Below are 57,671 nucleotides of genomic sequence, written 5' to 3' on the forward strand. Positions count from 1 at the left end.
CACCGTCAACGATCTTGGCTGTGAAGGAGTGATTACCCTCTGTCAGATCGGTCGCAGGTGTGAATGTCCAGTTGCCATCAGCATCTGCGGTTGCCTGACCAATGATTGTACCACTGTCATAGATATTGACCTTTGCATTGGCATCGGCCTTACCCTTGATCTCAGGGCGGGTATCATCGGTTGGCTTGCCGTTGCCGACAGTACCGGTGATGGAGCCGACATCATCAATCACTTCTGTGATCGATGGTGTGCCAGGCACAGCTGTCGAGACGATGATCGTGAACGGATCGGACATCGCACTGGATGTACCAACCTCATTGACCGACTGAACCGTGAAGGTATGGCTGCCGTCATTGACAAAGCCGGTATAGTTCCACTGACCTGTGACCTGTACGGTGGTCTCACCAACATATTCGCCATTGACGAAAATCTTGAGGATGGTTCCCGGTGCAGCCGTACCCGACAGGGTCGGCGTGGTATCATTGGTGGTGCCGCCTTTCGGTACAGCACCGATACCCGGCTGGGCATCATCCCAGATCTGATCAATCGTCGGTGTTTTTGGCACAGACAGATCAATGGTAACCCGCCAGCTGCCGGACTGGGCACTTTCGTTGCCCGCAGTATCTGTTGCCGTCACAGTAAAGCTGTGCGCACCTGTTGCCAGATCGGTGGTTGGTGTGAAGCTCCATGTGCCATTGGCATTGGCTGTGGTCTGACCAATCAGTGTGCCATTGTCATAAATCTTAACAACGGAACCGGCTTCTGCACCGCCACCGGAGATGGTCGGGCGCAGATCGTCTGTGGATTTACCGTCAGCAACATTACCCTGAACAGAACCGACATCATCATAGACCGATGTGATCGACGGGGCATTTGGTGCCAATGTGTCAACATTGATACGCCATGTGGTTGAATAGGCGCCTTCATTGCCGGCCGCATCCACTGCTTTAACGCGGAAGGTATGCGAGCCATTGGCCAGATCACTATCCGGTGCAAATGACCATTTGCCGTCTGTTACAGTCACTTCACCAAGCAGGGTTGTGCCGTCATAGATACGCACTAATGTAATGTCATCTGAGGCTGTGCCGGAGATAACAGGGCGCGGATCATTGGTAATGCCGCCATTGGTGATCTCACCGACAATCGGCTCTGCGGCATCGACAACAGACGTGATCGCCGCATCGGTGCTGCTTGGGGCCGTTGTATCAACATTCAGCGTAAAGGCATCAGAGCTTGAACCTTCATTACCCGCCGCATCAACAGTGGTGGCGATGAAGTCATGTTTGCCTTCCGACAGGGTCGGAACGTCAAAGGCCCAGTTGCCGGAAGCATCTGCCTGTATCTGACCCAGCAGCTTGCCGCCGGAATAGATGCGGATAAAGCCGTTCGGCTCCGCACCATTACCATTGAGGCGTGGTGTGGTGTCATTGGTAAAGCCGCCATGGACCACTTCACCGGTATTCGGCAGTACGTCATCGCTGGCGCTGCTGATCTCAGGCTTATATTTGGCATCAGGTGGAGTGAGGTCGACCTCAATCGTCCAAGGCATCGAGGCATTGCCTTCGTTACCGGCCGCATCTGTCGAGGTGGCTGTGAAGATATGCACACCCTCATCCAGATCAGTGGTTGGTGTGAACACCCATGTGCCATTGGCCGCAGCTTTGGTCTCACCCAACAGCACGCCATTGTCATAAATCTTGACGGTGGAGCCGCCCTCAGCACCCGAACCCGAGATCGTAGGCTTGGTATCATCGGTGGTTTTGCCCGAAGCAACCGCACCCGTGACAGAACCAACATCATCGAGAACCTGTGTGATGGTTGGTGCATTTGGTGCTGTCGTATCAATGGTCACACGCCATGCGGTCGTGAACGGACCTTCGTTACCGGCGCCATCAACCGCTTTGACGCGGAAGTTATGCACGCCATTGGCCAGATCGCTATCCGGTGTGAATGACCAGATTCCGCCTGTCACCGATACTTCACCGAGCAGGGTTGTACCATCATAGATACGCACCAATGCGATATCGTCTTTGGCTGTACCGGAGATGGCAGGACGGGCATCATTGGTCAGACCGTCTTTGGCGATCTCACCGACATGTGCCGGTACATCATCATAAACGGAAGTGATCTCCGCATCGGTAACTTTCGGTGCGGTTGTATCGACAGTCAGTGTGAATGGTTCAGAGCTTGAACCCTCATTACCGGCCGCATCTGTGGTCTTGGCAATGAAGACATGTTTGCCTTCAGAACGGGTCGGAACATCAAAGCTCCAGTTACCATTCGCATCGGCCTGTACCTGACCCAGCAGTTTGCCTTCGGAGTAGATACGGATGAAGCCATCCGGTTCTGCCCCGTTACCATTGAGGCGTGGCGTTGTATCATTGGTAAAGCCGTTATCGATAACCTCGCCGGTATCCGGCAACACATCATCGCTGGCACTGGTGATCACAGGCTTAAACTTTGCCTCTGGCGGTGTGATGTCAACCTCGATCGTCCAAGGCATGGAAGCAGAACTTTCATTGCCTGCAGCATCGGTTGCAGTCACGGTGAAGGCGTGAACGCCTTCCGCCAGATCAGTGGTCGGTGTGAAGCTCCATGTCCCATTGGCATTAGCATTGGTCTGGCCAATCAAGACGCCATTATCATAGATCTTAACAACGGAACCGGCTTCTGCGCCATTACCCGACAGGGTTGGCTTGGTATCATCGGTGGTTTTGCCAGAAGCAACCGCACCGGTGACTGTGCCCACATCATCGAGAACCTGAGTGATCGCAGGCGTGTTTGGCGCCAATGTATCAACAGTGATCTTGAACTCAGCGGATTTAACAGAAGTATTACCGGCAGCATCTACACCGGTCACGGTGAAGGTGTGCAGGCCGTTGCCCAGTGCATTGACCGGTGTATATTCCCAGTTGCCGTCTGCATCGGCTTTAACTTCGCCAAGCAGGGTTGCACCATCATAGATGCGCACTGTGCCGTTAGCTTCAGCACCCGAACCCTTCAGCGTTGGTGTAGTGTCATTGGTAAAGCCGTTCTGTGCAACATTACCGGTAATCGGTTCCTGATCATCTGTAATGCTGTCGATCTTCGGCGCATCAGGTGCAACCGTATCCACAGTGATGGTGAAGGCTTCAGAAGCCGCACTCACATTACCGGCCGCATCTTCGACCTTGGCGGTGAAGCTGTAATTGCCATCGGCAAGAGCAGTCGGGGTCTTCCAGTTCCACTGGCCACCGGCATCGGCGGTAACAGTCGCGACCAGAACACCATCCTGATAGATGTGAACTTTAGAGTTTGCTTCCGCACCCGCACCAGACAGGCGCGGACGATTGTCATTGATGAAGGAACCATCGGTGAACTCACCGGTGATCGGACCAACGGCATCATAACCCGATGTAAAGCGTGGCGCATCCGGTGGGGTGGTATCAACAACGATGGTATATGGTGCTGAAGGCTGACCCTCAACGCCTGCTCCGTCAACGATCTTGGCTGTGAAGGAGTGATTACCCTCTGTCAGATCGGTCGCAGGTGTGAATGTCCAGTTGCCATCAGCATCTGCGGTTGCCTGACCAATGATTGTACCACTGTCATAGATATTGACCTTTGCATTGGCATCGGCCTTACCCTTGATCTCAGGGCGGGTATCATCGGTTGGCTTGCCGTTGCCGACAGTACCGGTGATGGAGCCGACATCATCAATCACTTCTGTGATCGATGGTGTGCCAGGCACAGCTGTCGAGACGATGATCGTGAACGGATCGGACATCGCACTGGATGTACCAACCTCATTGACCGACTGAACCGTGAAGGTATGGCTGCCGTCATTGACAAAGCCGGTATAGTTCCACTGACCTGTGACCTGTACGGTGGTCTCACCAACATATTCGCCATTGACGAAAATCTTGAGGATGGTTCCCGGTGCAGCCGTACCCGACAGGGTCGGCGTGGTATCATTGGTGGTGCCGCCTTTCGGTACAGCACCGATACCCGGCTGGGCATCATCCCAGATCTGATCAATCGTCGGTGTTTTTGGCACAGACAGATCAATGGTAACCCGCCAGCTGCCGGACTGGGCACTTTCGTTGCCCGCAGTATCTGTTGCCGTCACAGTAAAGCTGTGCGCACCTGTTGCCAGATCGGTGGTTGGTGTGAAGCTCCATGTGCCATTGGCATTGGCTGTGGTCTGACCAATCAGTGTGCCATTGTCATAAATCTTAACAACGGAACCGGCTTCTGCACCGCCACCGGAGATGGTCGGGCGCAGATCGTCTGTGGATTTACCGTCAGCAACATTACCCTGAACAGAACCGACATCATCATAGACCGATGTGATCGACGGGGCATTTGGTGCCAATGTGTCAACATTGATACGCCATGTGGTTGAATAGGCGCCTTCATTGCCGGCCGCATCCACTGCTTTAACGCGGAAGGTATGCGAGCCATTGGCCAGATCACTATCCGGTGCAAATGACCATTTGCCGTCTGTTACAGTCACTTCACCAAGCAGGGTTGTGCCGTCATAGATACGCACTAATGTAATGTCATCTGAGGCTGTGCCGGAGATAACAGGGCGCGGATCATTGGTAATGCCGCCATTGGTGATCTCACCGACAATCGGCTCTGCGGCATCGACAACAGACGTGATCGCCGCATCGGTGCTGCTTGGGGCCGTTGTATCAACATTCAGCGTAAAGGCATCAGAGCTTGAACCTTCATTACCCGCCGCATCAACAGTGGTGGCGATGAAGTCATGTTTGCCTTCCGACAGGGTCGGAACGTCAAAGGCCCAGTTGCCGGAAGCATCTGCCTGTATCTGACCCAGCAGCTTGCCGCCGGAATAGATGCGGATAAAGCCGTTCGGCTCCGCACCATTACCATTGAGGCGTGGTGTGGTGTCATTGGTAAAGCCGCCATGGACCACTTCACCGGTATTCGGCAGTACGTCATCGCTGGCGCTGCTGATCTCAGGCTTATATTTGGCATCAGGTGGAGTGAGGTCGACCTCAATCGTCCAAGGCATCGAGGCATTGCCTTCGTTACCGGCCGCATCTGTCGAGGTGGCTGTGAAGATATGCACACCCTCATCCAGATCAGTGGTTGGTGTGAACACCCATGTGCCATTGGCCGCAGCTTTGGTCTCACCCAACAGCACGCCATTGTCATAAATCTTGACGGTGGAGCCGCCCTCAGCACCCGAACCCGAGATCGTAGGCTTGGTATCATCGGTGGTTTTGCCCGAAGCAACCGCACCCGTGACAGAACCAACATCATCGAGAACCTGTGTGATGGTTGGTGCATTTGGTGCTGTCGTATCAATGGTCACACGCCATGCGGTCGTGAACGGACCTTCGTTACCGGCGCCATCAACCGCTTTGACGCGGAAGTTATGCACGCCATTGGCCAGATCGCTATCCGGTGTGAATGACCAGATTCCGCCTGTCACCGATACTTCACCGAGCAGGGTTGTACCATCATAGATACGCACCAATGCGATATCGTCTTTGGCTGTACCGGAGATGGCAGGACGGGCATCATTGGTCAGACCGTCTTTGGCGATCTCACCGACATGTGCCGGTACATCATCATAAACGGAAGTGATCTCCGCATCGGTAACTTTCGGTGCGGTTGTATCGACAGTCAGTGTGAATGGTTCAGAGCTTGAACCCTCATTACCGGCCGCATCTGTGGTCTTGGCAATGAAGACATGTTTGCCTTCAGAACGGGTCGGAACATCAAAGCTCCAGTTACCATTCGCATCGGCCTGTACCTGACCCAGCAGTTTGCCTTCGGAGTAGATACGGATGAAGCCATCCGGTTCTGCCCCGTTACCATTGAGGCGTGGCGTTGTATCATTGGTAAAGCCGTTATCGATAACCTCGCCGGTATCCGGCAACACATCATCGCTGGCACTGGTGATCACAGGCTTAAACTTTGCCTCTGGCGGTGTGATGTCAACCTCGATCGTCCAAGGCATGGAAGCAGAACTTTCATTGCCTGCAGCATCGGTTGCAGTCACGGTGAAGGCGTGAACGCCTTCCGCCAGATCAGTGGTCGGTGTGAAGCTCCATGTCCCATTGGCATTAGCATTGGTCTGGCCAATCAAGACGCCATTATCATAGATCTTAACAACGGAACCGGCTTCTGCGCCATTACCCGACAGGGTTGGCTTGGTATCATCGGTGGTTTTGCCAGAAGCAACCGCACCGGTGACTGTGCCCACATCATCGAGAACCTGAGTGATCGCAGGCGTGTTTGGCGCCAATGTATCAACAGTGATCTTGAACTCAGCGGATTTAACAGAAGTATTACCGGCAGCATCTACACCGGTCACGGTGAAGGTGTGCAGGCCGTTGCCCAGTGCATTGACCGGTGTATATTCCCAGTTGCCGTCTGCATCGGCTTTAATTTCGCCAAGCAGGGTTGCACCATCATAGATGCGCACTGTGCCGTTAGCTTCAGCACCCGAACCCTTCAGCGTTGGTGTAGTGTCATTGGTAAAGCCGTTCTGTGCAACATTACCGGTAATCGGTTCCTGATCATCTGTAATGCTGTCGATCTTCGGCGCATCAGGTGCAACCGTATCCACAGTGATGGTGAAGGCTTCAGAAGCCGCACTCACATTACCGGCCGCATCTTCGACCTTGGCGGTGAAGCTGTAATTGCCATCGGCAAGAGCAGTCGGGGTCTTCCAGTTCCACTGGCCACCGGCATCGGCGGTAACAGTCGCGACCAGAACACCATCCTGATAGATGTGAACTTTAGAGTTTGCTTCCGCACCCGCACCAGACAGGCGCGGACGATTGTCATTGATGAAGGAACCATCGGTGAACTCACCGGTGATCGGACCAACGGCATCATAACCAGACGTAAAGTGTGGTGCATCAGGTGCCGTCGTGTCGACAGTAATTGCGAAAGCTTTGGAGGATCCGCTGACATTACCGGCAGCATCAGTTGCCGTCACGCTAAAGCTGTGCGGGCCGTCTGCCAGATCGGTGTCCGGTGTAAAGGTCCATACGCCGTTGGCATCAGCAGTGACAAAGCCAATTTCTTCGCCCTGATCATAAATTGTGACGCGTGATCCGGCTTCCGCCTTGCCGCTCAATGTCGGACGGGCGTCATCGGTAATTCCATTGGCTTTAACAAGGCCTGTGATAGAGCCGACATCATCTGTAACAGAGGAAATTTCCGGACGATCCGGTGCAATTGTATCAACTGTCAGCGCAAACGGATCAGATGCTTCACTCTCATTGCCTGCAGCGTCAGTCGCTTTGACCGTGAATTTATGTTCGCCCTGAGCAAGGTTGGTTTTAGGCTCAAAGCTCCATGTGCCATCATCTTCGGCAATGACAGTGCCGATTTTACGCCCATTATCGTAGATTGTAACCGTAGTGCCGGCTTCCGCTTCCCCTGTCAGGGTCGGGCGACGTTCGTCCGTGATAATGTCAAGCGAGAGTTCTTTACCGGTAGCGTCTGCCACACCGGTAATGGTCGGCTTCACGGGTGCTGTGACATCAACATGGATTGTCCAGCTTGCTGACGGAACCCCTTCATTACCGGCTTTATCGGTTGCGGTTACCGTGAAGATGTGTTCGCCTTCAGCCAGATCTGTTGCTGGTGTGAAACTCCATGTGCCGTTTGCATTGGCTGTTGTTTCGCCAATCAGTACGCCTTTGTCATAAATCTTAACAACGGAACCGGCTTCTGCACCGGAACCGGAAATAACCGGTTTGACGTCGTCTGTGGCTTTGCCGCTGGCAACGTTGCCCTGAATGGAGCCGACATCATCAAGAACCTGTGTGATGGATGGTGCGTTCGGAGCGATGGTATCAATCGTGACATTATAGGCGTCAGAGCGCGGCGAGACATTGCCTGCTTTATCTACGGATACAACTGTGAAACTGTGTTGTCCGTTGCCCAGAGCATCAGCCGGCGTAAAGCTCCACAGGCCGGATGCGTCTGCGGTCACTTCGCCAAGCAGATTACTGCCGTCATAGATGCGTATAATGCCGTTGGCTTCCGCGCCGGAACCGGACAGGGTTGGTGTGTTGTCGTTCGTAAAACCGCCTTTGACGACAGAGCCTTCGACAGGCGCTACATCGTCTGTAATATTGTCAATAACCGGCTTCTCTGGTGCTACAGTATCAATGGTGACACTGAAAGCGCTTGATGTCTGGCTGACATTGCCAGCTGTATCTGTAACAGTTGCGGTAAATTCATAAGAACCGTCGCTCAGGGCTGTTGCGCTTTTCCAGCTCCACTGGCCGGTTACATCGGCGCGTACTGTCGCAACTAAAGCGCCGTCCTGATAGATTTTTACCTGTGCATTGGCTTCTGCACCGGAACCGGACAGTTTCGGACGATTGTCATTGATGATCGCGCCACTCGCAAAGTCACCAACAACCGGACCGACAGCATCATAGCCGATTGTAAACTCCGGTGCTTCCGGCGCAATTGTGTCGACTGTAATTGTGAAGGCTTTAGAAGTGGTACTAACATTGCCTGCAATATCAGTTGCAGTCACTGTGAAGCTGTGAGTACCTTCCGACAGGTTGCTGTCAGGCACATATGTCCAAAGGCCGTTGGCATCAGCCGTAACAAAGCCGATTTCTTCGCCCTGATCATAGATTGTGACGCGGGATCCGGCTTCAGCCTTGCCGCTCAGTGTCGGGCGGGCATCATCGGTCATGGCATTCGGTGCCAGAGTGCCTGTAATCTCGCCGACAGCGTCGGTGATGGATGAAATTTCCGGACGGTTAGGTGCGATTGTGTCGACTGTCAGTGTGAAAGGATCAGTGCCAGCGGTTTCGTTGCCTGCGGCATCGGTCGCTTTGATCGTAAATTTATGTTCACCCTGTGTCAGATTGTGAGAAAGCTCTAAGCTCCATGTGCCGTCAGCTGCCGCTGTAACAGTGCCGATCAGGCGGCCGTTGTCGTAGACGGTAACGGTTGCGCCTTTTTCTGCCTCACCGCTCAGTGTCGGGCGGCGCTCATTGGTAACAACATCAAGTGCCAGTTCATCACCGGCAGCATTAACCACCTTGGCAATAGTCGGTACATCAGGCGCTGTCGTGTCGACATTGATTGTCCAGCTTGCAGAGGAAATACCCTCATTGCCCGCTTTGTCTGTCGCGGTTACGGTGAAGATGTGCTCGCCTTCAGCCAGATCGGTTGTTGGTGTGAAGCTCCATGTGCCATTGGCATTAGCAGTTGTTTCACCCAGCAGAGTGCCGTTGTCGTAAATTTTAACAATAGAACCGGCTTCCGCGCCGGAACCGGAAAGCACAGGTTTGGTTTCGTCCGTGGTTTTGCCATTGGTGACATTGCCGGTGAACTGGCCGGTATTGTCCCGAATTTCTGTGATAGATGGTGCTGTCGGAGGTGTTGTATCCACCTCAAACTGGAATGTTTCTGATTTTTCGCTTTTGTTTCCGGCGGTATCCTGCGCCTGCATGGTAATGCGATGGACGCCTTGTTGCAGGCCGATTTCCGGTGTGAAACTCCATGTGCCGTCAGCGGCAACGACTGTTGAGCCGATTTCGGAGCCATTGTCGAAGAAGCGAATTGTTGTGCCTGCTTCTGCATTTTCACCCTTAAATTCCGGACGGGTATCATCCGTTACGCCGGAAGCAGCAATGGCGCCTTTGATAGATCCTTCGCTATCAATAGCTTCTTTTAAAACCGGTACTGGTGGCGCAACCGTATCGACTTTGAAGACGAGCGCTTCTGTTGCCGGGCTCGTATTGCCTGCCTTATCAGTCGCGGTGAAAGTGATTTTATGTTCACCTTCAGCGAGCGCTGTTTCCGGACGGAATGTCCAGTTGCCGGCGGAATCTGTTACAGCAGTGCCAAGTTTAGTCGTGCCATCATATATAGTAACGGTTGAACCTGGCTCCGCCTTGCCGCTCATAACCGGACGTGCATCGTCCGTCAGGTCGTTTTCTTTAATTTTGCCGGTTACCGCGCCGACTTCGTCCATGACGCTGATGGCTTCAGGGCTCTTTGGAGCGACATCATCGACATAGTCTTTAACGGCGGGAACACTTGTCTTACCATTATTATCGGTGACAACCGCATTGACCTGACCGGAGTTCTGAGAGGTTTCAGAAGTGGCTGTATATTTGCCGTCTGCACCGGCGGTCACGATTTTGCTGGTGCCGTCAGGGAAAGTAACGGTCACGCGGGTGCCCGCAGGGGCTACACCTGTCGCAGTCACTGTACCATCCGGATTGGATTTTGTGTCAAGGGTTGGGGCTGCCGGAGGAGGGGCTTCTTTGCTGCCGCCGCCGCCATTGCCGCCGCCGCCGGAAGCAGCTGCCGCGATACCGCCGGCTGCAAGAGCGGCAAGCAGAAGGGGGTTAATTTCACTATTTGAACCACCACCCGGAACAAATTCAACTTCGCTGCCTGTTGCTGCATCATCAACAGGGATTGTGGCTTTAACGGCCTTTACCGGCCATTCCTCACCATTATGTCTGAAGACCAGTTCAAGCTTCTGTGCGTTATCCGTGGTGAAGAAGCCACTGATACGAATGGTTTTGCCGTTATTCTGGTGGATAACCAGATCATTTCCTGCACGTACATATTTAACAACACTGGCAGGATCGATAGAAACGTAGGCAGTATTACCGTGCTTCGTAACGAGATTCTGAGAATTCTTTGCGGATGATGCTTTAACTTGCTTGGCCATAAACGGGCACTCCGGTTCCTAATCCATCCAAGACTTGATGGATGATCTTGCCCGATAATATATGGCGATAAATCTATTTCACTGTTTTAGAAATGTGTGACCCTTTGTATTAGAGGGTATATATTACAGTTAATGCTGATATTGACGGAAAAGAACTGTTAACAATAATTAATAAAGTATTAATATAAAGGGTTACTTGGTGGTTTTTCCGTTAACTGATTCTATTTACTGTATGTTTTTATGAGGTTTTATTGCTGAGGTCTTTTCATCGCAAAAAAGCCGTATATTTCATGAAGGCATTTAGAATAGAGCGCTACAGTATCGCTATGTTTGCTGTAAATTTCCGTTATATTCATTTGCCTATTTGTACGTAATAAAGATACACATCGTCACCAACCCGACTGCTTAAAGCTTAGGTTTATGGCTGAAAATTTTTCACTGAAGGTATTTTAGCTCGATGCTGCAAAAACTGACGGGGTATATCAGTGTCATATTATATTGCTGCTATCAGCGGTTTATCAAGATGAACGAAGTCGAATGTTGTATCTTTATAGTAAGGCCAGGAGCTTAAACCAAGAAATATAAAATTACGCTTTTGCTCTCCCGTAAGAAAGCCTAAGCGTAAAATTAAAATTTAGCGGGTTTAATTTATTGGTTGCGTGTGAGTGCTACGTGACATCGCACCTTAACCTGCAAGCTATCAGGTATAGAAAGTAAATTTTGCACCTTTGCACAATCAGGAATACTCATACTGCAGCGCTCGCGATAATAACAACCGGCTGGCAGGATACGATTGTTCGGTAATTCGCCAATTCTTACTTCGGAGAGTTCCGGTAGCGGGTTTTCAAGGCTTGGTGCGGCTGCGAGCAGTGTTTGAGTATAGGGATGTTTCGGATTGTTCAGGACTTCGCTTGCAGGGCCTGCCTCAACAATCTGCCCCAGATACATCACGGCGACCTCATCGCAAAAGTGACGCACAAGTGCCACATCATGGGATATAAGTAAGTAAGATAAGCCAAGTTCGCGCTGTAATTTCAGCAGCAAATTGATGATCTGTGCCTGCACAGATACATCGAGCGCGGAAGTCGGCTCATCCAGAACCAATAAGTCAGGGTCGGTGCTGATCGCACGGGCAATAGCAATACGTTGACGCTGTCCGCCTGAAAATTCATGCGGCAGGCGATCTAAATGCTCCGGTCGCAGGCCAACTGCTGTTGCCAATTCCGCAGCTTTTGTTCGCAACTGGTTTTTAGTATAGCCGCCGCGTATATGCAGCGGTTCACTGATCAGGCGCCAGACCGGTAAACGCCTGTCGAGCGAGGATTGCGGATCCTGAAACACGATTTGCATTTTTTGGCGGATATCGCGTTTTGCCTTACCCTGAGCACTGTGAAAATCCTGCCCGTCGATTGCAACCGTCCCGTTATTATAATCAACAAGACCGATAATCGCTTGTGCCAGAGTGCTTTTTCCGCAGCCGGATTCTCCGACAATACCAACGCTTTTCCCCGGTTTTACCTGTAGATCGACACCGTTAACAGCATGGACAAATGAGGTCGGACGTCCGAGCCAGTTGCGGGAAACAGCAAAGCGAACAGAAAGATTGGCAACATCAAGAACGGGAAGAGATTGGTTCATTGCAGTTCCCCTTTATGAAACGCTGCCGTAAAAGTCTCACGTTGCCAGCATGCAACCTGCTGTGTTTTACTGCCTAGCAAAGCCGGTGACTGGATTTTACATTTCTCGGTCGTTTCTTTGCAGCGCGGCTCGAAAAAGCATCCTGCAGGCGGATGCAGCAAATTGGGAACTGTGCCCGGAATAGCTTCCAGCTCCTGCTTTGGTTCTGCCCGTTCCGGAAGGCAACGCAGCAATGCCTGCGTATAAGGATGTTGCGGTGCCTCAAGAACCTGACGTGTGATGCCTTTTTCGACAATTCTGCCTGCATACATCACGTAAAGCCGGTCGCAAAGCTGCGAAACCACGGCAATATTATGCGAGATGAAAACGACTGAGGTGCCGGTGCGCCGTGCGCGGTTCTGGATGAGTCGTAAGATTACAGCCTGCACGGTCACATCAAGTGCAGTTGTCGGTTCATCAGCAATGATCAGACCCGGATTGCAGGAAAAAGCCATGGCAATCAGAACACGCTGACGCATGCCGCCGGATAATTCAAACGGATAGGCCTTCATCACCCGTTCCGGTTCACCGATCAGCATATCGGCAAGGATATCGCGGGCAACCTTTGTGGCCTCCGCCAGGCTGATTTTTTCATGGCGCTGAATCGTATCGGTAAGCTGCTTGCCAATGCGGATGGTCGGATTAAGCGCATTCATGGGTTCCTGAAAAATGGTTGAAACCAGCTTGCCACGCACATCCTGCAGCTGTTTTTCTTCCATCGCCAGTGTATCGCGGCCAAATAATCGCACGGAGCCATTGGTAATTTTGTAACGGCCTTCTGGCAGTAATCGTGTTGCTGCCATTGTCGTGACGGACTTGCCACAGCCGGATTCTCCGACAATACCGATAATTTCAGCCTTTCCGACCTCAATCGAGATATTATCGAGCGCTTTAACCGCCCCGCTATAGGTGGGGAATTCCAGCGTTAATCCGTTAATGGCCAATGCAGGTTCATCTGATTTCGTCAATGTTGTTGTCATCATCTCGTCCTCAGACGCGGGTCAAGCATATCGCGGATACCGTCACCAAGCAGGTTACAGCCCATGGCCGTGATCAAAATCGCCAGACCCGGAAATGTTGCATACCACCATTGATCCAGCATGAAGCTACGGCCGCTACTGACCAAAGCTCCCCATTCGGCAGTAGGCGGCTGTGCTCCAAGGCCAATGAAACTCAGGGCAGCGGCAATCAGAACAACACCGCCCAGATCAAGCGTTGCCTGAACGATAATCGGCGACATGGCATTTGGCAGAATATGCCAGCGTAGAATATAGAAAGGGGAGGCGCCATAAGTGCGGGACGCTTTAACATAAACCTGCTCGCGCAAAGACAGTGTTTGTCCACGGGCGAGGCGCACATAAGCGGGGATGCGAACCACCGCTACAGCAAGCATTGAGTTGAAAAGGCTTGGCCCCAGAGCCGCGGCCAAGGCCATAGCAAGCACCAGAGCCGGCAAAGCCATTACCACATCCATCAGACGCATAATGCTGGTATCAATACGACCACCGAGTACACCGGACAGACATCCGATCAGCACGCCAATGCTCATCGAGATCAGCACGATCATAAAGGCAGCGCCGCATGATGCGCGTGCACCATAAATCACGCGTGAAAACAGATCACGTCCGACTTCATCTGTGCCGAACCAATGGGCAGCACTCGGTGGTGCCAGCCGTGCAGTGAGAGAAATCTTGTCGGGATTATAGGGTGCAATCCATGGGGCAAATATAATCATCACCATCACAAGAACGATGATGGCGGCACCCAGTAAGGTGAGGGGACTGCGGCGGCTCAGATACCAGAGAAAATGCAAGCGATCGGCTATGCTCTTTTTCTTAGGCAGAGATGCAGTTGCAGGTTGATCTGTTGGCAGAGTTATCGACATGCTTAAACTTCCCTGATCTGCGGATCGGCCAGCATATAAGCAAGATCAACCAGCAGATTGATCAGCACGTAGCCGATAGATGCAACAATGGTGAAACCCATGATCGCCGGAAAATCGAGTGTCTGAATTGAGGTCACCACATAGGTTCCCATACCGGGCCATGCGAAAATTGTTTCAGTTAAAACAGCACCATAAAGCAGATCGCCCAGTGCCAGCCCGAGCAAGGTGATGGAAGGGATCAGGGCATTCCTCAGGGCATAATTGAAAATGATGATACGTCTGCGCAGACCACTGGCTTTCGCCGTTCGGATATAATCCTCTTGCAACACATCCAGCATTGAAGCGCGGATCTGGCGTGTAATTACCCCCATATTGGCAAAAGCCAGCACAAAACCGGGCAAAATAATATGGTATAAAGCACTGCGAAAAGCATCGAACCGCCCTTGCAGCAATGAGTCAATCAGCAGAAAGCCGGTTATGCGTTCCGGCGCGACAATGCCCATTGCGAGGCGCCCGCTGCCGGGCAAAATCTGAAATTTGGCATAAAAGAGATAAATCAGAACCAGTCCGAACCAGAACACGGGCATAGAAATACCGCATACGGAAACAGTGCGTGCCACCTGATCAATCGGGCCGTCTTTATAAACCGCGGACAACACGCCGAGCGGTACACCAATGAGAATGGAGATCAGCAAAGCCACCGTGCCAAGTTCGAGTGTCGCCGGCAGAAAAGTACGGATGTCGGAGGCAACCGGACGATTGGTGCGCAAAGATGTGCCCAGATCGCCGTGCAAAAGATTGCCGATATAGATGGTGAATTGCTCGATGACCGGCCGGTCAAGCCCGAGACTACGCCGGACATTTTCCAGAGTTTCTGCGCTTGCGCGGTCGCCTGCGATCATTCGCGCCGGATCACCCGGAATAAGATGCGAAATCGTAAATGTGATAACCGCAACGCCAAAGACCACAAAAAACAACAAGATGAGGCGAGGAATTATAATTCGGGTGATTGCCATCGGTCGATGCCCTCTTGGACAGAAACGTGTGATCGCCATGCGAAGGCCGGTTCTGCCTCAGATATGAAGGGATGTGACCGGCAGAGGATCGCGGTTAAGGCGATTTGTCGGCCGGTTAATATCTGCGATAGGAGCGGTTCCGGTTAATATTTTATCGTTGAAACCGCTCTGTCTTTTCGTTTTTAGGCATTATCCTTACGCAAAACCGCTTCGCACTTTTGCTGGAAATGCTTTAAACGCCACGGCGGATTGTGATTTTATCCGCCGTGATATGCAGAGTTTCGCTATTCCGATTTCGACATTGTTGCGAAATTATAGACCTGAATAAGCATTGGGTTATAAACATAACCCTTCACCACAGCGCGGCGTGCAAAGATGTCGTTCTTTTCCATAATATAGAGATATGGCGCATCCTGCGTAGAGATTTTCTGCGCTTCAATATAAAGCGCTTTGCGCTTATCTTCATCTACAATACTGGCCGCTTCTTTAACGAGTTTGCCGACTTCCGGATTATTGTAGAATGAACGGTTGCCGGGTCCGCCCATGCGATCCGGATCAAACCAGTAATTCATAAACATATAAGGATCAGCGAAATCCGGTGTCCATGCGCCCGGTGACATGTCGTATTTACCGGTCGCCGCAAGCTCACGCTTGGTCGTATCTGCGACGGATTTCAGCTCAAGTTTGATGCCGATCTCTGCGAGATAGGCTTGCAGGGCAAGGCCGAACGGCTCCCATGCGGGATCAGCCTGTGAGAATGTATAGGTCAGGCTGATATTTTTCTCACCGGATTCCTCCAGCAGCGCTTTCGCTTTTTCAACATCATAGGTGTATTGGAAACCGTCAGGATCATGACCCCACATGCCGCTTGGCACAGGGCCGCGCATTTGCTTGGCCTGACCCAGCATAATGCCGTCAATAATGCCCTGATAATCAATCGCATAGGAGATAGCCTGACGGACTTTTACATTATCAAGCGGCGCCTGTTTATTGTTCATATAGATATAATTGACATACATGCTCGGGTTGCTTTCAACCACGACAGATGTATCTTTTGCTAAGGCTTCGGCCTGATCGAGCGGGATTTGCTCAATAATATCAGCATCGCCGCTGACCAGCTTCAGGCGGCGGCCGGATACGTCTCCGACAATCTGCATGACAATCTGTTTCAGCGCCGGTTCAGCGCCATTATAATGGGCGTTGCGCTCAAGCACGATGCTTTGATTGCGCTCCCAACTGGCGATGCGGTAGGCACCGCTCCCAGCCGAGTGCTCGGCGAGCCAGCCTTTGGCCATATCGCCGTCTTTCTCATGCTCCATCACCTTGGGATTGATAATGGCTGCACCGGATACGGCAAGTGTTGAAATAAAAGGCGCAAACTGAGCGCTCAGAGTAAATTTGACGGTCTGAGGATCAATAACCTCAACCTCTTTAAGAACCGGAAACGCGTCCGACGGACCGGCTTTGAGCTTCATCAACCGGTCAAAACTGAATTTAACCGCAGCAGCGTCTACGGGCGAACCGTCATCAAATTTGTGCCCGCTGGCGAGTTTGAAAGTCCAGACAAGACCCGCATCATCTGATGTCCAACTCTCTGCAAGCTGGGGTCCGACTTCAGTGGTCTCGCCTTTATAGGCAACCAGTCTCTCATAGGCGGCATAGGTCAGCGTATAACCGCTATTGCTGATTTCAATGCCCGGATCGGCAGTCGGCGGATCTTCCGCACGTGCAAGAACCAGCACATCCTGCGCAGCGAATGCACCTGAAAGCGTGGTTGAAGTCAATAAAACAGCAAGACAGACGGATTTCCACTTTGAGATTATCATTATTGTTCCCCTCCGGAGTTCGGCGGCGTCGAACAGCGCCTTTTTGGCAATTATACCGCAGCTCCAGACTAGGTAACGATTTTACGAAGCGCAACTATTTTTCTTATCGTATGCTAATTTTACGCAGGAGCGCTCAGTCGCGGATATTTGTCTCTTTGTGGATAGAGGCTGCCAGCTCGCTTTCCGATGTTGAGCAAACGCAAAGAATTTGCGCCGGTTCCTCACTCACACTGAGGTACGCATGGCCAGTTGTGGCGTCAAAATATGCGGAATCGCCTTTTTTGAGGCGTAGCGGAGCATAATGCTCGGTATGCAGATCCAGCTCACCTTCAAGAACATAAAAGTATTCCTCGCCGGTATGGCGAATGAGCGGGCCGAATTCTTCCAGTGTTCGCGCATGAGCGACAGCAAAAATCGGCACCATCGATTTTTTGGATATCTCGGTGCAGAGATAGAGATAATCATAGTTCTTTGTTTTGATTGAGCGGCCTTGCCCTGCGAGTGTGAAAGTACGCCTTCCAAGCAGATTAGGCGTATCGCTCTCTGATGAGGTGCCAAAAAGCTCAACAATATCAATTTTCAAGCCATGCGCGAGTTGTACCAGACGATCATAGGTCAATGACATCTGATTGTTTTCAACCTTGGATAAGGTCGAGACCGCAAGACCGGTCATGGTGCTTACCTGTGATAATGTCCAATGATTACGAAGACGAATATCTTTAAGATAGTCACCAAGAACGGCTTTTTGATCGCTCATTATTTTTTACATCCTGCGCTTCAGATATGTCTGAATACTGCGTTTTAATTTCGTTGACGATAATAAAATTTGACAGATATGATAGGAAAATTATTTTCCGGCCTTGTCTTCTAAAACTTAGTGCGAATGCGAATTAGGAAGAGCATCCATGACCTTCAATCTTGAACCACTCAAATCGATTGTAGTGGATGATACGTCGAAAGCTATCCCGTCATGTGTAAAACTTAGCCTGAGTGAAATTGGTGGGCAGGGCTGGAATGTACTTGCTGGCGATGTGCCTTTGCCTGTGGCGGTTATCCGTGCGCAAGCATTGCAGCATAATTCCCGCTGGATGCAGAAATTTGTGGCGGAGCGCGGCGCCTTGATTGCCCCGCATGTTAAGACCACGATGTGTCCGCAGATTATGGCGCAGCAGCTTGCCGATGGTGCATGGGCACTGACTGTTGCAACTATTCAGCAATTGCAGGTTTGTGCCGCGTTTGGTGCGACCCGTATTATCCTTGCTAATCAGGCTGTTGGCCGTGCCGAACTGGATACAATCGCCGGTATTGTCAAGGCTGGCAAGATTGATTTTATAATGCTGATTGACAGTGAAGCAGGCATTGCGGCAGCAACAGCCGCGATGAAACGTCATCAGGTGACGGTACCATTGCAGGTCTTGGTCGAGCGTGGCTATGAGGGCGGGCGCACCGGTTGCCGCACCAATCAGGAAGCTTTGGAACTGGCTAGAAAAATCAGTGCTGCGCCTGAGCTGTCTTTGGTTGGCGTAGAGGCTTTTGAAGGACTGATTAAAGCACCGGCAGAGTTCAAAGAGCAGGTTGTTGCTGCATTTATGGATGATATTGCAGCATTGTATCAGGCGTGTAAGGATGAAGGCCTGTTCGGCTGTGAAAACCCGCTCGTGACCGCCGGTGGTTCTTCCTATTATGATATTGTACTGGAAAGACTGGCCGGATGCGGGGCGCGTGTGGTTACACGTAGCGGTTGTTATGTCACGCATGACTCAGCCTTGTATCATGCACAACATCAGCGGCTGGCTGCGCATACGGGTGAAACTGATGGTTTGCGCCGTGCCTTGGAAGTCTGGGCCTATGTACAGTCAATTCCGGAAAAAGGATTGGCACTGGTTTCAGCCGGACGGCGCGATTGCGGTACGGATGCTGGCTTTCCGGTGCCGCATCTGGTGTCAAAACAAGGTGGCAAGCCACAGGATTTGCCTGAGGCATGTGAGATCATTGATATGAATGATCAGCACGGTTTTATGCGTTTTCCCGAAGAGCTTGAACTGTCAGTCGGGGATATGATCGGCATGGGAATTTCGCACCCGTGCACAACATTTGACAAGTGGGACATCCTCTCCCTAGTGGATGAGGATTATAATATCACCGACGCATTGAAGACCTATTTTTAAAAAAGTGGTTCCCTTCCGGTCTTTTGAATGGCCGGAAGGGAACACTGTTTCTAAACTGCGAAAGGGTTATCCACCCGTGGCCAGTAAGGCTTTTTCAGCTTGGTAAAAGGTACTTTATCAAAATGCGGCTGCAGAGCACCGGGTGCCGCAACATAATGAATCTCATGTGCAATCGGTTCAAAACCGGCACGGAAATGATTGCTTGATTTAACAATAACGATTTTCTTCTTCGTCGGATCAAGTCCAAGTGCGCTCATGCATTCCGGATGAAAAACCTGTGTACGTGCGCTGTTCAAAACAATATCCACGCTGCCCGCACTAACCCATACAGCATCGCCGATGGAAAGCGGTACGATGCCAAAGCGTTGGGTTATGCCGGAACTGATACGGCGCACAGTCACCACCAGATCAAGCGGATCGCCTGAAGGCTCTCCAATTTTACCGCCGATACGCAAAGGCAATGTTGCACCTTCTCCGGCTTCCTTGCACATACGGACTGCAATCGGATCCCAGTAAAGACAGCTGGCAACATCTTCAATCCCGCGCTCGATAATGCGACGCAAAATGAAGGTGGAATCCCCCGGCGCACCGCCACCGGCATTATCCGAGACATCAGCCAGAATAATTGGACCCTGCGGTGCCGCAACGGCATGATCAAGCGCTTCATCAATGGTCAGGTAGTCGCCCAGAAGGGTATCACGGGCATTGAAGATTTCCTCACCGAATTCCTGCGCAATTCTGACTGCCTGTGCTTTGTCATTATCTGTGACGACGAGCATTTTCGCGCCGACATCTTCAACATCGCCCCAAGGAAAACCATGCCCGAAAGACAGGAACAGAATACCATCGTGCCCTTCCATGGCTTTCATCCTGTCAACAAGTCCGCGTAATGGTGCCTGATGCACGCGAAATGTGCTGATCATCCGGCAATCATATAATGCCATAACCGGCTGTACGTCGCCGTTCAGTGTCTTGACCATCAATGCAAAGAGCTGCGCTGCGACTTCCTCAATATCCGTATGCGGGTATTCTTTATAAGTTGCGATTATTGTTGCATTATTGATCATACGATCTGTGAGATGGCAGTGCAGATCCAGCTCAACAGCAATCGCAATATCGGGGCCGACTATCTGGCGGATATGCTCGATCAGATCGCCTTCAACATCATCATAGCCATCGGCTACACAGGCGCCATGCAATGCAAGCATAACACCGCTAACCGGCATGGCAGCTTTGAGATCATGCAAAATTGTCGCGCGAAAACTTTCATAAACGGCACGGGTGGTTTTGCCGCCAGGTTCAGCTACAGCGCACAGACTTTCAACAACATCCCAGCCTTTTTCTTCGGCAGCATTACGCCAGACATACAGTTGTGAAGAACAGCAATTCAAAGGTTTCGTCGTCGCATCACCATAGGCAATCTGGTTTTCGCTGAAAGCCTCGTGACCGGTTTGCATTGGTGAGAATGTATTTGTCTCGGTATCCAGCCCTGCAATGAACAGTTTCATTCGCTATTCCCCATTTTAAGAAAGTTATTTTCTTAAAATGAAAATATGTTTACCATTCGAAAGTCAAACATAATTCCGCGTCGGGAGCGCGGTAAAGGGGAAACAAATGCGTTTGTATATTTCTGCTGATATTGAAGGCATTGTCGGCGTTGTCAGTCGTGATCATCTGGGACCGGAGGGTTTCGAATATGAAAATGCTCGCAGGTGGATGACAGATACTGTTGTACACGCCTGTGAATCCGCCCGTGAAGAAGGCGTGGATGAGATTGTTCTCAGTGACTCCCACGGTAACGGGGAAAGCATTCTGATTGATCGTCTGCCGGATTATGTACAGATCGTTCGTAGCTGGCCGCGCCCGCTGATGATGATGCAAGGTGTGGAAATCGGCTCTTATGCAGGCGCTATGCTGCTTGGTTACCATGCCGGTGCAAGCCATATGGGCGGGGTGCTCTCTCATACGATTGGCGGCACAGCTTTTGCTGAGGTCAGGATTAATGGTGAGATCATGCCGGAGGCCGGTATTAATGCAGCCATCGCCGGACATTATGATGTGCCGGTTATTTTAGCTTCCGGTGATGATGTAGCATTATCCGAGATCAGTGAGAAGATCGGTGATATTGTTCAGGTCGAAGTAAAAAAGGCCTACAGCACACAATCAGCACTGATGCTCACACCGGCCGTTGCTCATAAAAAATTGCGTGAGGGTGTAAAAACCGCGCTCGCCAAAATTGGTTCAGCCAAGCCGTTTAAACTCGAAAACCCGGTGCTGGAAATTGTGTTCCGTAATCGTCTGCCGGCAGAGTATTTATCTTATCTCAAATGTGTCGAACGCACTGATGGGTATACAATCCGTTATCATGCAGACGACATTGTTGATTTGTCGCGCTTCATCCAATTTGTGGTGGGTTATAATTCGCGCCTGACATTCTAAAAAATATAGCGCCTCTCTTTGAATATCTGACTACGATTATGCTTGAGTTTGTTTTTAGACAAGCAACGCAAGCATAATCATTGGTGGGTTGTTTCCAGATATTCTTGTCGGTGGTGACGTAGCGCCATTGAAGCCTCAAATCACTCATCTAAAGTTGCATAGACGAGATAACGCAGCGGGCCTTGCGTAACTGCATCAAAGGGGTAGCAGGTCGCCAGCACCAGATGAGAGCCTGCTGCGTGAACATCAATCTGCGCCTCATCCCAACGCGCGACGGTCATTTGAGTGGCACGATAGGTGTATGTTTTTCCGTCGTTGCGGGTAATCCGAATAAGGTCACCTTGTCGGACATCTTTGAGAAAAGCAAAATGCGTATCGCGATGCGCTGCATAAACCGCCGTTCCTGCTTCACCGGCTTTTGGTGTGTTCTGCAAATGGCCGGGGCCAAAAGCCAATGCCTGTCCGCTTGCGCCATTCAGCGCAATTGCTGATGCCGCCAAACGCGGTGCTTCAATCCGCGCTACTGGCCAGATGTCGGCCCATGCCCACGGTTTAACCTGTTCGCCTGTGGTAATACTCTGCGTAAAAGCGCGCTCAAGCAGGATTTGAGCTGCATAGGCTTTGGCATGGATCAACAGCCCTTGCCCGAAAAGAACAAGGCCGCAGGTCATAACAGCAACCGACAGCAGGACAAGAGGGGAGCGCACCCGTGTGCGCTCCTTTGCCTTAGTATTTTGGATAATAAGGATACCCATCATGCATTCTCTTTGCGGCGTGCTAACCAGAAGATGAGAAACCCGATGAACATGACGCTTAATCCCTGAAGCATATTCAGCATTGCCGGTGTTGCGGTTTGTGGCAGCGGCATGGTGGCTGCCGGAGTGACAGGTGAGGCGGGGCGGTTTTTGCTTTGAACCACGATCTGCTCTTTGCCTGCATCAGCATGGTCAAGCACACTGCGATCTGCACGAATGCCGAACAATGTCTCAAAGTCCCATCCGGCCGGAAGCTGCAAAGGAATATCAGCGCGTGTGAGCGGGACGTTTACAGGGCGGCTTGGTGTCCGATCGACGGCAACAAGGCTCGTCAGACGTGTTACCAGATGATGTTCCAGTGCGAGGCTGAGGATACGTGTATCGGCTGCCAGTGCTGTAATCTTGCCGAGTTTCATGTCCACTTCAGCATCGTCGATCTTGCGGCGAGCCCAAATTTTGGAAATGCCTTCCGCCGGACTGGCTGCATCAAGCGGCAGGGTTACTGTCCATGGGCGGTTTCCGACTGTGCCTTCAATCGTCATCGTACCGCTCACCTGTTTTGTGCGTGCAGCGAGCACCAATGGTTCACCCTGATAAAGATCAGGAAGCAGCCCCGGTGTCAGACTGATACCCTCCTGCGAGAAGCTGGCTTTTACATTGGTAACAATCGGGCTTTCGAGCTTCTCGAACAGTTCACGCATGCGTTCATTAACTTCTTCCACCGCGCCGATATGGGTGAAGGTGCCACGGCCAAGTTCAGAGGCCTTATTCATCAGATAGGTGTTGGGTGCTGAGCCGATACCAACCATGAAGAGGCGGGAGCGGTCACGGCGTGATGCAATGACATCAAGCATTTGCCGTTCATTGCTGATCTCGCCATCGGTCAGAAACACGATCTGGCGCAAACCATCTTTTTGGTGGCTGTCATCAAGCGCTGCGTGCAGTGCTGGCAGCATTTCTGTTCCACCGACCGCTTCCAGTGTGGCGACATAGTCGCGGGCATTGGTAATATTGAGCGCTGTAGCAGGGACAGAGTCATCAAAAAACTTGGTCAGCGTGTCATCAAAACGAATGACATTGAAGCGGTCAGTGGGTTTCACACGGGAGAGGGCATAATCAAGGCTGGCTTTGGCCTGTCTCATCGAGGTTCCGCCCATCGAGCCGGAATTGTCGATAACAAAAACGATCTCTCGCGACACATTTGCAGAGCTTTTGACAAGCGGCGGGGTCACATAAGCCAGCAGGTAATCATCATTGCCAACACGTTCACGGAACAGGCCGACAGTGGGCATTTCGGATTCAGCCGCTTGCCATTCGAGGACGAAGTCACGATCTGCCGCAGCCTCACCAGCCAGAGTGATCTTTGATGTCTGCTCATTCTGCTGATCAATCTGGACAGGATGATACAGGCTTTTAATATAGGTAGCAGGAAAACCGGCTTTGAGGTTGAGCGTAATTGTCACCGGATTGATACGATCTTCGTCCGGCATCACGAGGGGCGTTTCAATGGCATCATTGTCTGAGCCCTGTGTTGGGTTTGCCTTCTGCTGTCCCCAGCCGCCCTGCATATCTGCTGTTTCAACAATCGGTTCAATGTTTTCAGGGTTGTAGCGCGGTGCAACAACGAGCGGCACACGCAGAGAAAAGCGATTATCACTCAGGCGAACTGCCTGCTGATATTCAATCTGGATGATGACTTTTTCATTCGGACCAAGATTAGCAACCGCGTTGGTAAAAATGTTTGGCCGTTGTTGTTCAATGAGGGCTGTCTTCTTGCCTTCGCTCTTGGCTTTCTCATAGATTTCGCGTGCGGCCTTTTTTTCTTTGATGTCTGCAACGATTACGCGGTCGCCGACAATCATCTTCAGGGAATAGACCGCACTATCGTCAGGCAGCGGAAAGACATAGAGCCCTTCGACCCAATTGTTGGTCGGGTTTTCAAAAATCTGGCTGAGGCGGGCGCGGGCGGTAGGGCCGCTGACATCAATGTTGAAATCTGTGGCAAGGCGTGGCGCTTCCACATATTGACCGGCTTCACCGCTTTGCAGCAGCAGGCTGCCGCTTTGTACGGCATTGGGTGTCATATAGGCCGGTGTTTCAGCGCGGGCTGAAGCCATATTGAGCAGCGAGAGGGCGACGGCCAGAATTGGCAGGATCAGCATATTCACAAACCAGATGAGTTTGCAGAATTGCGAGAGACTGACCGCATTTGCGTTGCTACGGGAATGTCTGATGGCGGGCGACATGATGTTGCTCCTGTATCTGTCGGATAATTGGAGACAATTTCGCCGGAATGCTGGTTTGCTGCCAGCGTAAGCTTTGCCAAGTTTTGTCCGTAGTTTGCCGCAAGCCACCTTGCAGGCTCCGCTTATGTGTGGAATTGTGAAAGAAAGTACGGATTCAGGAAATTTACATGTCTCAACACGATGCGGTTTTGTCCGATCAACTCAATCTCCGTGTCGCTGAACGTGTGCGTGAGGAGATTGCGCGCCGCAGAATTTCCCGCCAGCATCTGGCAGATGAGGCACGTATCAGCCTCTCGACACTTGAAAAAGCGCTGTCAGGGCATCGCCCTTTTACGCTCGCTACCATTATCCGGCTTGAGCAGGCTATGGGGTTTGAACTGCGCGATCAGACGGAAACTGAAAAGCCGAAGCTTGCCATTTCCAACGGACATGCGGCGGAAGAGCTTGGCTCTTATTCACGCGCTGCCGTTTCGTGGCTGGAAGGGACATTTCTCACGTTGCGTCCTTCTTTTGGTAATCACGGCGATATTTTTGCTTACTGCACGGATATTGTCTGGGATGCAGGGAACGCGCATCTCAAATTCGAAGAACGCGAGCGTACTGATGCATCCTTTTCACAGCGTGGTTGCGTTTCAGTCCCGCATCTCTCTGGACATGTCTATCTTGTGACCAATACGTCCGGTCAGTACCGGATGGCTGTTCTTTCGCGTCCAAGCATTGCTGGTGAAATGTATGGTATTCTGACGACCCTGCGTGCAGGGCAGGGGGCGCAATTGACACCGGTATCCGTGCCTTTGGTGCTTGTTCCGATGAAGGTTTTTGAAGCACCGGTTTTTGGACGTATCACACGCTTAGATCAGGCCTATGATCAGTATTCGCGCTTTCTTAACAAAACGATCGGCGATGGTTATGCGAGTTTTGTGATGTCATAATTGTGAGCGCGGCTGCATCGCATGTTAAAGCAGTGCCGATAGTTATGAAACGAATTCTTTATATTCCAACAACCTGCAGGATCTTAAGCGCTGAAAACCTGCCGGAACTGCGAAATTTGTGCAAAAGCGGCCGAGCGCACTCGACCAAGCTTGCTGCTATCCACCACCAGATAAGACTCAATTGCGCGCGTGATTGCCATTTGTTTGAGCGGCACTTCATGGAAATGCGAGCATGTCACACCATGCGTCTCATGCACACCGCCTGCAGAGATAAAAGCCTTATTAATGTTGAGTTTTTTCAGTGTCTCAATTCCCTCTTCACCGGAGAAAGAGGCTGCGGAACGATGAAAGACACCGCCAAGTACGATCAGCCGGACATCTTCACGCACTGAGAGAATTTCAGCAATATTGAGCGAGTAGCACACCACAGTCACCGATTTATTCTCCGGCACCAGACGGGCGAGATGCGGCATGGTCGTGCCGCAATCGATGAAAATTGTATCATGCTCTTCAATCAAAACGGCAGCTTCAGCGCAAGCCTGCGCTTTAGCCGCGGCATGGCAGTCGCTTTCCTGCTCAAGACTATAATCACTGCCGCCCGCACCGTCCTGCGCAGAGATGATATAGCCGCCGAGACAATGAAACCCGCCGATAGCACCATTGGCAGACCCTTGCGGTGCCATATCCCGCCGGATTGTGATCTCTGATACGCCGAGCTGTGCAGCTGCATCACGCAGGCGCATCACACCGTGTTTTGCCATTAATCCGGCGAGCTCTGAAAGACGTTCATCCCTGCGACTGGTTCTGCTCAATGGTTTTCCTCTGATTTAACGACCAAAGATAACTGCTCTGTCTGTTTGTCCGGCCTGGTTTCCAAACAAAAAACCGGCTTCCGCTTTGTCTGGAGGTGTTCATTACCCGTTACAATGAATTTTACACTCTTGACACATTAAACATTTTAGTGAAACGATCAAAACATAATGATCGGATAATAACAAAATAAAAGCGATCATGTTTCGGGAGATGTCCAAAGCTCAAAGCTGAGGAAATTTCCTGATCATCAGAGTTTAACAGACATAGTTTTTCAGGGAGGATCACGTGAAAAAACTTCTGGCTTCTGTCGCAGTCGCAATGTCGATTGCTATGCCGTCCGCTTTCGCGGAAGGTGTCATCGATACATCCAAGGTCAATAAAGACCTCATCACCACCGCTAATGACAAGAAATATACCATTGCGACCGTTGTTAAGGTCGATGGTATTGCCTGGTTCGATCGTATGCGCGACGGTGTCGCTCAGTTTAAAGACGAAACCGGCCATGATGTATGGATGGTTGGACCAAGTCAGGCTGACGCGGCCGCTCAGGTACAGATTGTTGAAAACCTGATCGCACAGGGTGTCGACGCTATCACCATCGTGCCGTTTTCGGTGGAAGCGGTTGAACCGGTTCTGAAAAAAGCGCGCGAACGCGGTATCGTGGTTATCTCTCACGAAGCTTCCAACATCAAAAACGTCGATTATGATATCGAAGCTTTTGACAATAAGGCTTACGGCGCCAATCTGATGAAACAGCTTGGCGAATATATGGGCGGCAAGGGCAAATATGTTGCCACCGTCGGCAGTCTGACTTCAAAGTCCCAGATGGACTGGGTTGATGGCGCGATTGAATATCAAAAAGCCAATTTCCCTGAGATGTCGCAGGCAACAGAGCGTTTGGAAACCTATGACGACGCAAATACCGACTATACCAAGTTAAAAGAAGCGATGACCACCTATCCGGATATTACCGGTATTCTGGGTGCGCCGATGCCAACTTCAGCTGGTGCCGGTCGTCTGATCGCTGAAGGCGGTCTGAAGGGTAAGGTTTTCTTTGCGGGGACAGGTCTGCCGTCGGTTGCCGGTGAGTATCTCAAGAATGACGATATCCAGTATATCCAGTTCTGGGATCCTGCTGTTGCCGGTTATGCAATGAATATGCTGGCCGTTGCCGCTCTGGAAAAGAAGAACGACCAGATCAAAGCCGGTCTTGACCTCGGCCTTGCCGGTTACAATGCGCTGCTCGCACCGGATGCAGCACAGCCAAACCTGCTCTATGGCGCAGGCTGGGTTGGTGTAACCAAAGACAATATGGCTGAATACGACTTCTGATTTGTCATGAGCCGGAGGCGGCTGCAATTTTGTTGCCGCCTCTGTTTCTTTAATGGTCGCATTTCATAGTCGTCAATTTGACTGTGAAATGCTCCGGCTCTGCGGGAACATATCCGTTCTGTCACAGGCAGGAATAATATGACTGAAAATCTGATAGAACTGCGTAATATCGGCATGCGTTTCGGCGGCGTTAAAGCGCTTGATGATGTGTCGCTGACGATCCGTCGCGGTGAAATCCATTGCCTTGCCGGTGAAAACGGCTCCGGAAAATCGACGATCATCAAAGTCATGTCCGGTGTTTATAATCCGCAGGACGGCGAAATTCTGATCGACGGCAAACCGGTCGGCAAACTCAATCCTGTCAAATCCGTCGCCCATGGCGTGCAGGTGATTTATCAGGACTTTTCTCTGTTTGGAAACCTGACTGTCGCCGAAAATCTGGCGCTGAACACATTTCTGATTGAAGGCCGCAAAACCGTTAACTGGAAGCAGGTTCGGGAACTGGCACAAAAGGCGCTTGATCGTCTTGGTGTGAGCATCAATCTGGATGCAACCGTTGATACTTTGCCAACCTCAGGCAAACAAATTGTTGCCATTGCCCGCGCAGTCATGGCCGATGCGCGCCTCATCATTATGGATGAGCCGACAACTGCTTTGACCCGCCATGAAGTGGATGCGCTTTTCAAAATCGTACGCGATATTCAGGCACAGGGCATTGCCGTGCTGTTTGTCAGCCACAAAATGCGCGAAATGCTGGAAATCAGCGAGCGCCTCACCGTATTCCGCAACGGTAAGAAAGTTGCGGAAGGCCCGATTACTGATTTCGACGAGCCCGCTATTACCCGTGCGATGACCGGTCTTGATCTGAAGCCGGACAGCTATGTCTGGCAGGCGCGAGACCAAAATGCGCAACCAGTGCTTCAGGTTGAAGACCTGAAAGCCAAAGACCGTGCAACCGGCAATGTGCTGCTCGACGGAGTAAACCTGTCGCTCCATGCCGGTGAAATTGTCGGTATTTCCGGCCTGATCGGTTCCGGTCGTACAGAGCTTGCCTTGTCGCTGTTTGGCATGCTGCCGCAATGTACCGGAAAAATGCAACTGGACGGCAAAACCATTCACCCGAAATCGGTACGCGAGGCCATTGATCTCGGCATTGCCTATGTGCCTGAAGACCGCCTCACGGAGGGTCTGTTCCTTACCCAGTCGATTGAGCGCAATATTATTGTGACCTCGCTGGACAAGATGGTGAGTGGTTTGTTCATCAACCGCAAAAAGGTTGATCAAGTCACGCAGGAAATGTTCGGTGCCATGCAGATTGCAGCACCGGGTCCGCATACACCGGTCAACCACCTGTCCGGCGGCAATGCACAGCGTGTGGTGCTTGCCCGCTGGCTGCTGACCGGCGCAAAAGTGCTCATTCTCAACGGTCCGACAGTCGGTGTGGATGTCGGTTCCAAGGCACAGATTCATGCGATTATCCGCAAACTCGCCAGAGATAACGGTCTTGCCGTTCTGATGATCTCTGATGACGTGCCGGAGCTGGTGCAGAATTGCAATCGTGTTGTCGTGATGCATCGCGGCAGGCTGGTGGATGAATTGTCCGGCAGCGCCATGACTGAAGATGCCGTCAATGACCGGCTGAAAACACTGAATTGAGGAACCGGTCATGAAATTCTATCAAACAACAGAATTTATCATCGCCTGCGTTCTGCTGCTGGCCATGATCACAATCGGCCTGATCAATCCGGCTTTCTGGTCGTTGGATAATATGTTCGGCCTGCTGCGCTCCAATGTCGTGATCGGCATTATGGCGCTCGGCGTGCTGCTGGTGATGATCTCCGGCGGTATTGACGTGTCCTTCACCGCTTTTGCAATTGCCGCAATGTATCTGACGGTAAAAGCCATGGTGGCCATCGGCTATGACGGTGTGGTCATCCCGTTTATTGCAGCAACGCTGATCGGTCTTGTGCTCGGCGCTTTTAACGCGGCCATCATTTACAAGTTCCGCATGATCCCGCTGATTGTGACACTCGGCACCGGTTCCATCGTGCGCGGCTTGGTGCTGGGTCTCGTCGGCACCAGTATCGTCAATATCAACAAGATGCCGAAAGAGCTGATCGAATTCGGCAAGACTGATATTGTCTCTATGACATCAGCAACCGGAACCAATTTCGGTCTCACTGCGATGGTGCTGGTTTATCTGGGCATTGCGCTGCTCATCCATCTGATGTTGAAATATACTATGACCGGCCGTTCGATCTACGCCTATGGCGGTTCGCCTGAAGCTGCAAAACGCGTTGGTTTCAGCACGGCCAAAACCATTTTCGTTGTCTATTGTGTAGCTGGTGCGCTGGCCGGATTTGCAGGCCTGCTGCATTCCTCAATGATCTGGCTCGCCAATCCGCGTGACTTTACCGGCCTTGAGCTGGAAGTCATTGCAGCAGTTGTGCTGGGCGGCGCATCAATCTTCGGCGGACGCGGTTCGGTGCTTGGTACATTGCTCGGGGTTTTCATGCTGGTGATGGTCAAGAACTCACTGATCATCATGAAAGTCGATACCACATGGCAAAAAGTTGTCGTTGGTCTCATCATTATCATCGCCACTGCAATTACTGCATGGCGTGACCGGAAAAATCTGGTGTGAGCGGGCGGGGATTAAGAGATGAAAAAAGATATTGATACGCGCCGTTTTCTCAGCCCTGCCAGTATGGATCGCAATATCCTGCAGCTGGTGATTATCACTGTGCTGGTTTTTGCGGCGATGAGCTGGCTCAATCCGGATAAATTCCTGCGCTATTATAATTTTGAATCGATCAGCTATATCATGCCGGAACTCGGCATTCTGTCGATTGCCATGATGATCGCCATGCTCACCGGCGGCATTGATTTATCGGTTGTTGGTATCGCCAATCTTTCCGGTATTCTCGCCGGCGTCTATTTCCACTCCACCATGGTGCAGGCTGCCCAATCCTCCGACAGCAATATGCTGCTTTATACGGTGATCGGCGTGGTACTCGCTTTGCTGGTGGGGCTGGTGGCAGGGCTGGTCAATGGTATCTTAATCGCCAAATTACGCATCACGCCAATTCTTGCCACGCTCGGCACCGGTCAGGTGTTTATGGGGCTTGCATTGGTGCTCACCGGCGGCCCTGCAATTGTCGGCTTTCCTGATGCATGGAACATGATCGGCAACGGCAAAATCTTCGGCGTCGCCGCGCCTTTCATTATCTTTGTCGGGGTTTCCGGTCTGGTTGCATTGCTGCTCAGCCGTACCACACTCGGCCTCAATCTGATGCTGATCGGCACCAACCCCAAGGCTGCCGTTTTTGCAGGTCTGAAAAAGGATCGCATGATCCTCTACTCCTATATGCTCACAGGTATGCTCGCCTCGCTGGCCGGTATCATCCTGTCCGGCCGTACCAATGCTGCAAAATCGGATTACGGTGCCTCCTATCTGCTGCAGGCTGTGCTGATTGCCGTGCTCGGCGGCACCAATCCGGCAGGCGGCAAAGGGCGTGTACTCGGTGTGGGTATTGCCCTTGTGGCACTGATGCTACTGTCATCCGGTTTCCAGATGCTGCGTTTCTCCAATCATCTGATTGATTTCATCTGGGGGGCATTCCTCATTCTGGTGATTGCAATCAATGCATTCCGCAATTCAGACAGGTAGTGCCATGCAAGATATTTCCATTCATCTGCGCCGTCAGGATTTTACCGATAAGCCGCATGAAATTGCATCCTCCGACGGTCTGACCGTCACTGCATTCCGCTATACCACCGGCGTTGAAGCGCTGATGATTGAAAATCAGCGCGGTCATCTGATCGTGCTGCCCTATATGGGGCAGATGGTCTGGGGTGCAGAATTTAACGGTGTTGACCTGACAATGGGCAACAGCTTCGCCATGCCGCGCCCTGCCAAAACCATTGCCGAGACCTATGGCTGTTTTGCCTTTCATTCCGGTCTACTCCGCAATGGTGTGCCTTCCGCTCAGGATACCCATGCCGCACATGGTGAAATGCCTTGTGCCACTATGGACAGTGCCGGTCTGATCTTCGGTGAAGACGAACAAGGTACCTATGTCGAAGTGACAGGCGAATATGAATATGTGATGGGCTTCGGCGCGCATTATCTGGCACGGCCATCCGTGCGCCTTTATGCGGATGACACATTATTCGACATCGAAATGGACGTAGAGAACCTCTCCTATGCCCCGATGGAGCTGATGTATATGTGCCATGTCAATTTCGCATATGAAGAAGATGCACGTATTGTTCAGCCAACCTCTTTCTCGCCGGAAGATACCAAAGTGCGCACTGCCGTGCCTGCACATGTAACGCCAAATCCTGATTATCTGGCACTGATTGACGCGCTGGCAAAAGATCCTGCCGTGATGGAAGTTCTGGATGATCCGGATCGTTATGACCCTGAACAGGTATTCTATTTGCGCAATCTGAAGCAGGACGACAACGGCATTATTCACCAGATGATGCGGCTGGAACAGGGGGAGGCTTTTGCCATTTCCTATCCGGCAGCAGATTTCCCGAAATGCGTGCGTTGGGTTCTGGTCAATGGTGATGCACAGGTTGCAGCTTTTGCGCTGCCATCGACCTGCGAACCGGAGGGCTATCTGGCTGAGAAGGCCAAAGGTAATGTTCGCCTGCTGGCTCCGGGCGAACGTGCAAGCTTCCCTGTCCGCCTTGGCTATCTGGCACCGGCAGAAGCTGACGAATTTGAGCAGATGATTACCGCACTTTAAAGCTCTTTCCCCAACGGTTTGTACCAATGGGATTGAGATAAAGAAAAGCAGAGAGATAGAGTATTTCCGATGTCGAAAAAAATCGCTGTTGTCGGTTCCAATATGGTCGATCTGGTTACCTATATGGATCGTATGCCGGTCCTGGGCGAAACGCTGGAAGCCCCTTTGTTTGAAATGGGCTGCGGTGGCAAAGGTGCCAATCAGGCATTTGCGGCAGCGCGCCTTGGTGCCGATGTGATGATGGTGACCAAAGTCGGCGATGATATTTTCGGTGACAATACTATTTTCAATCTGCAAAAAGCGGGTATCGACACCAAACATGTCGGTGTTATCAAAGGCAAATCCAGCGGTGTAGCACCGATTTTTGTCGATAAAAGCGGTGAAAATTCCATTCTCATCGTGAAAGGTGCCAATGCTGATCTACTCCACCAAGATGTGGATGACGCAGCCGAAGATCTGAAACAATGCGGACTGATCCTGATGCAGATGGAAGTGCCGGTCGAGACCGTCTATCACACCATCGCTTTTGCAGCGGCAAATGGCATTGAGACCATTCTCAATCCGGCGCCTGCGGCGGCTGATCTTGATCCCGAGCGCATCCGTCAGGTATCGTTCCTGGTGCCGAATGAGACAGAGCTGGCTCTGCTTTCCGACATGCCCGTTTCAACCGATGAAGAGACTATTGCCGCTGCCCGCTCGCTGATTGCCAAAGGCATCCGCACAGTGATCGTTACACTCGGTGGCCGTGGTGCGCGTCTGGTAACCGCTGATACTGTCATCAACATCGCACCGGTCAAAGTCACTCCGAAAGATACAACCGGCGCAGGCGATGCCTTTATCGGTTCTTTTGCATGTTTTTATGCCAAACACGGCAATGTGGTAGAAGCGCTGAAAAGTGCGAGCCTTTATGCCGCCGACAGTATTACCAAGACAGGCACTCAAAAATCCTATGCGACGGTTCAGGAATTTGAAGAATTCTGTAAAAACCATAGCTGAAACTCAATTTGCTGCACCCACAGATATGGTGGTGCATTAATTTAACCGGTGCAGTCATCGGATTTGACAGGTTTCTGGCTTCCCCCGCAGACGGGAACCTGTCAGAAAAATGGTTTTATGATTAAAACCGCCGATTGCACCCAAACTATACGGATATACGATGAGCACTTCTCATACACGTAACGCCGGAACACCGCTCAAAACCGAATGGTTTGACGATATCAGCGTCAACCGTTCAGCCCTTGAGCGCCGTGCCGTGACACTTCCCGCCCGCCGTTCGGTGAAAAAGGAATATCAGGCCGCGTGGCTGGTACGTGCCGTTCAGTGTATCGACCTGACAACGCTGGCCGGTGATGACACAGCCGGTCGTGTGCGCCGCCTGTGCGCCAAAGCAAAAAAACCGATCCGTGCGGATATTCTGGAAGCACTGGGGCTGAGTGATGCCAATATCACCACTGGTGCAGTCTGCGTTTATCCAACCATGGTGCCGCACGCAGTTAAGGCACTGGAAGGCAGCAATATTCCGGTTGCTTCCGTTGCGACCGGTTTTCCGGCAGGCCTGAGCCCGCTGCCGCTGCGCCTTGCCGAAATCCGCTATGCAGTGGAAGAAGGCGCAAAGGAAATTGATATCGTCATCACCCGCGAGCATGTGCTGACCCAGAACTGGCAGGCACTTTATGATGAAATGGCTGCGATGCGTGAAGCCTGCGGCGAAGCGCATATGAAAGCCATTCTGGCTACCGGCGATCTGCAGACCCTGACCAATGTCTATAAGGCATCTATGGTTGCAATGCAGGCCGGTTCCGATTTCATAAAAACCTCGACAGGCAAAGAAGAAGTCAACGCGACCCTGCCGGTCAGCCTGACCATGGTACGTGCACTGCGCGATTATGGCGAACTTACCGGCCAGATTATCGGCTTCAAGCCTGCCGGTGGTTTGCGCACTGCCAAGGAAGCGCTCGTCTGGCTGTCGATGATGAAAGAAGAACTCGGGCATGACTGGTTGCAGCCGGATCTGTTCCGCATCGGCGCATCCTCATTGCTCGGTGATATTGAGCGCCAGCTCGAACATTATGTGACCGGCCGTTATGCCGACCTCTCCCGTCACGCTGCGGCATAAGGAATTTACGACTATGGCACAGATCAAGGATATTCTGAACACAATGGAATATGGCCCGTCTCCCGAAGCCAATGGCGATGTCGTTGCATGGCTAAAAAATCATTCCGCTCCGTTCGGTCATTTCATCAATGGCCGCTTTACCGATGCAGGCAGCGCGCAGATTATTGACGTGATCAATCCGGCGACTGAACAACGTTTAGCTGGTATTGCCAAAGGTACTGCGGAAGATGTTGATACGGCTGTCAAAGCCGCCCGCGCCGCGTTCGGCAAATGGTCGAAACTCTCCGGCCATGAACGCGCCAAATATCTCTATGCGATTGCCCGTCATTTGCAGAAACGCGAGCGTTTCTTCTCCGTGCTGGAAAGCATGGATAACGGCAAGCCGATCCGCGAAAGCCGCGATATTGATGTGCCGCTGGCTGTCCGTCATTTCTATCATCACGCCGGTTGGGCTGAGATGGTGGAAGACGAATTCCGTGGTTTCTCACCGGTCGGCGTCTGCGGTCAGGTCATCCCGTGGAATTTCCCGCTCTTGATGCTGGCATGGAAAATCGCGCCTGCACTCGCTGCCGGTAATACGGTTGTGCTGAAGCCTGCCGATCTCACGCCATTGACTGCCATTGCCTTTGCGGAAATCTGCCATGAAGTCGGCCTGCCTGCCGGTGTGGTTAATATCGTACATGGCGACGGTGAAACCGGCGCGCTGATCTGCGGCCATGATGACGTCAACAAGGTTGCCTTTACCGGCTCAACTAATGTCGGCCGTATCATCCGTGATCAGATTGCCGGTTCCGGCAAAAAATTATCACTGGAACTTGGCGGCAAATCGCCGTTCATCGTTTTCGAAGATGCCGATCTCGACAGTGCCGTTGAAGGCGTTGTTGATGCCATCTGGTTCAATCAGGGTGAAGTGTGCTGTGCAGGTTCCCGTCTTCTGGTTCAGGAAGGTATTGCCGAGCGCTTCTATACCAAGCTGCGCAAGCGTCTGGAAACGATCCGCGTCGGTGATCCGCTGGATAAATCCACCGATGTCGGTGCCATTGTGTCGCCAACACAGGTCAAGCGTATTTCCGCACTGATTGCCAAAGGCGTGGAAGAAGGCGGTGCGCTCTGGCAGACTGCGAATGCCCTACCGGCAAAAGGCAATTTCATCGCGCCGGGTTTCTTCACCGAAGTTGATCAGGCTTCTACCGTTTGTCAGGTCGAGATTTTCGGCCCGATAGCAGCTGCAACAACTTTCCGTACACCAGCAGAAGCAATAGCGCTGGCCAACAACACCTCTTACGGGCTGGCTGCTTCCATCTGGTCGGAAAATATCAACACTGCACTCGACATTGCGGCCTCCGTTAAAGCCGGTGTTGTCTGGATCAACTGCACCAATATGCTTGATGCCGGTGCCGGTTTCGGCGGTTATCGTGAAAGCGGTTTCGGTCGTGAAGGTGCGCGCGAAGGGCTTTACGAATATCTGGTCAGCGACTGGGAAAAAGTCCTGCCTCTCGTCAAAGAAACCGATGCACCATCTTTCTCCGCTTTGCCTGTAGCCGGTGAAAAAGTAGCAGCTGGCTCCATCGACCGCACGATGAAAAACTATGTCGGCGGCAAGCAGACACGCCCTGACGGTGGTGCAAGCTATGCGGTCTATGGCAAAGGCAATGTTGTCATCGGTGAAGCACCACTCAGCAACCGCAAAGATATCCGCAATGCCGTAGAAGCAGCCGCAAAAGCAGGTTCATGGGGTGGCGCAACCACTCATAATCGTGCGCAGGTGCTGTATTACTTAAGCGAAAATCTCGAGCAGCGCCGTGCTGAATTCATTGACTTACTGGTGAAAAGTACCGGCGTTACGGACAAGAAAGCAGAAGAAGAGTTCGACGCCTCAATCCGTCGTATTTTCTATTACGCTGCGCAGGCCGATAAGTTTGATGGTGCAGTCCATTCGACCAAGTCGCGACATGTCACACTGGCGATGAATGAGCCATGGGGCGTCACCGGTATTGTCTGCCCTGATGAACTGCCATTGCTCTCGATGGTCTCACTGATCCTGCCCGCAATTGCGATGGGCAACCGCACCGTGGTTGTGCCGTCAGGCCGTCATCCGCTGATCGCCGGTGCTTTCTATCAGGTGCTGGATACATCAGATGTACCGGCCGGTGTGGTCAATCTCATCACCGGTGAGCGCGATGTTCTGGCTAAAACGCTGGCTGAACATGATGCCGTGTCCGCCCTCTGGTATGTCGGCTCTCAGGCAGGCAGTGCTATGGTTGAAAAAGCCTCAATCGGCAATCTCAAAGCGACATGGGTGAATAACGGTCGTCAGCGCAACTGGCTGGATACTGCACAGGGTCAGGGGCGTGATTATCTGCGCCGTGCCGTGCAGGTTAAAAATATCTGGGTACCTTATGGTGCATAATCTTAACACGCACTGAAACAAAAAGCCGCCATTTGGCTTCAAATGGCGGCTTTTCTTTATCATATATTTGAGTGTTGTTTAAAATTGAACCTTAAAAAGATCAAGAACTGACAAAAGCGACACTAAGCATCAGAGTAATAACTCAAATGATCGATAATTCATGTCATTGTTTTGGGTACATGATATGGTCTATCCGGTGGTTATCGCCTTAAATGGCAGCATTCACACCGACGGAGCATCATGCATCCATTATTTAAAGTGCCTCTTTTGACAGCGTTACGTTTTCAAGGAAATCATAATCCAGAGTGACACCGATACCCGCACCGTTTGACGGAACCGGCATAATACCGTTTTCGGTTTCCAGCTTCTCACAAACAATATCCCGCTCGAAATAGCGCGAAGACGAGGATGTATCGCCCGGACGTTTGAACTGTTCCAGCGTTGAGAGATGAATATTATGGGCACGTCCGATGCCGGATTCCAGCATGCCGCCACACCAGACCGGCACATCATGTGCCTGACAAATATCGTGAATCTGACGTGCATTGGCATGACCGCCAACACGACCGACCTTGATATTAATCACGCGGCCTGCATCAATGGCCAGTGCTTTGCGGCAGAGTTCCGGTGTGCGGATACATTCGTCCAGACAAATTGCTGTACGCATCATGGATTGTAGTTTTGCATGATCCTGTAAATCATCCCAAGCCAGCGGCTGTTCGATATAATCTAGATCGAAATCATCGAACTGGCGCAGCAAAGCGAGATCAGCCAGCGTATAAGCGCAGTTGGCATCAACGGTCAGGTGAATATCGGGGAAACGGTTACGTACTTTTTCCAGAAGCTTCAGATCATGACCCGGCATGACTTTCAGTTTAATACGACGGTAGCCCTGCTGCACATGACGCTCAACATCCATCAAGGATTCCGGAATTTCCTTGATCCCCAATGATACACCGACTTCAACATCTTTGCGGGTGCCGCCAAGCGCATGAGACAGCGACAGGCCGAGGGTTTTAGACCATAAATCCCAATAGGCCATTTCCACACAGGCTTTGGCCATCTGGTGATCGCGCCAGTGCCGCATCATCTGGGTTAACTCATAAGGTGTCGAGAATTCTTTGCCGATAATCTGCGGCAGGAAAACGTCCCGCATCATCATCATGGATGACACCGTGGTTTCCGGCAGATAATCGGGCAGGGTATCACAGACACCTTCCGCATAGCCTTCAATATTGCCGCTGCGCAGGATCAGAAGCGGGAAGGTTTTTTTAGTAGCCACGCCGGTAGAAATGCGAAACGGGTTGAGGAGTTTCAGCTCTACAATACGTAATTCTGCGCTATCGATCCGGATCTTCGGACGAAGTTGTGACGAGGGCTGGAGTAACATGATTGATCTCTGTAATTTCTGTATGCGGGAAAACGGAAAGTGCCGGTGAGGCCGCAGCACAGGCTGTGACCTCATAAGGCTTAGTTCCAGCTCATGTCGTAGAAACGCACGAACTCATCCGGTGTCGGTGTAAAGTTCAGATCTTTCGCCATCACATAATTGGTTGTGTAGGTCCACAACGGCACCCAATAGGCCTGATCGGCGATCTGGCGCAGAGCCTTGCTGTAAGATTCTTTGCGCTTTTCCGGATCGGTGGTGGTGTCTGCCTGCTTGAGCGTTGCTGTCAGCTCCGCATTTTTGACATCATCAATATCAGAGCCGTCAAAGAATTTGGATGTCGAAGCGGAAGCATCAGCCACAGAACCGGAGCCCCATGTGACAAAGCCCATCGGGATCTCACCCTTGAGCTGTTTGTCGGCAAGCGCTGCATATTTCAGCATCTGAAGATCAACTTTTACGCCGACATTGCCCAGCATCTGTGCCATGGCTTCGGTGGCTGCTTTATCGCGATAGAAATACATCGTGGTGGTAAAGCCGTTTTCATAGCCTGCTTCTTTCAGCAGTTCTTTGGCCTTGGCAGGGTCAAAATTGTAGGATGTCACATCCTGTTCACAACCAAATTGCAACGGGCTGCAGATGGAATTGATGATCTGCGAGGAAGGCGCGAAGAAAGCATCACGCACGGCTTTACGGTCAATCGCATGATTGATTGCCTGACGAACGCGCACATCTTTCAGCGGAGTATCGGCACTGGAACGGCCGGATACATCCATAGAAATGTAACCGAAACGCAATGTTTCGCCCTGAACCACATTGAAACTGTCACGGGTTTTGAGTTTCTGGGTCAGATCTTCCGGCACCTGCCAGATGAAATCTACTGAACCGGACATCATCTCCGCGATCTGCGTATTGGTATCCGGAATGCTGCGCACTTCCACATTTTTGATTTGTGGTTTGTGACGCGGGCCACCGTCATGATAGTCAGGAAAAGCCTTCAGCGTATAGCCGCTGCCTGGCTCGATCTTGTCAACCATATAAGGGCCGGTGCCGATTGGTTGTTTGGAAAAGCCTGCATCGCCGACTTCCTGATAATATTTTGCCGGATAAATCTGAATGGCGCTTTCAAGGAAATCGAGCGCAGCAGGGAATGGTGCGTTCAGATGCACGAGAACGGTCTGATCATCAACTTTCTCGGCATTTTTGATCCATGCCACTGTATTCGGCATAGCAACCGGAGTTTTAGGATCGGAAAAATGGTTCAGCGTGAAAACAACATCATCCGCGCCGAAAGCATCGCCGTTATGGAATTTCACGCCCTGACGCAGTTTGAATTCAAGGGTCAGATCATCAACCCATTTGAAGCTCTCAGCCAGATTGCCAACCCATTCACGGGTTTTAGGATCACGTTCAACCAGTGTGTCCCAGACGGCATAGCCGAAAATGGTGCTTTCGCGGGCGGAACTGAAATAGGTGTTCGGGTTGTCCAGCTCTTTGGCAAAGGCGATATTTACGGTGTCATCTGACTTATCGGCCAGTGCCGCACCGGATACGCCCAGATACAAGCTGGCGGTAAGGGTCGCCAGAATTGCAAAATTCTTATGAAAGCTCATGTGTCGCTCCACTTCGACGCAAGGTTAAAAAAGGTCAGGCAGTTTTTTGTTGTTATCGGGTTGAAGGCTGCGGGCTTTTGCCCTCAGCAATATCGGCAAATATCCCTGCCATGCAGCGCAAGGCATCACGGCAAGTGCTTTTCAGAACATGTTCATCAGGTGCATGCTGTGAACAGGCGCGGTAGGAATGTGGCACCCAGACAGTTGGCAGGCCAAGCGTCTCCGAGAAACACTCATTGGGTAGTGAACCGCCGAGATTAGGCAGAATATGCGGCGGATTACCGGAAGTATCTGTCAGCGATTGTGCGACAAAACGTGCCCACGGATGGTCCGGATCAAGGCGGGTCGCGGTAAAATCATCATCCTCGCGTTGGGCGATCCGGACATCCGCATAACCGTGCTGATCGAGATGACGGCGCAGTGCCGGTATAATGTCGTCCGCATCTGTGCCGACAACATAACGCAGCTGGCAGGTTGCCCGTGCCTTGCCGGAGATGGCATTGACCGGTGCCTCAGGCACGCCGGATGTCATGGCGAGAATGGCAAAACTGTTCCAGCCATAGACCCGCTCGGCGGGTGTTAAACCGGCTTCGCCCCAGTCTTTATCAACGCTCGGGCCGGTTTCCATATCTACCGGCAAATCACGAAGTGCCACGCGGATATTATCGGTCAGACTGGTTGGGCGCCATTCCGGAATACGGATCTGGCCGCGTTCATCGGTGATTGTCGCAAGCGCCTGCACGAGCCGCATCGCCGGATCGGCAAGCAAGCCGCCCCAGTTGCCGGAATGATGCGCGCCATCGCGTTTTTCAACAATCAGATCAACTGTCACGGCGCCGCGTGCGCCCATGAAAACAGTCGCCCTGTCCGGTTGCAGTCGCGGGCCGTCGGAGGCAATCAGCACATCGGCAGCGAGTTCCTGTTTGTGTGATGCGCAGAACGTCTGCAAACCCGGTGAGCCATTTTCCTCGGCCATTTCCAGCAGAATAGTGGCATTAAAGCCGAGTTTGCCATGCACGGCAATCAGGGCTTCAAGAGCAGCGATATTGATCAGATGTTGTACTTTATTATCGGCTGTGCCGCGCCCGTACCAACGATCACCTTCTTCTGTTAAAACGAAGGGTGACAGGCCTTCACGCCATTGTTCGGTCTGCGCATGAATGACATCGCCATGGCCATAGATCAGCACTGTCGGCAGAGCAGCGTTTTCTATGCGGCGGGCGATCATCAGGGGGTCGCCTTCCGCCACCGGATTATCGTAAATTTTGATCTCAAATCCTGCAGCCTGCAAACGCGGCGTAATAGCCGTGTTCAGATAATCTGCCAGTACAGGTTTTCTCTCCGGTACCTGACTTTCTGTCGGATAGCTCACCAAAGCGGCCAGTTCGGATTTCATCGTGCCGCTGTCGAAATAGGTTTCGATCCGGCTAATAACAGTTTCACGTAAAGTCATGGCTGTCCTCCTCGGTCACCGCATCACCCCATGGCGACATAATCTCGGTGCAGCCGGAATTCAGCTCACCTTCACGCATCACGCCGGCCGGGCAGGCAAAGGCAAAAGGCCAAACGGTGCGGCGGGTAGTGACGGTGCGCGCGACTTTATTCAGTTCCGCAATTGTATTCGCTGGCAGGCTGTCATCAGCGATAATGACATCGGCGGCAGACATATCGAGACGCGGCTGATGGAAAGCACCTTCAATATCCATGCCGGAATCGACGATGAAAGAGGAAAGCTGGGCAACGGCCGAGACAATCTTACGCCCGCCCGATGCGCCAATGGCGAAGCGGCGTTCGCCTTGTTCACCAAGGGCAGGGCAGACATTCATCAGACACTGGCGTCCCGGTTGCAGGGAGTTTGGTTTGCCCTGCACAGGGTCGAACCACATAATGCCGTTATTGAGCAAAAAGCCGGTGGAGGGCGAGACAACTTTGGAGCCGAACAATGACAGCAAAGTCTGTGTCATGGAGACCATATTTCCGTGGCGATCTACGACGGAAAAATGGGTTGTGCAGCCCGGTGCTTTTGGTACTTCGCCGTCATCCCCCATATTTTCTAATCGCTGCTGATAGGCATGGCGCAGGGCTTTGGCGTAGCCGGTATAAGCATGAGCGTCCGGCTGGCCTTTGCCGATTTCCGGCAGGGCATCAAAGGCTTGTCTCATGGTCGGGCCGGCGGTCAGATGTGGTGTGACATAAAATGTCGCATCGCCGCGCTTAAAGCTCAGCGGATCGGCAATGGTTGCACGGTAATCACGCAGATCCTGCATGGATAATGAGCCGCCTTTTGCGCGGACATCTTTGACCAGTGCTTGTGCCAGATCACCTTCATAGAATGTGCGATAGCCCTGTTCTGCCAGTTCGGTCAGGGAGGGTGCGTAGCCGGACATATCAACGCGCTTGTCGGACAGGCTTGTCCAGCCATTGATCATCGGCCATTGGCCGTCTTCCAGAAACAGCGCTGCGGCATCCGGATCTTTGGCGAGTTCGCGGGTTGCCCCTGCGATAACAAGCGCTGCATACCAGTCAACTGGCAGGCCTTCTTTTGCGAGTTTAATCGCCGGAGCCAGCAGTTCCGCCCAGGGCATGGTGCCCCAGCGTGCATGTGCCTGACCGATACCGTCGACTACACCCGGTACTGCAACGGCAGTTGCCCCCATGATGTTGCGGTCATCGACCACGGCTTCCCACGGGAAAAGATCAGAGTTTTTACCGGCGCCGGAGAGCGGATAATCGGCAGGATTCAGCTCCACAGGTGCACGCATGGCATAGGTCAGGGCATGGGCTTTACCGGAAGCTGCATCCCAAACCATCATCGCACCGCCACCGGCAGGGCCGGACATCCAAGGCTCAAGCACACCGATAGCGAAAGAAACAGCCGTTGCGGCATCCATCGCATTGCCGCCTGCTGCAAGCACTGCCGCGCCAATTTGTGCTGCACGGCTGTTTTGTGCGGCTACGACACCGCCTTTGGTGCGGATGACATTCTTGCGAGTAACTTGCGTACGGGAAAGACTGGTTTGCATTTCAGTTCCTTAATCAGTTCAGGCAGGCAATGCAGTGGCATTGGTATAAAGGTGGCAGGCGACACAGCCGCTGCCGCTTTCCTGCAAGACAGGGCGGGACTGATCGCAGGGGGTAAAGCGGTCAGGGCAGCGCGGATGAAAGGCGCAACCTGCAGGTGGATTGATCGGATTGGGATATTCTGTGCCGAGCTGTGTGTCCGGCACGCCGAGTTCCGGTTCGGGTGTCAGTACTGAATCCAGCAGAGCGCGTGAATAAGGGTGGCGGGCATTGCGGAAAATGTCTTCAGTTTCGCGCTCTTCAACAATGCGCCCGAGATACATCACCGCAACGCGTGTCGCGAGATATTCAACAACTGCCAGATTGTGGCTGATGAACAGATAGGTCAGACCGAGCTCACGCTGCAGATCGCCCAACAAATTAAGGATTTGGCTCTGCACCGAAACATCGAGTGCCGATGTTGGTTCATCGCAGATAACAATTTCCGGCTTCATAATCAGCGCACGGGCAATAGCGACACGCTGGCGCTGGCCGCCTGACATCTGGTTCGGATAGGCGTTGAGCATACGCGAAGGCAGCCCGACGACATCCATAATTTCCTTCACTTTCTTTTCGCGCGATGCCTGATCGCCGACACTATGCACCACGAGCGGCGCCATAATGATCTGGCGGATAGTTTTGCGCGGATTGAGTGAGGAATAGGGATCCTGAAAGATCGGCTGAATACGGCGCGACAATTCAAAACGGTTTTGCTTGGTGATATCTTCGCCGTTAATTTCGACGCGTCCACTGGTCGGCTTTTCCAGCCCGAGCAGGATTTTGGCAAGCGTTGATTTTCCGCAACCGGATTCACCGACAAGGCCAAGAACCGAGCCACGCTCTACCGTCAACGAGACATCACTAACCGCTGCCAGTGGCTTTTTGCCGGAGAAAAAGCCCTGTCGTACCTGATAGATTTTGGAGACATTATGGAGTTGTAAAACTGGCTGGCTCATAGCAAAGCCTCCGCAGGCTGACGCATGCCGTTTGCATGGACGCACTGTAATGTATGATGAGCGGAGAGATCACGCTGCGGGATAGTTCCGGTGCAGGCTTCAATCGCCTCAGGGCAGCGGTCGCGGAAGATGCAGCCGGTATGACGTCCGACCAGATTTGGCACAATACCCGGAATTGTGCCCAGCCGTTCTCTGCGTTTAATGCGCCCCGGTATTGGAATGCAGTCCAGAAGCCCACGCGTATAAGGATGCGCAGGATTGCGGAAGATTTCTCTGACAGAACCGGCCTCAACCAGTTCACCGGCATACATCACCGCTACCTTGTCAGCGATACGCGCAACAACACCGAGATCATGGGTGATCAGGATCATCGCCATGCCCATTTTCTGCTGCAGATCTTTGAGAAGACGCAAGATCTGTGCCTGAATGGTTACGTCCAGAGCGGTTGTCGGTTCATCGGCGATCAGCAATTCCGGCTCACACATCAGCGCCATTGCAATCATGATACGCTGACGCAAACCACCGGAAAGCTGATGCGGATATTGGTTGAGACGGCTTTCTGCGGCGGTAATCCCAACCATACGCAGAAGATCTGCGGCGCGTTTCAGTGCTTCAGCTTTGCTGACAGATTTATGCAGACGCAATGCTTCCGCCAACTGGCTGCCGATCGTATAGGCAGGGTTCAGGCTGGTCATCGGCTCCTGAAAAATCATCGCCATACGGTTACCGCGCAGCGCACGCATTTCCCGTGCCGTGGCTTTTTGCAGGTCAATGCCGTCAAAGCTCATCTCGGTCGCGTTACGCTGAATGCCCGGTGACAAAAGCCCCATCACTGCAAGCGAGGTCAGCGATTTGCCGGAGCCGCTTTCACCGACAATACAGAGTGTCTCACCCGGTTTAACCTCGAGGTTGATATTGCGCACAGCATGAAGAGTACCTGCGGCGGTGGGGATGTCCAGTGTAAGGCCCTGAACTTTAAGAATAGGAGCAGTCATTGGTTTCCCCTCAGTTTCGTCCGCCCGGCGCGGTAATATCGCGCAGGCCGTCGCCCATGAGATTGATTGCCAGCACCAGCACAAACAGCGCAACACCGGGGATCATCACAAGCCATGGCTCGAACAGCATCATGTCTTTGCCCTCGGAGATCATCAGACCCCAGCTGGCTGTCGGCGGCTGCACACCAAGACCTAAGAAGGACAGAGCAGCTTCCAGCAAAATGGCATGCGCCATTTCCAACGTGGCAACGACAATCAGGTTGTTCATCAGATTAGGCAGGATTTCGGAGATCAGAATGCGCGGTGTGGATGTGCCGATGGCATAGGAGGCAGCAACATATTCCCGCCGTGCGATCTGCAATGTTGAGGCGCGCATGACCACGGCATAGCGATCCCACAGTAACAGGCCGAGAACGGTGGCAACAACAGTCAGCGATCCGCCAAACAAGGCAACAACAGCCAGTGCGACCAGAACCACAGGCATTGCGAGACGCACATTAATCAGGAATGTCACAACCGCATCCACACGGCCGCCGAAATAACCGGCCGCAACGCCCATCGCCGTGCCGATAATGCCGGAGATCAGAGCTGCCGACAGGCCGATAAATAATGAGACGCGTGCACCGTGCAGCAGACGAGCGAGATAATCGCGCCCAAGCTGGTCAGTTCCCAGAACGTGATCGGATTTACCGCCTAAGAATTCCGGCGGCACCATCCGGTTCAGCAGATCCTGCGTATAGGGATCATATTTGAGGAGCATCGGAGCAAAGATTGCAACCAGTGCAATCACTGCCACGATGATCGTGCCGATCATGAAGCCGCTATGACCGAAAATACGGCGGCGCAAAATCGCAGACGGAGATGGTTCCAGAATTTGTTCGGCGGTCGGTATGGAAGAAAAAGTGGTCATGAGGTCCTCATGCGGGGATCAAGCCAGGCATTCATGATGTCGGCGAGCAGTGTGAAGACGATATAAAACATGGAGAAAAGCAGGATTAGCGCCTGAACGGTCGGCAAATCGTTGCGGGTGATCGACTCCCATGCGAGCAGTCCGGCACCCGGCAAAGCGAAGACAGATTCAACCACAATCGAACCACCGAGCATGAAACCCATCTGCACGGCAGACAGCGAAACGACAGGGATAATCGCATTGCGCAACGCATGGGTGAAGAGCACCCGCCATTCCGATGAGCCTTTGGCACGGGCGGTGCGGATATAATCAGATGAGAGAACTTCCAGCATACCGGCGCGGGTGAGGCGCATAATTGCAGGCATGGCATAATAGCCGAGCACAATGGTTGGCAGGATAAAATGCTGCCATGTCTTGGCACCGGAAGCAGGCAGCCAGCCAAGATCAATGGAGAAAACCGAGATCAGCACAAGGGCAAACCAGAAGCTTGGCATTGCCTGTCCGGCGACAGAGATAAACAGCGCCAGCTTGTCGGTCAGTGAGTTCGGGCGTTTGGCGGCAAGTACACCAAGCGGCACAGCAACAAGCAGAGCAAATACAATGGCGGTCAGACCGAGGTGCATAGTGACACCAAGCCGGCTGGAAATGAGGTCTGCAACCGGAAGTTTAAAATAATAACTCTGTCCGAAGTTGAAATGCGCTGCATTCCACAGCCAGTCCGCATATTGGACAAGCATCGGGCGGTCAAAACCGTAGAATTCGCGGATTGTCTGAATGTCCTGCGCACTGGCACCTTCACCCGCGATGGCAGTCGCAGGGTCGCCGCTCAGGTAAAGCAGACAGAAACTGATAAAAGACACGGTCAGCGCAACCAGTAAGGCAAGGCCGAGCCGCTTGAGGATGAAACCAAGCAAGTTTTGCTCCGTCAAAATCGTTTTAGGATATGAAGGTTATGACTGAGATTGGTGATGCTGAGTGCATCAGTCGCTCATTGATGAAGGACACCTGATATTTCCGGATATCTAAAGAAAGCCGCCTCTAATGGCGCTTCCATTGCCACCTACTGCACACAAAACGGGATGGTGCAGTCTAGTCCAGTCCGGAACTATTTCTCAGCCATTCAATATCAAAGCCGGGTTGTCAGATATTTGCCTGTGGCAAATTTGATGTACTGAAATTCTCAGCAGAGATTTTTTGATTTTTCATTGATTTTCCCCATTGTATCGTATTGCAATACTTGTGATCGCATGTTAATATCGAAACATAAATCTCCCTTCTGCGTCAAGAGTTTTTTGCAATTGGAGCGTTTCATTGAGTGAAAGTGATAGAAATCCTTTAATTATCAGCTCGTTAGTAAAGGCGATAACCCTGTTGAAAGCCTTTGATGAAGGCAATGCGGTGTTGGGGATTTCTGATCTCGTGCGCATTACGGGTATGGAAAAGAGCAGCGTGCAACGCATATTGGCAACGCTATATTCCGAAGGCATGCTCAATCGTGACAATCACAGCAGACGCTATCGCTTGTCCAACCAGTGGTTGCACATGGCTTATGCGCATTATATTGCCGAGCCACTGACCTCACAGGTCATGCCGCGCTTGTTTGCGTTGCAGCAGCAGACCGGACAGTCCTTCAATCTGGCAGAGATATGCGGAACATCGATTATTTATTCGGTGCGATTGCCCGTGCAGCGCACGAATTTTGAGGGCACTTTGGTGGGGAGAACCCATCCTGCGCTGAATACCTCCGGTGGTCGTGCTATTGTCTCAACATGGGATGCTGCTGCAAGAGAAGAGGCGGCACAAAACTGGCCGCTGACAGAATATACGCCACGTACCACTGTGGATCGCACGGAGATTGCGGAACTGGTTGAGCAGGCACGTCAGGACGGCTATGCCTTGTCCGTGCAGGAAGTTTTGCTCAATGAAATCGGCATCGCAGCGCCGGTAAAATCAGCCACCGGCAAAGCCCGAGCGGCCATTCATTGCTCTGTTTCTATGGCCGACTGGTCATTGGAGCGGGTACGTAAAGAAATAGCTCCAATATTGGTGGACGCTGCACGTACTTTTTTTGATCCGGGAGAGGAAGATTAGACCATCTTCCGCTGAGTTATAAGTAGGTAACGTGCGAATTCTTATTAAAGACACACGAGTATTGCGCTATACAGTGTGAGTGAAGGTTAAATATTTAAACATTTCCCTTGAATATATTAATTTATATTGGTGAAATAATTACATCGTTGGTTTGATCGAAGTTTGGCAGAGGCATCACAATAGAGGATGGTGCCTCTGTTTTATGGATTGAGCGTTTACAGATCAGAAGTCCCAGTCACTATCTTCGGTCACGACTGCCTTACCAATGACATAGCTTGATCCTGATCCCGAGAAGAAATCGTGGTTTTCATCTGCATTTGGTGAAAGCGAAGATAAAATGATCGGATTGACATCGGTAACTGAGCTTGGGAATAGCGGCTCATAGCCAAGGTTCATCAGGGCTTTATTGGCATTATAATGCAGAAATTTTTTCACATCCTCAGTGAGTGGCGTGCCTGCATACAGCTCTTCAGTAAAACGACATTCCACATCATATAATTCCTGAAGCAGTGCATAGGCGAAATCCTTCAACTCACGTTGGCGCTCTGTGCTCTCATCCTCAAGGCAAACCTGATATTTATAACCGATATAGTATCCGTGTACGGCCTCATCGCGAATGATCAGTCGAATGAGATCAGCTGTGTTGGTTAGTTTTGCTCTGCTGGACCAATACATCGGCAGATAAAACCCCGAATAGAAAAGAAAGCTTTCCAGATAAACGCTGGCTATCTTTTTCTTCATAGGGTCATCGGATTCATATTCATGAATGATGAGCGCTGCTTTTCGGTGTAAATGTTCGTTCTCTTCACTCCACAAATATGCATCATCCACATCCTGAGTTGAGCAAAGCGTGGAGAAGATAGAGGAGTAGGAGCGGGCATGTACGGCTTCCATGAAGCAGATGTTTGAAAGCACAGCTTCTTCATGCGGTGTGCGTGCATCTGGCACCAAGCAGAGCGCGCCTATCGTGTTTTGGATCGTGTCGAGTAGTGTAAGCGTTGTGAAAACTCTGATGGTTAAAGTTTTTTCAGCCGCGGTTAATGTACCCCATGTTGATATGTCGTTTGACAGCGGCACCTTTTCAGGCGGCCAAAAATTACCGGTTAACCGGTTCCAAACTTCCAGATCTTTTTCGTCTTCAATACTGTTCCAGTTGATTGCTTTAAGGGTATCGGGAAGCTGCATTTCGTATTTCATTTTATGCTCTGGATGTTTTGTTTCTTGTGAAGAGTGGTAGGGGGCGTCAGTTGACAGACCACAGCTGCCTTAAGCCGTTTTTGACATTCGCTACGTCGTCATCCGTACCGGCCAGCTCAAAGCGGTATAAGAACGGGACATTGCATTTTTCGGCAATAATGCTGCCAGCCAAACAGTAGGTGGCTCCGAAATTACGATTGCCGCCGGCTATGACGCCCCGGATCAGTTTTCTGTTGGTGGGGGTATTCAGGAACTGGATAACCGGTTTTGGAACGGCACCTTTGCCGTCACCGCCGGCATATGTTGCAGCTATCAAAATATAGGGTTGATCCACTTGCAGAGGCTCACTCTTTTTGCTGCACGGTATTCGCAGAGCCGGAAGGCCAAGCTTGGTTATGAATTTGTGCGTGTTGAGTGTCCCGCTTGAGAAGTACACAAGGAGGCTCATGAATTGATCCGTTCATTATTTGATTAGGCGTCTGTGTTTTCTCGAAAGGAAGAACTATACGACCCTTGAAAAAAAAACGCGCGAGAATACGGTCTCATGTCCGGTGAGGACATAAGTTGACGGTTGCAGCAGATGGTTAGCAGGGGAGTTGAGTAACGACGAGAATTCGTCGTAGCGTTTATGCGCTATACGTTAAATTGGCCGGACGGTTTTTGAGATTGAGCACTCAGCCGCACGGAATGTATTTTCGAGAGTGATGATGATCATTGGTGTGGAGGTGCTGGCACGGCGGGATCCTCATCTGTGTTACTTGACTGGTGACAGGGGTGCTTTTGCAGTTTACGCCTGCATCATGTGTTCATAATTCGTGTTCCACAATAGGAAGACTTTCCTGATCAGATCGCTCTTTTCAAGTTGGTGAAAATCAATATGTGGTGATTGATTGTCAAATCAGTGATTTGATGCACTATATATAGTTGTCATATTTGATTCAGGTCAATAGCTGTAGTTCACGAAAATGTTTTTTTGACAGGTGGCTAAGTCAGGATGCCCCGCATAACCGCTGAGGAGGTCCGTTACAGGCTCAGGCTTTTGCGCTTGTGTTAAAGGGGGTGGTAATGCTATGTACAAATTGTCGCACTTTAAGCGATCGTAAGCGTTAACGTTACTCAACGCGCACGCCTGAGACCAATCTGTTGGCTCTCTGGGAGTGCGCTGATGTATTGTATGACGCTTACCAAAAAAACTTGCCTGATGGTTGATATTCAACCGGCTAAATGGCCTGAAGAATCCGGTAGTTTTTACGATAATACTCCAGCGTATTTTACAGAGCCGCCAACCACAGCGATCATAAAATAAATAATGCCCATCCGTATGTATGTGAGGGCAGTGTATTTAATGATATTTGCTGTGCTGAGCAGTCTTGGGTTCCATTCGTTTTAAGGAGCCTGCAATGACACATTTTACTTCCCCCGAAATATCCTCTCTGCTTAAGCAGCTTTTTGCTGATGCCGATGAAGCAGAAGTATTATATGACCAGCAAATAGCGGGTAGCACATTTGAAGCCGGCAAAATCAACCGTGCTGACTATAGGGGTTTTTATACTTTGCTCAAAGATCAGCCCCTAGCTGTATCTCGTGAAACCGGTGTTCTTCTTTATATGCTCGCTCGTGCTGTCGGTGCACGCACCATCGTCGAATTCGGAACATCTTTCGGTATATCCACGATCCATCTCGCATCAGCACTCCGTGATAACGGTGGAGGTCTCCTGATCGGTAGCGAATTTGAATCTTCAAAGGTTAAACGGGCGCGTCAAAACATTGATGCGGCAGGATTGTCCGATTTGGTTGAAATACGGGAAGGTGATGCGCTGGAAACCTTTGCGCGTGATTTGCCGGAGCAGATTGATTTCGTTTTGATGGATGGCGCTAAAAATCTCTACCCGTCAATCTTGACACTTTTAGAAGGGCATATACGGGCGGGCGCGCTGATTATTGCGGATAATGCAGACGCAAGTCCGGAATATATCGAGCGGGTAAGATCCGTCGAAAATGGTTACCTCTCTGTGCCGTTTTCTGCAGATGTGGAGCTGTCATTTTATTTAAAGGCAGCATTCTGAACAGCGCCTAGGTCTGACAAGACCTGGGCGGACTGCTTGAAAATTCTCCGTAGTAACAACCGATCATTGATATGCGGATACGGTTAAACCGTGTCCGCAGCGTGTAATGGTGTGAGTTATGATTAGGGTGGGCTGTGAAGTGGCATCTAAAGTCCGGCTCTGGTTCAGAGCTGTCGTTTCAGCACGAAAAATGTTGCGCAAAAGCAATCGGTCGGGTGATTTGTCCAGTCATCTGCTACGCGATATTGGCAGGTTAGAATATGATCAGAAGTATAAGCAAACATCAGTACATAAAGCGGAGAGAGGATCCTGAGTACACAATTTTTTGGATGGGCTGGTAGGTGTGCAGGCTGAAACTTTTAAGCATTGATTATAAAAAAACGGTCATGGGTACGGGCAAAATATCAAGCGATGGATATGCCTCACAGCCCGACATACCGAATGGCTGTCTGTTGTGAACGATGCGAGAGCTACACTCTGCAGATATATGGATAAACAGGTTCCGTACGGCAGGTGATGCGGTATAAGCGGGGAAAATCCCCGTTGTTATTTTCGTGTCCAGTTAATAGCACATATGCCTGCAATAACGGCAATTCCGCCTGCAAATATGGACGATGTTATTGTTTCACTAAATAGTAACCAGCCAAAGAAAACGCCGGTAATCGGGTTAAGAGCAATAAATGCCCCTGATCTCATGGCGCCAACACGGCGAATAGCCTCATAATATAGTATGTAAGCCAGAGCTGATCCAAATGCGCCGAGATAGATGAGGCTGATCCATTGTGCTGCTCCGAGCTGTTCGATGCTTGCCGGAATGGTTGCAACAGGCTGGCTGAATAAGGCGCTTACAACCAGCATGGCTGTCCCGAGCCAGATTGAATAGGTAACGGTCGCGAACGGACCAAGGATACGGGAAAGATTCGGCGAGAAAACGCTGTAGATTACCCAGGATGCCACGCAACCGAGAATAAGAATATCGCCTTTGCTGACAGCAAGTGACGATGAAAGTTCGCCACGGGACATGATAACTGTGCCGGCGCCGAAAAGACTAAGAAAAATCCCGAGAATTTTTTGTTTGGAGAGTTGTTCACCCAGAAAAATACTGGCAGCAATTGCGATCATCGCCGGATTAATGGCGATAATCAGCGAAGCCCGTGATGCCTCTGTGGACTGTAATCCGAGAAAGAAGAATATATTATATGTGAATATGCCGAAAAAACCCAAAAATGCCAGTGATGCCCATTGTTTGTAATTTGGCAAAGGCAAACGGGTGCCGGTAATGAGCAGATAAATGGCAAGCGTGATACTGGCCAGTAAAAACCTGAGTGCCGCAATAAGAGGCGGCGGCATTTCGCCAGCCAAAAAGCGCCCTGCTACAAAAGTTCCTCCCCAGATAACCGATACCAGCACCAGCATTGCATAGGTACGCGGGAGGGAAAAAGAGGAACAGGCTTCGGGGGACGGATTACGCATTACAGGCTCCGGAAATATTCCGACCCAGTATACTTATGACGTTTTGCAATCAAATCAGTAAGAGTACTTCGATCGGTACACGAAGTGCTTTTGATATCGCAGTCTGCGTATAATATCAAAGCAAATACACGATTAGTGTATGAGCAATCTGGCCGTGGCCAGCGTGACAGAAAATCAATATATTTTATCGTATAAATTGGCGTACTTCAAAGCAAGAACCAGCAGGTGCTTGACTTTGTCGACAGAAATAAAACTGGTATTGACTGCCCTATTTAAAAATAAGGCCGGTTTGGGTTGTAGAAGTAACCGGTGTTCAAGGTCTTGTTTTCATGGCAATAGTGCTAAATGTTGTCCATTGCGAATGAAGATTTCATCGCAGGAAAAAACAATCAGTGAAGAATAGCAGGCATTTGAATTGCAGGAAGGCTCAGGTTGTTTTTGTCGTCATGACGCCGGCTGCAGCTTTGCCGGTACTCTTACCCATGAAGCGATTGATATTTGAATGATATTATTATTGTTTGTAACATTCCCATAGCTGTCACTATACAATAATAGGGATGCAGAATACATACCGGCCGATACCTGTTACCGCTCCGGCCGGTATTGTCTTTGCTGCGGCACTACACAGTTAGCTGAAGGTCAACCAGAGTTTCGGCCTCATTGGCAAACTCTACAGCATAGGTCAGTTCACCTGGTGCAGCTGCATAGATCGTGAATAAGGACTGTCCTTTGCGCACATGATCGCCAAGCCGCACTTCCATCCGTATACCGGCACCGGTTGAGCGCGGTGCACCGGCAAGTTTGGCCACGCGTGCAAGATTGCGGTTATCAATATTATGCACGATACCGTCAGCAGGAGCTGTCACTGTGTAAAAGTGCGGCGCAATCTCAGGAATTTTCAAACCGCCCTGAGCAATGCAAATATCGCGGAATTTTGCCCAAGCGCGGCCATCAGCGATTGTTGCTAAGGCAAGAGCAGTGCCCTGACCTTTTTCTGCAGCACCACCGATTTCGAGTGCTGCCCCTGCGAGTACGGCAGCACGTTCCCGCAAATCCTGCGGCGCTCCGTCTTCATTACGTAACACGGCCAGCACATCCAATGCTTCAAGTGCAGGGCCAATGCCGTTCCCAACCGGCTGACTGCCATCAGTATAAAGACAGGCGACGGTCAGGCCGAACTCTTTGCCGACAGTGGTGAGCAGCTTAGCCAGTTTATCAGCCGCCTCAATACTTCTGATCTTAGCTGTGGGACCAACAGGAATATCAATCACCACATGGGTGGAACCGGCTGCAACTTTTTTCGACAGGACAGAAGCGACAAGTTGCCCCTCCGTATCAATATCAAGATCGCGTTCTATACGAATGAACACGTCATCTGCAGGGCTGAGCTGGACAGCTCCGCCCCATGCCATGCAGCCGCCTTGCTCTTTGACAACCTGTTTGAGCTTGCCCAGTTCCAGATTAACAGGGGTCATCGTTTCCATTGTATCTGCTGTGCCAGCAGGGGAAGTGATGGCGCGTGAAGATGTCTTGGGCATAGTCAGCCCGTGAGCTGTGACAATTGCCACCACGAGTGGTGTTGTACGATTACCGGGCAGGCCGCCGACACAATGTTTGTCGAGAACAATATCCTTGTTCCAGTTTAAACGCTCACCTGCACCGATCATGGCCTTGGTGAGATAGATCGTTTCTTGTGTATCAAGCGGCGGTGTTGCGCTGGCGGTGAGAAATGCGGCCAGATGCACATCTGTATAACGACGTGCCACCACGTCATCAATAATAGCGCTGAGCCCGTTATAGTCGAAACGGTTGCCGTAAATCCGGCTGCGAATATGGGAGAGCGATGTTAATGCAGGCGGGTGGGTTACTTCCACCGGATCACCTTCCTCAACGCCGAGCAAATCCCATGCCGTTTGCGATAAGCCGATCGTATCCAGAGCGAGCAGATCACTGTCGATCTGTAAGAGCTCGGCATAAACAGACCGGTCACCGGCATAGACCTGTACATGCGAACGCGAGGACAGCCCCGCTGAATGACAGGCCGGACAATCGGTACGCATGATAACAACCGCCTGATCATGGGTAAAAAGCCCTAATCGTTTGGCTTTCAGCGGCGGGTGATCACAGATAACGCTGCTCATAGTTTAAATTCCTGATCCTGCCGGGGTACGATACTATCCCAGCCCAACTCGCGGCCAATCCGGATGCGCAGCCCTTCAGATGCATCTGGCTCACCATGAACGATGAATGTTTTTCTTGGCGGATGTTTAAAGCCGGAGAGCCAGCGGATCAGTTCATTCGCATCCGCATGACCGGAAAGCGTATCAATATGCGCAACCTCGGCATTAACCGGCACCCACATGCCATGAATTTTGAGCTCTTTCGCACCTTCACGCAATGCACGTCCGCGTGTTCCTGCCGCCTGAAAACCTGCCAGCAGGATGGTATTTTTCATATCCGGTGCGTAATTCTTAAGGTGATGGAGAATACGACCGCCTGTCGCCATACCGGAAGCGGAGATAACCACTTTCGGATAAGGATTGTTGTTGATCGCTTTGGAATCCTCGACCTCCTCCGTGTAGCGCGCGATTTTATAAGCTTCGCGGGCATCATCCGGTGAAAGTTTATGATCCTGCATATGACGGCTCATCAATGTTGTTGCATCAATGGCCATCGGACTGTCGAGAAAGATCGGCACTGAACCTAAGCGTCCTGCCTGTTTCAGTTTCCAAAAATAATAAAGCAGCTCCTGCGCACGACCGACAGCAAAAGACGGGATCACTAATGTACCGCCACGCTTGATCGTTTTCTCTGTTATTGCGCCCAGAGCTTCGGCCGGATCGGTATGATCGTGCAGCCTGTTACCATAAGTGGATTCAACAACCACATAATCGGCTTCTTTGACTGAAACCGGATCCGGCATCAGCGGATGATTATAGCGGCCAATATCACCGGAAAATACGATACGTTTTCCGCCCCAGTCTATTTGCACATTGGCGGCGCCGAGAATGTGACCGGCATGACGAAAACGAAAGCGCAAATCGTCAAGAATAGTAATGGTCTGGTCAAAGTCAGCGGTTGAAAAATGTCCCAGCGCAATTTCAGCATCACGTGCCGTATAAAGCGCTAATGCCGGTGCATGTTTTGTCAGTTTGTGCCGGTTGAGAAAATCGGCATCTTTTTCCTGCAAATGGCCGCTGTCTTTCAGGATCAGTTCGGCAACATCACGGGTTGCCGCAGTTGAATAGATTTTGCCGCGAAAGCCCTCTTTGACAAGACGGGGCAGATAACCGCTGTGATCCAGATGAGCATGGGTCAGAATAACAGCATCAATATCACGGGCAGGAATACTGAGACTTTCCCAGTTTAATTCACGCAGGTTTTTCAGCCCCTGAAACAAACCGCAGTCAATCAGTACATTATGCCTGCCATTTGAGAGCAGATGCTTGGAGCCTGTTACCGTTCCGGCAGCGCCTAAGGATTTTAATGTCAGCATATTACGCTCTTTCCTTTTCAGCAGCATTGATGGCTTCGGCCAGCAACTCTGCCACCGAGATATTGTTACTGGTATGCGGAACGCAGTCAGTGGAAACGACTTTTTCCGCAATGGCACTCAGTCTTTCATAGGCATCATCAGCAAAGAGACCATGCACGACAACGCAGACAGGTTTAGCCAGACCTTGCTGTGCCAGTTGCTTGGCTGCTTCCACCATTGTGCGGCCGGATGAAGCAATGTCATCCACCAAAACCGGTGTTCTGCCCTGCCATTGTGAAAGATCGCCCATGTGAATTTCCACATTGCGGTCGCCGTAACGGGTTTTACGCAGCACGGTAAATGGTGCACCTGACAGCGCGCCAATCTGGCTCACCCACTGCTCACTTTCCTCATCGGGACCGATCAGCAGTGGCTTTTCGATGTTGTGGCTGATCCATTTTGCCAGAACCGGTGCTGAAGCCAGACTGGTGGCCGGAATGGTATAAATCTCTGACAGGGCATGGTAGCGATGCAGATGCGGGTCAATGGTCAGCAAACTGTCAAAGGATGACGAGACAAGACGCGCGAATGTACGCGAGGTGATCGCTTCACCGGCATTGAAACGCTTATCCTGCCGCATATAGGCCAGATAAGGTGTTACCAGATTGACAGAACGGGCTTTAAATTCGCGTGCTGCATCCGCCGCAAAAATCACCGGCAGGAAGTTCTCATTGGGATGTGCCAGTGTGCAGATGAGGTCCACATCGCGGCCTTCCACATCATCGAGAAACCGCAGATAACTCTCACCGTCCGGAAAATTGCGGGTTTCCAGCGATCCAAGCTGATAATCACCTGTGGCAGCAATAGCGCGAGCCAGATCTTCATTGCCGGGCAGAGGAATGGTTAGACGTTTCTCAGCAGAATGCAAAGCCATATTAACATATCCGTTCACTGTTCATCAGAATACAAACTGAAAGACCGGAGCGGCATGTACCGCTCCGGTAAATGCCTGCAATCAGGCTTTGGCTCCGTGGCTATGCGGCCATTTCCAGTCACGGATTTCCGGCATATCCTCACCATGCTCACGCACATAGTCATGATGCTGCTGAAGCTTTTCCTGAAGAGACGCGATAATCGGCTCTGCTATACCGGCAGCCAAAGGCAGACGGTTAAGTGCTTCAATCGCCAGATGATAACGATCAAGTTCGTTCATCACAGCCATATCAAACGGCGTTGTAGTGGTGCCTTTTTCGATAAAGCCACGCACATGGAAATTCGGATGATTGGTGCGCTTATAAACCAGACGGTGGATCAGATACGGATAGCCGTGATAGGCGAAAATCACCGGACGGTCAGTGGTGAAAAACGCATCAAACTCACTGTCGGCAA

General features: G+C 51.4%; 39 protein-coding genes (1 of these 39 cut by a window edge). 13 read left to right on the forward strand and 26 right to left on the reverse strand.

All coding sequences use genetic code 11. The features are described 5' to 3' along the window. The 7 genes from DFR47_RS21755 to DFR47_RS09410 form a co-directional block, all read right to left on the reverse strand. The coding region (locus tag DFR47_RS21755; protein WP_113944152.1) for an Ig-like domain-containing protein at window positions 1-10,687 on the reverse strand (10,687 nt) is incomplete at its 3' end. A gap of 648 nt (window positions 10,688-11,335) precedes the next feature. Further along, window positions 11,336-12,325: an ABC transporter ATP-binding protein gene (locus tag DFR47_RS09385; protein WP_113944153.1), complete on the reverse strand. Its 990-nt coding sequence runs from the start codon at window positions 12,323-12,325 to the stop codon at window positions 11,336-11,338. Beyond that, window positions 12,322-13,347 (reverse strand): ABC transporter ATP-binding protein, encoded by a 1,026-nt coding sequence (locus DFR47_RS09390; RefSeq protein ID WP_113944154.1) that lies wholly within the window; start codon window positions 13,345-13,347, stop codon window positions 12,322-12,324. Before DFR47_RS09390 ends, DFR47_RS09385 begins: the two co-directional genes overlap by 4 nt. Next, on the reverse strand, window positions 13,344-14,249 hold the full coding sequence (ddpC, locus tag DFR47_RS09395) for a D,D-dipeptide ABC transporter permease (protein ID WP_113944155.1): 906 nt from the start codon (window positions 14,247-14,249) through the stop codon (window positions 13,344-13,346). Before ddpC ends, DFR47_RS09390 begins: the two co-directional genes overlap by 4 nt. 2 nt (window positions 14,250-14,251) lie before the next feature. Further along, window positions 14,252-15,265, reverse strand: coding sequence for an ABC transporter permease (locus DFR47_RS09400; RefSeq protein WP_113944156.1), 1,014 nt, complete (start codon window positions 15,263-15,265; stop codon window positions 14,252-14,254). A gap of 284 nt (window positions 15,266-15,549) precedes the next feature. Continuing rightward, window positions 15,550-17,091 carry an ABC transporter substrate-binding protein gene (locus DFR47_RS09405; RefSeq protein ID WP_113944157.1) on the reverse strand — a complete coding sequence of 514 codons (1,542 nt, stop codon included), beginning with the start codon at window positions 17,089-17,091 and terminating at the stop codon, window positions 15,550-15,552. A gap of 133 nt (window positions 17,092-17,224) precedes the next feature. Further along, the gene (locus tag DFR47_RS09410; protein WP_113944158.1) at window positions 17,225-17,848 is read right to left on the reverse strand and encodes a helix-turn-helix domain-containing protein; all 624 of its coding nucleotides are present in this window, start codon (window positions 17,846-17,848) and stop codon (window positions 17,225-17,227) included. A gap of 148 nt (window positions 17,849-17,996) precedes the next feature. Between DFR47_RS09410 and DFR47_RS09415 the strand changes: the two genes are divergently transcribed. Beyond that, window positions 17,997-19,259: an amino acid deaminase gene (locus DFR47_RS09415; RefSeq protein WP_113944159.1), complete on the forward strand. Its 1,263-nt coding sequence runs from the start codon at window positions 17,997-17,999 to the stop codon at window positions 19,257-19,259. Window positions 19,260-19,309: 50 nt separating this feature from the next. On the opposite strand, the gene DFR47_RS09420 is transcribed toward DFR47_RS09415, so the two are convergent. Further along, a complete protein-coding gene (locus DFR47_RS09420) occupies window positions 19,310-20,767 on the reverse strand; it encodes a M81 family metallopeptidase (protein ID WP_113944160.1) in 1,458 nt (485 codons plus the stop codon). 106 nt (window positions 20,768-20,873) lie between these two features. On the opposite strand from DFR47_RS09420, the gene DFR47_RS09425 reads away from it, so the two are divergent. Then, a complete protein-coding gene (locus tag DFR47_RS09425; RefSeq protein ID WP_113944161.1) occupies window positions 20,874-21,698 on the forward strand; it encodes a M55 family metallopeptidase in 825 nt (274 codons plus the stop codon). A gap of 140 nt (window positions 21,699-21,838) precedes the next feature. Here DFR47_RS09425 and DFR47_RS09430 read toward each other — a convergent pair whose 3' ends face one another. Both DFR47_RS09430 and DFR47_RS09435 read right to left on the reverse strand, forming a co-directional pair. Next, the gene (locus DFR47_RS09430; RefSeq protein WP_113944499.1) at window positions 21,839-22,453 is read right to left on the reverse strand and encodes a class GN sortase; all 615 of its coding nucleotides are present in this window, start codon (window positions 22,451-22,453) and stop codon (window positions 21,839-21,841) included. Further along, window positions 22,453-24,699, reverse strand: a complete 2,247-nt coding sequence (locus DFR47_RS09435; protein ID WP_113944162.1) for a marine proteobacterial sortase target protein — start codon at window positions 24,697-24,699, stop codon at window positions 22,453-22,455. The genes DFR47_RS09430 and DFR47_RS09435 overlap by 1 nt, the downstream gene beginning before the upstream one ends. A 167-nt stretch (window positions 24,700-24,866) precedes the next feature. On the opposite strand from DFR47_RS09435, the gene DFR47_RS09440 reads away from it, so the two are divergent. Then, complete coding sequence (locus tag DFR47_RS09440; protein WP_113944163.1) at window positions 24,867-25,631, forward strand: helix-turn-helix domain-containing protein; 765 nt, start codon at window positions 24,867-24,869, stop codon at window positions 25,629-25,631. 83 nt (window positions 25,632-25,714) lie between these two features. Here DFR47_RS09440 and DFR47_RS09445 read toward each other — a convergent pair whose 3' ends face one another. Further along, a complete protein-coding gene (locus DFR47_RS09445) occupies window positions 25,715-26,443 on the reverse strand; it encodes a DeoR/GlpR family DNA-binding transcription regulator (RefSeq protein ID WP_113944164.1) in 729 nt (242 codons plus the stop codon). A gap of 286 nt (window positions 26,444-26,729) precedes the next feature. On the opposite strand from DFR47_RS09445, the gene DFR47_RS09450 reads away from it, so the two are divergent. The 8 genes from DFR47_RS09450 (at window position 26,730) to DFR47_RS09485 (ending at window position 37,059) form a co-directional block, all read left to right on the forward strand. Beyond that, window positions 26,730-27,776: an autoinducer 2 ABC transporter substrate-binding protein gene (locus DFR47_RS09450; protein WP_113944165.1), complete on the forward strand. Its 1,047-nt coding sequence runs from the start codon at window positions 26,730-26,732 to the stop codon at window positions 27,774-27,776. A 138-nt stretch (window positions 27,777-27,914) separates the two neighbouring features. After that, window positions 27,915-29,432, forward strand: coding sequence for a sugar ABC transporter ATP-binding protein (locus DFR47_RS09455; protein WP_113944166.1), 1,518 nt, complete (start codon window positions 27,915-27,917; stop codon window positions 29,430-29,432). A 10-nt stretch (window positions 29,433-29,442) separates the two neighbouring features. Beyond that, the gene (locus tag DFR47_RS09460; protein ID WP_113944167.1) at window positions 29,443-30,420 is read left to right on the forward strand and encodes an ABC transporter permease; all 978 of its coding nucleotides are present in this window, start codon (window positions 29,443-29,445) and stop codon (window positions 30,418-30,420) included. An 18-nt stretch (window positions 30,421-30,438) separates the two neighbouring features. Next, window positions 30,439-31,446, forward strand: coding sequence for an ABC transporter permease (locus DFR47_RS09465; protein ID WP_113944168.1), 1,008 nt, complete (start codon window positions 30,439-30,441; stop codon window positions 31,444-31,446). Between the two features lie 4 nt (window positions 31,447-31,450). Then, the gene (locus DFR47_RS09470) at window positions 31,451-32,533 is read left to right on the forward strand and encodes an aldose 1-epimerase family protein (protein ID WP_113944169.1); all 1,083 of its coding nucleotides are present in this window, start codon (window positions 31,451-31,453) and stop codon (window positions 32,531-32,533) included. Window positions 32,534-32,602: 69 nt separating this feature from the next. Continuing rightward, window positions 32,603-33,529, forward strand: a complete 927-nt coding sequence (gene rbsK / locus DFR47_RS09475; RefSeq protein ID WP_113944170.1) for a ribokinase — start codon at window positions 32,603-32,605, stop codon at window positions 33,527-33,529. 160 nt (window positions 33,530-33,689) lie between these two features. After that, on the forward strand, window positions 33,690-34,649 hold the full coding sequence (gene deoC, locus DFR47_RS09480) for a deoxyribose-phosphate aldolase (RefSeq protein ID WP_113944171.1): 960 nt from the start codon (window positions 33,690-33,692) through the stop codon (window positions 34,647-34,649). Between the two features lie 13 nt (window positions 34,650-34,662). Continuing rightward, window positions 34,663-37,059: an aldehyde dehydrogenase family protein gene (locus tag DFR47_RS09485; RefSeq protein ID WP_170137474.1), complete on the forward strand. Its 2,397-nt coding sequence runs from the start codon at window positions 34,663-34,665 to the stop codon at window positions 37,057-37,059. 253 nt (window positions 37,060-37,312) lie between these two features. Here DFR47_RS09485 and menC read toward each other — a convergent pair whose 3' ends face one another. From menC to DFR47_RS09525, 8 genes are all read right to left on the reverse strand, one after another. Then, complete coding sequence (menC, locus tag DFR47_RS09490) at window positions 37,313-38,449, reverse strand: o-succinylbenzoate synthase (protein WP_113944172.1); 1,137 nt, start codon at window positions 38,447-38,449, stop codon at window positions 37,313-37,315. An 80-nt stretch (window positions 38,450-38,529) separates the two neighbouring features. Then, the gene (locus tag DFR47_RS09495; RefSeq protein WP_113944173.1) at window positions 38,530-40,059 is read right to left on the reverse strand and encodes an ABC transporter substrate-binding protein; all 1,530 of its coding nucleotides are present in this window, start codon (window positions 40,057-40,059) and stop codon (window positions 38,530-38,532) included. 52 nt (window positions 40,060-40,111) lie between these two features. Then, entirely contained in the window at window positions 40,112-41,512 is a 1,401-nt protein-coding gene (locus tag DFR47_RS09500) for a M20 family metallopeptidase (RefSeq protein WP_113944174.1), read from the reverse strand. Then, on the reverse strand, window positions 41,499-43,082 hold the full coding sequence (locus DFR47_RS09505; protein ID WP_113944175.1) for a gamma-glutamyltransferase family protein: 1,584 nt from the start codon (window positions 43,080-43,082) through the stop codon (window positions 41,499-41,501). The genes DFR47_RS09500 and DFR47_RS09505 overlap by 14 nt, the downstream gene beginning before the upstream one ends. An 18-nt stretch (window positions 43,083-43,100) precedes the next feature. After that, entirely contained in the window at window positions 43,101-44,075 is a 975-nt protein-coding gene (locus DFR47_RS09510; RefSeq protein WP_113944176.1) for an ABC transporter ATP-binding protein, read from the reverse strand. Continuing rightward, a complete protein-coding gene (locus DFR47_RS09515) occupies window positions 44,072-45,070 on the reverse strand; it encodes an ABC transporter ATP-binding protein (protein WP_113944177.1) in 999 nt (332 codons plus the stop codon). The genes DFR47_RS09510 and DFR47_RS09515 overlap by 4 nt, the downstream gene beginning before the upstream one ends. A gap of 10 nt (window positions 45,071-45,080) precedes the next feature. Next, on the reverse strand, window positions 45,081-45,980 hold the full coding sequence (locus tag DFR47_RS09520) for an ABC transporter permease (RefSeq protein ID WP_022709576.1): 900 nt from the start codon (window positions 45,978-45,980) through the stop codon (window positions 45,081-45,083). Continuing rightward, the gene (locus DFR47_RS09525) at window positions 45,977-46,894 is read right to left on the reverse strand and encodes an ABC transporter permease (protein ID WP_113944178.1); all 918 of its coding nucleotides are present in this window, start codon (window positions 46,892-46,894) and stop codon (window positions 45,977-45,979) included. Before DFR47_RS09525 ends, DFR47_RS09520 begins: the two co-directional genes overlap by 4 nt. Window positions 46,895-47,291: 397 nt before the next feature. Between DFR47_RS09525 and DFR47_RS09530 the strand changes: the two genes are divergently transcribed. Continuing rightward, window positions 47,292-48,071 (forward strand): IclR family transcriptional regulator, encoded by a 780-nt coding sequence (locus DFR47_RS09530; protein WP_113944179.1) that lies wholly within the window; start codon window positions 47,292-47,294, stop codon window positions 48,069-48,071. A 222-nt stretch (window positions 48,072-48,293) separates the two neighbouring features. On the opposite strand, the gene nrdF is transcribed toward DFR47_RS09530, so the two are convergent. Together nrdF and nrdI are read right to left on the reverse strand one after the other, a co-directional pair. After that, complete coding sequence (gene nrdF / locus DFR47_RS09535) at window positions 48,294-49,268, reverse strand: class 1b ribonucleoside-diphosphate reductase subunit beta (protein ID WP_113944180.1); 975 nt, start codon at window positions 49,266-49,268, stop codon at window positions 48,294-48,296. 46 nt (window positions 49,269-49,314) lie between these two features. Further along, window positions 49,315-49,716: a class Ib ribonucleoside-diphosphate reductase assembly flavoprotein NrdI gene (gene nrdI / locus DFR47_RS09540; RefSeq protein WP_113944181.1), complete on the reverse strand. Its 402-nt coding sequence runs from the start codon at window positions 49,714-49,716 to the stop codon at window positions 49,315-49,317. Window positions 49,717-50,668: 952 nt separating this feature from the next. On the opposite strand from nrdI, the gene DFR47_RS09545 reads away from it, so the two are divergent. Continuing rightward, the gene (locus DFR47_RS09545; RefSeq protein WP_113944182.1) at window positions 50,669-51,334 is read left to right on the forward strand and encodes an O-methyltransferase; all 666 of its coding nucleotides are present in this window, start codon (window positions 50,669-50,671) and stop codon (window positions 51,332-51,334) included. A gap of 546 nt (window positions 51,335-51,880) precedes the next feature. Here the strand turns inward: DFR47_RS09545 and DFR47_RS09550 are convergent. From DFR47_RS09550 to DFR47_RS09570, 5 genes are all read right to left on the reverse strand, one after another. Then, window positions 51,881-52,807 (reverse strand): DMT family transporter, encoded by a 927-nt coding sequence (locus DFR47_RS09550; protein WP_210207290.1) that lies wholly within the window; start codon window positions 52,805-52,807, stop codon window positions 51,881-51,883. A 620-nt stretch (window positions 52,808-53,427) separates the two neighbouring features. Beyond that, a complete protein-coding gene (locus DFR47_RS09555; protein WP_113944183.1) occupies window positions 53,428-54,948 on the reverse strand; it encodes a thymidine phosphorylase family protein in 1,521 nt (506 codons plus the stop codon). Then, on the reverse strand, window positions 54,945-56,303 hold the full coding sequence (locus tag DFR47_RS09560; protein WP_113944184.1) for an MBL fold metallo-hydrolase RNA specificity domain-containing protein: 1,359 nt from the start codon (window positions 56,301-56,303) through the stop codon (window positions 54,945-54,947). Before DFR47_RS09560 ends, DFR47_RS09555 begins: the two co-directional genes overlap by 4 nt. Before the next feature lies 1 nt (window position 56,304). After that, entirely contained in the window at window positions 56,305-57,216 is a 912-nt protein-coding gene (locus DFR47_RS09565; RefSeq protein ID WP_113944185.1) for a ribose-phosphate pyrophosphokinase, read from the reverse strand. Between the two features lie 81 nt (window positions 57,217-57,297). Continuing rightward, a protein-coding gene (locus DFR47_RS09570) for a phosphoketolase family protein (protein WP_113944186.1) crosses the window boundary here: on the reverse strand, window positions 57,298-57,671 show its final stretch. The gene runs 2,017 nt beyond the window's last position; the window shows 374 of its 2,391 coding nt (coding positions 2,018-2,391); its start codon lies beyond the right edge, outside the window; the stop codon is at window positions 57,298-57,300.

The organism is Pseudochrobactrum asaccharolyticum, assembly GCF_003314995.1.
Classification (GTDB): Bacteria; Pseudomonadota; Alphaproteobacteria; order Rhizobiales; family Rhizobiaceae; genus Pseudochrobactrum; species Pseudochrobactrum asaccharolyticum.

Excerpts from the sequence above, each read along its gene's own strand:
- DFR47_RS09505 (WP_113944175.1), bottom strand. The coding sequence starts at position 43,082 with ATGCAAACCAGTCTTTCCCGTACGCAAGTTACTCGCAAGAATGTCATC.
- DFR47_RS09470 (WP_113944169.1), top strand. The coding sequence starts at position 31,451 with ATGCAAGATATTTCCATTCATCTGCGCCGTCAGGATTTTACCGATAAG.
- DFR47_RS09440 (WP_113944163.1), top strand. The coding sequence starts at position 24,867 with ATGTCTCAACACGATGCGGTTTTGTCCGATCAACTCAATCTCCGTGTC.
- DFR47_RS09485 (WP_170137474.1), top strand. The coding sequence starts at position 34,663 with ATGGCACAGATCAAGGATATTCTGAACACAATGGAATATGGCCCGTCT.
- DFR47_RS09550 (WP_210207290.1), bottom strand. The coding sequence starts at position 52,807 with ATGCGTAATCCGTCCCCCGAAGCCTGTTCCTCTTTTTCCCTCCCGCGT.
- DFR47_RS09430 (WP_113944499.1), bottom strand. The coding sequence starts at position 22,453 with ATGGGTATCCTTATTATCCAAAATACTAAGGCAAAGGAGCGCACACGG.
- DFR47_RS09415 (WP_113944159.1), top strand. The coding sequence starts at position 17,997 with ATGACCTTCAATCTTGAACCACTCAAATCGATTGTAGTGGATGATACG.
- DFR47_RS09465 (WP_113944168.1), top strand. The coding sequence starts at position 30,439 with ATGAAAAAAGATATTGATACGCGCCGTTTTCTCAGCCCTGCCAGTATG.
- DFR47_RS09425 (WP_113944161.1), top strand. The coding sequence starts at position 20,874 with ATGCGTTTGTATATTTCTGCTGATATTGAAGGCATTGTCGGCGTTGTC.
- deoC (WP_113944171.1), top strand. The coding sequence starts at position 33,690 with ATGAGCACTTCTCATACACGTAACGCCGGAACACCGCTCAAAACCGAA.
- nrdI (WP_113944181.1), bottom strand. The coding sequence starts at position 49,716 with ATGAGCCTCCTTGTGTACTTCTCAAGCGGGACACTCAACACGCACAAA.
- DFR47_RS09420 (WP_113944160.1), bottom strand. The coding sequence starts at position 20,767 with ATGAAACTGTTCATTGCAGGGCTGGATACCGAGACAAATACATTCTCA.
- DFR47_RS09455 (WP_113944166.1), top strand. The coding sequence starts at position 27,915 with ATGACTGAAAATCTGATAGAACTGCGTAATATCGGCATGCGTTTCGGC.
- menC (WP_113944172.1), bottom strand. The coding sequence starts at position 38,449 with ATGTTACTCCAGCCCTCGTCACAACTTCGTCCGAAGATCCGGATCGAT.
- DFR47_RS09385 (WP_113944153.1), bottom strand. The coding sequence starts at position 12,325 with ATGAACCAATCTCTTCCCGTTCTTGATGTTGCCAATCTTTCTGTTCGC.
- DFR47_RS09515 (WP_113944177.1), bottom strand. The coding sequence starts at position 45,070 with ATGACTGCTCCTATTCTTAAAGTTCAGGGCCTTACACTGGACATCCCC.
- ddpC (WP_113944155.1), bottom strand. The coding sequence starts at position 14,249 with ATGTCGATAACTCTGCCAACAGATCAACCTGCAACTGCATCTCTGCCT.
- DFR47_RS09435 (WP_113944162.1), bottom strand. The coding sequence starts at position 24,699 with ATGTCGCCCGCCATCAGACATTCCCGTAGCAACGCAAATGCGGTCAGT.
- DFR47_RS09520 (WP_022709576.1), bottom strand. The coding sequence starts at position 45,980 with ATGACCACTTTTTCTTCCATACCGACCGCCGAACAAATTCTGGAACCA.
- DFR47_RS09510 (WP_113944176.1), bottom strand. The coding sequence starts at position 44,075 with ATGAGCCAGCCAGTTTTACAACTCCATAATGTCTCCAAAATCTATCAG.
- DFR47_RS09565 (WP_113944185.1), bottom strand. The coding sequence starts at position 57,216 with ATGGCTTTGCATTCTGCTGAGAAACGTCTAACCATTCCTCTGCCCGGC.
- DFR47_RS09545 (WP_113944182.1), top strand. The coding sequence starts at position 50,669 with ATGACACATTTTACTTCCCCCGAAATATCCTCTCTGCTTAAGCAGCTT.
- DFR47_RS09500 (WP_113944174.1), bottom strand. The coding sequence starts at position 41,512 with ATGACTTTACGTGAAACTGTTATTAGCCGGATCGAAACCTATTTCGAC.
- DFR47_RS09460 (WP_113944167.1), top strand. The coding sequence starts at position 29,443 with ATGAAATTCTATCAAACAACAGAATTTATCATCGCCTGCGTTCTGCTG.
- rbsK (WP_113944170.1), top strand. The coding sequence starts at position 32,603 with ATGTCGAAAAAAATCGCTGTTGTCGGTTCCAATATGGTCGATCTGGTT.
- DFR47_RS09390 (WP_113944154.1), bottom strand. The coding sequence starts at position 13,347 with ATGATGACAACAACATTGACGAAATCAGATGAACCTGCATTGGCCATT.
- DFR47_RS09555 (WP_113944183.1), bottom strand. The coding sequence starts at position 54,948 with ATGAGCAGCGTTATCTGTGATCACCCGCCGCTGAAAGCCAAACGATTA.
- DFR47_RS09410 (WP_113944158.1), bottom strand. The coding sequence starts at position 17,848 with ATGAGCGATCAAAAAGCCGTTCTTGGTGACTATCTTAAAGATATTCGT.
- DFR47_RS09560 (WP_113944184.1), bottom strand. The coding sequence starts at position 56,303 with ATGCTGACATTAAAATCCTTAGGCGCTGCCGGAACGGTAACAGGCTCC.
- DFR47_RS09405 (WP_113944157.1), bottom strand. The coding sequence starts at position 17,091 with ATGATAATCTCAAAGTGGAAATCCGTCTGTCTTGCTGTTTTATTGACT.
- DFR47_RS09400 (WP_113944156.1), bottom strand. The coding sequence starts at position 15,265 with ATGGCAATCACCCGAATTATAATTCCTCGCCTCATCTTGTTGTTTTTT.
- nrdF (WP_113944180.1), bottom strand. The coding sequence starts at position 49,268 with ATGAAATACGAAATGCAGCTTCCCGATACCCTTAAAGCAATCAACTGG.
- DFR47_RS09495 (WP_113944173.1), bottom strand. The coding sequence starts at position 40,059 with ATGAGCTTTCATAAGAATTTTGCAATTCTGGCGACCCTTACCGCCAGC.